At 24.6% G+C, this 41,954-nt stretch carries 26 protein-coding genes and 3 tRNA genes; 16 read left to right on the top strand and 13 right to left on the bottom strand.

From position 1 onward, the window contains the following. Together grpE and dnaK are read left to right on the top strand one after the other, a co-directional pair. On the top strand, window positions 1-2,747 hold a 2,747-nt coding region (gene grpE, locus T380_RS0101985), incomplete at its 5' end, for a nucleotide exchange factor GrpE (protein WP_027334252.1). 110 nt (window positions 2,748-2,857) lie between these two features. Then, complete coding sequence (dnaK, locus tag T380_RS0101980) at window positions 2,858-4,672, top strand: molecular chaperone DnaK (RefSeq protein ID WP_027334251.1); 1,815 nt, start codon at window positions 2,858-2,860, stop codon at window positions 4,670-4,672. Between the two features lie 35 nt (window positions 4,673-4,707). Here the strand turns inward: dnaK and T380_RS0101975 are convergent, their stop codons facing one another. Next, the gene (locus T380_RS0101975) at window positions 4,708-5,337 is read right to left on the bottom strand and encodes a LemA family protein (protein ID WP_027334250.1); all 630 of its coding nucleotides are present in this window, start codon (window positions 5,335-5,337) and stop codon (window positions 4,708-4,710) included. Between the two features lie 39 nt (window positions 5,338-5,376). Next, window positions 5,377-6,633, bottom strand: coding sequence for a trigger factor (locus tag T380_RS0101970; protein ID WP_027334249.1), 1,257 nt, complete (start codon window positions 6,631-6,633; stop codon window positions 5,377-5,379). A 94-nt stretch (window positions 6,634-6,727) separates the two neighbouring features. On the opposite strand from T380_RS0101970, the gene T380_RS0101965 reads away from it, so the two are divergent. Both T380_RS0101965 and rsmG read left to right on the top strand, forming a co-directional pair. Continuing rightward, complete coding sequence (locus T380_RS0101965) at window positions 6,728-7,717, top strand: ribose-phosphate pyrophosphokinase (RefSeq protein ID WP_027334248.1); 990 nt, start codon at window positions 6,728-6,730, stop codon at window positions 7,715-7,717. After that, on the top strand, window positions 7,686-8,348 hold the full coding sequence (gene rsmG / locus T380_RS03900; RefSeq protein ID WP_036436858.1) for a 16S rRNA (guanine(527)-N(7))-methyltransferase RsmG: 663 nt from the start codon (window positions 7,686-7,688) through the stop codon (window positions 8,346-8,348). Before T380_RS0101965 ends, rsmG begins: the two co-directional genes overlap by 32 nt. A gap of 184 nt (window positions 8,349-8,532) precedes the next feature. Here rsmG and T380_RS0101955 read toward each other — a convergent pair whose 3' ends face one another. Both T380_RS0101955 and T380_RS0101940 read right to left on the bottom strand, forming a co-directional pair. Beyond that, complete coding sequence (locus T380_RS0101955; RefSeq protein WP_027334247.1) at window positions 8,533-10,803, bottom strand: S16 family serine protease; 2,271 nt, start codon at window positions 10,801-10,803, stop codon at window positions 8,533-8,535. 777 nt (window positions 10,804-11,580) lie between these two features. Beyond that, a tRNA-Gly gene (locus tag T380_RS0101940) sits at window positions 11,581-11,654 on the bottom strand. 63 nt (window positions 11,655-11,717) lie between these two features. Between T380_RS0101940 and nrnA the strand changes: the two genes are divergently transcribed. From nrnA to T380_RS0101925, 3 genes are all read left to right on the top strand, one after another. Next, window positions 11,718-12,680 (top strand): bifunctional oligoribonuclease/PAP phosphatase NrnA, encoded by a 963-nt coding sequence (nrnA, locus tag T380_RS0101935; protein ID WP_027334246.1) that lies wholly within the window; start codon window positions 11,718-11,720, stop codon window positions 12,678-12,680. 70 nt (window positions 12,681-12,750) lie between these two features. Then, window positions 12,751-12,834: transfer RNA gene (locus T380_RS0101930), tRNA-Tyr, on the top strand. A 5-nt stretch (window positions 12,835-12,839) separates the two neighbouring features. Then, a tRNA-Gln gene (locus T380_RS0101925) sits at window positions 12,840-12,914 on the top strand. Window positions 12,915-12,981: 67 nt separating this feature from the next. Here T380_RS0101925 and T380_RS0101920 read toward each other — a convergent pair. From T380_RS0101920 to T380_RS0101900, 5 genes are all read right to left on the bottom strand, one after another. After that, entirely contained in the window at window positions 12,982-13,203 is a 222-nt protein-coding gene (locus T380_RS0101920) for a hypothetical protein (protein ID WP_027334245.1), read from the bottom strand. Further along, the gene (locus T380_RS0101915; protein ID WP_027334244.1) at window positions 13,196-18,367 is read right to left on the bottom strand and encodes a lipoprotein 17-related variable surface protein; all 5,172 of its coding nucleotides are present in this window, start codon (window positions 18,365-18,367) and stop codon (window positions 13,196-13,198) included. The genes T380_RS0101920 and T380_RS0101915 overlap by 8 nt, the downstream gene beginning before the upstream one ends. A gap of 36 nt (window positions 18,368-18,403) precedes the next feature. Continuing rightward, window positions 18,404-19,336 (bottom strand): hypothetical protein, encoded by a 933-nt coding sequence (locus T380_RS0101910; RefSeq protein WP_169734559.1) that lies wholly within the window; start codon window positions 19,334-19,336, stop codon window positions 18,404-18,406. 167 nt (window positions 19,337-19,503) lie between these two features. Then, window positions 19,504-20,397 carry a hypothetical protein gene (locus T380_RS0101905; protein ID WP_027334242.1) on the bottom strand — a complete coding sequence of 298 codons (894 nt, stop codon included), beginning with the start codon at window positions 20,395-20,397 and terminating at the stop codon, window positions 19,504-19,506. Window positions 20,398-20,428: 31 nt separating this feature from the next. Next, entirely contained in the window at window positions 20,429-21,466 is a 1,038-nt protein-coding gene (locus tag T380_RS0101900) for a hypothetical protein (protein ID WP_027334241.1), read from the bottom strand. A 299-nt stretch (window positions 21,467-21,765) separates the two neighbouring features. On the opposite strand from T380_RS0101900, the gene T380_RS0101895 reads away from it, so the two are divergent. Genes T380_RS0101895 through T380_RS0101875 form a run of 5 tightly spaced genes read left to right on the top strand, consistent with a single transcriptional unit; the run spans window position 21,766 to window position 28,329 of the window. Then, a complete protein-coding gene (locus T380_RS0101895) occupies window positions 21,766-22,074 on the top strand; it encodes a hypothetical protein (RefSeq protein ID WP_027334240.1) in 309 nt (102 codons plus the stop codon). Further along, window positions 22,067-23,689, top strand: a complete 1,623-nt coding sequence (locus T380_RS0101890) for a DAK2 domain-containing protein (RefSeq protein ID WP_027334239.1) — start codon at window positions 22,067-22,069, stop codon at window positions 23,687-23,689. The genes T380_RS0101895 and T380_RS0101890 overlap by 8 nt, the downstream gene beginning before the upstream one ends. Next, the gene (plsX, locus tag T380_RS0101885; RefSeq protein ID WP_027334238.1) at window positions 23,689-24,669 is read left to right on the top strand and encodes a phosphate acyltransferase PlsX; all 981 of its coding nucleotides are present in this window, start codon (window positions 23,689-23,691) and stop codon (window positions 24,667-24,669) included. Before T380_RS0101890 ends, plsX begins: the two co-directional genes overlap by 1 nt. Continuing rightward, entirely contained in the window at window positions 24,669-25,412 is a 744-nt protein-coding gene (locus T380_RS0101880; protein ID WP_027334237.1) for a ribonuclease III family protein, read from the top strand. Before plsX ends, T380_RS0101880 begins: the two co-directional genes overlap by 1 nt. Continuing rightward, window positions 25,399-28,329 (top strand): AAA family ATPase, encoded by a 2,931-nt coding sequence (locus tag T380_RS0101875; protein ID WP_027334236.1) that lies wholly within the window; start codon window positions 25,399-25,401, stop codon window positions 28,327-28,329. The genes T380_RS0101880 and T380_RS0101875 overlap by 14 nt, the downstream gene beginning before the upstream one ends. A gap of 34 nt (window positions 28,330-28,363) precedes the next feature. Here the strand turns inward: T380_RS0101875 and tpiA are convergent, their stop codons facing one another. Beyond that, window positions 28,364-29,080, bottom strand: coding sequence for a triose-phosphate isomerase (gene tpiA, locus T380_RS0101870; RefSeq protein WP_036436855.1), 717 nt, complete (start codon window positions 29,078-29,080; stop codon window positions 28,364-28,366). Between the two features lie 196 nt (window positions 29,081-29,276). Here tpiA and ftsY point away from each other — a divergent pair, with 196 nt between their 5' ends. The 3 genes from ftsY to rbfA are packed head-to-tail and all read left to right on the top strand — an operon-like array spanning window position 29,277 to window position 30,908. Continuing rightward, complete coding sequence (ftsY, locus tag T380_RS0101865) at window positions 29,277-30,347, top strand: signal recognition particle-docking protein FtsY (RefSeq protein WP_027334234.1); 1,071 nt, start codon at window positions 29,277-29,279, stop codon at window positions 30,345-30,347. 1 nt (window position 30,348) lies between these two features. Beyond that, window positions 30,349-30,570, top strand: coding sequence for a sigma factor-like helix-turn-helix DNA-binding protein (locus T380_RS0101860; RefSeq protein ID WP_027334233.1), 222 nt, complete (start codon window positions 30,349-30,351; stop codon window positions 30,568-30,570). A 2-nt stretch (window positions 30,571-30,572) separates the two neighbouring features. Continuing rightward, window positions 30,573-30,908 carry a 30S ribosome-binding factor RbfA gene (rbfA, locus tag T380_RS0101855; protein WP_027334232.1) on the top strand — a complete coding sequence of 112 codons (336 nt, stop codon included), beginning with the start codon at window positions 30,573-30,575 and terminating at the stop codon, window positions 30,906-30,908. Here rbfA and T380_RS0101850 read toward each other — a convergent pair. The 3 genes from T380_RS0101850 to T380_RS0101840 form a co-directional block, all read right to left on the bottom strand. Next, window positions 30,905-31,636: a phosphotransferase gene (locus tag T380_RS0101850; protein ID WP_027334231.1), complete on the bottom strand. Its 732-nt coding sequence runs from the start codon at window positions 31,634-31,636 to the stop codon at window positions 30,905-30,907. The genes rbfA and T380_RS0101850 overlap by 4 nt on opposite strands. 180 nt (window positions 31,637-31,816) lie before the next feature. Beyond that, complete coding sequence (locus T380_RS03895) at window positions 31,817-32,695, bottom strand: ABC transporter ATP-binding protein (protein WP_051599959.1); 879 nt, start codon at window positions 32,693-32,695, stop codon at window positions 31,817-31,819. Beyond that, window positions 32,695-41,076, bottom strand: coding sequence for an ABC transporter permease (locus T380_RS0101840; RefSeq protein ID WP_027334230.1), 8,382 nt, complete (start codon window positions 41,074-41,076; stop codon window positions 32,695-32,697). The genes T380_RS03895 and T380_RS0101840 overlap by 1 nt, the downstream gene beginning before the upstream one ends. Window positions 41,077-41,418: 342 nt before the next feature. On the opposite strand from T380_RS0101840, the gene T380_RS04240 reads away from it, so the two are divergent. Next, the coding region (locus T380_RS04240) for a hypothetical protein (protein WP_084259826.1) at window positions 41,419-41,954 on the top strand (536 nt) is incomplete at its 3' end.

The raw sequence follows: 41,954 nt of genomic DNA, 5'->3' as shown, positions 1-41,954 counted from the left end.
AGTTTGAAAAAACAAAAGATTCTCTCGAAAATTCGAGCGAGTTAATTTCTAAATTTAAAACAGAAAATAGTGAATTAATTAAAAAAGAAAAAGAAAATCAAAAAAATTTTGAAAAGCAAAGCAAAGAAACAAAACTAATATTCAAGAGAGAAATTGACACCTTAAGAAAAGAAAATTCTGATTTAATTAAACAAAATCAAACAATAAATACTCAATGAGCAACTGAAAAACAAGAAATTATTGATAAAACAAATAAAAAAATATTTGAATTAGAAACAAATAATAATGATTTAAGCACAAAGAATAAAGAACTTTCTAAAGTTCATGAAAAAGAAATAAAAACATTAACAGATAATAATAAAAAAGAGTTAGCAAGCCTTAAAAAAGATATACAAAACTTAGAAAAAAGCAACCAAAAAATATCTAAAGAACTAAATAATGAACGTGAAGTAATAGCAAATAAAACAAATAATATTATTTCTAAACTTGAAAAAGAAAAAGAGAGTTTAATAAACAAAGAAGTTGCTCAAAAAAATGAATATGAAAAAAGAATTTTAGAGTTAACCGAAAATTCTAAAAAAGAAATTTTATCATTAAAAAATAATCAAATCTCATTAGAAAAATCTATTTCAAAACTACAACAAGACGGTGATAAATATAAAAAAATTGCCCAAGAAACTCAAGAAAAATACTTAAAAGAAAAGAAAATAGCAGGTGCATTAAGTGTTGAAAAAGTAAAATTTAATGTACAGGAGTTGGAATCTAAAAGAAAAATTGAAGAAATAGAATCTAAAAATACAGAATTAATAAATAAAGTTAAAACCTTGACATCTGATTTAAATTTAATTAAGGTAAAAAATACAGCAACAGAACATGAATTAGAAAAAGTAAAAGTTGATAACACACAACTTGTTAAAGACTTAAGAAAGACTCAAACAGATTTTAATATTGTTTCATCTGAAAATAAAACACTTAAAGATGCTAGACAAACCTCGATGAATATTGAAAAAGAATTTAGCGGGAATAATAATGAAAAGCAATTAAAATCACGTATTAAAGATTTACTTATAGATGTTCAAATTTTAAGGAAAAATGACAGTAATTTAAGACGCGAATATGAAATATCCGAAAATGAAAATAATGAATTAAAATCTGTAAACATCAAATTAGAAAATGAATTAAGAAACACAAAAAATAACTTAGATAATTTAACAAAACAAAATAATGAATTAACTATTAATAGTAAAAATAAAATTGATATATTAAATAAAAAATATAAAAAAGATATTGATGATGCAAATAATCAAATTAATTTACACAAAGAACAAATTGCTAAATTAGAATATAAATTAGAAGAAAATGAATCAAAATTAGAATCACTAAATGAAGAAATTAGTGATATTAATATAGAAAAACAATCATTAGAAAAATTAAATGAAGAATTAACTATCCAATTCGAAAATTTAAAAACATCATCTAAAAATCAACTTGAAAAACAAACCAATGATCTAAATAATAAAATAAATGAAGCACTACAAGTACAAGTTAAATTAGATAATGAATTAACGCTATCAAAAAAACAATTAATAGAAGAACGAAATGTTAATTTAAATTTAAGTCAAGAAAATACTAATTTGAAAATTGATATAAGTAAATATGAAGCCGAGATAAATAATTTAAATAACGTTATCAAAAATGATTTAGAAAAGAAAATTGAAAATTTGAGCGATATAAATGATAAATTAAATATTGAAAATACAAATATAAAACTTAATTTCCAAAACTTAAACAATCAAATAGAAGATAATATAGTCCTTATAAATAAAATAAAGGCAGAAAACACGGAACTTGTAAAAGATAAGCTTCAATTAAAATCAGATATGAATGTTGTTAGAGATGAACTAAATGAAACACTTGATGAATTAAATAGTTATAAATCTCAAACAATACAACCTAATCAAGAAAATAATGATACTCCAAATGATTTTGTAAATACTGATATGGAAAAACAATTCCAAAATCTTAAAGCAAAAGCAACCGAAAATAATGAACTTATTAAAGAATTACAAGAAAAAAATGAAGAATTATTTAAATCAAACTCTATTTTTGAAACACAAAATGAATCTTATAGAAATGAAATAAATAATACTAAAAAGCAAGTCGCTGACTTACAAGTGCAGTTGAATTCATCTATTCAAAATCCAGTTAATCAAGGAGCAAACGCAAATTCTGAGGCTACAATTAATGCCTTAAATATGCAAATACAAGAACTTAATCAACAATTAATACAAAAAGATCAACAAATTGTTGAAAAAGCAAGAGAATTACAAGATAAAAACGATGAAGAATTTAGAAAAATTCGTCAAACTCAAGAAGAGCTTTTATCATCTGAAATGGCAAATGTCAAAAAATTTGGAAATCAATCGTTTTTTGAAAAAATGCTACCATTATTCATTAACTTTAACCTCGCATTGCAATCTGGTTTAAATCATGAAAATGGTGTAGTTAAAAACTTCGCTAAAGGTTTTGATATGGTTAAAAACCAAATGATTGATGGTTTTAAACATGGCGGAGTTAAAGAAATAGATGTTAAAGTTGGTGATGATTTTGATCCAGAAACATCAATGGTTGTCGAAATAGAACAAGGTAAAAATGAAAATAAAATAACAAAAGTTATTACTCCAGGTTATATGTTACATGATAGAGTTATTATTCCTGCTAAAGTTGCTATTTCAAAAAAGAAATAAAATAAGAACACACTATGTGTGTTTTTTTATAAAAATATATTTTTTAGCAATTAATTAACATGAGTGCTAAATTGTGTTATAATAAACATGTTAATAAAAAAGGAGATAAAATGGCAAAAGAATTAGTACTTGGAATTGACCTTGGAACAACTAACTCAGTTGTTTCAATAGTAGAAAATAAAAATCCAAAAGTTTTAGAAAATCCAAACGGAAAAAGAACAACACCATCTGTAGTAGCATTTAAAAATGATGAAATTATTGTTGGTGAAGTTGCAAAAAGACAACTTGAAACAAACCCAAACACAATTGCCTCAATTAAAAGATTAATGGGAACAGGTAAAACTGTTAAGGCAAATGGCAAAACATATAAACCTGAAGAAATTTCGGCAATGATTCTTTCTTACATGAAAGAATATGCAGAAAAGAAAACAGGTCAAAAAATAACAAAGGCAGTTATTACTGTTCCTGCTTATTTCGATAACGCAGAACGTGAAGCTACAAAAATAGCTGGTAAAATTGCAGGACTTGATGTTTTAAGAATTATTAACGAACCAACAGCAGCTGCTTTGGCTTTCGGATTGGATAATAACAAAAAAAATAGTAAGCAACAAAAAAGTTTAAAACTTTTAGTATTTGACTTAGGTGGTGGAACATTTGACGTTTCATGTCTTGAACTAGATGGTGGAACATTTGAAGTTTTATCAACATCTGGAGATAATAGACTTGGTGGAGATGACTGAGATAACAAGGTTGTTGAATGAATGGTTAATGAAATCAAAGATAAACATGATGGATTCGATGTTTCAAAAGACAAAATGGCTATGGCTCGTCTTAAAGAATCAGCAGAAAAAGCAAAAATTGACTTATCTAACCAATTAACAGCTTCAATTTCTCTTCCTTTCTTAGCAATCACTAAAAATGGCCCATTGAATGTGGAACTAGAACTAAAAAGAGCAGAATTTGAAAAAATGACACACGATCTTCTTGAAAGAACCAAAAAACCTATTCAAGATGCATTAAAAGAAGCTAAATTAACAAAGAAAGATATTGATCATATTTTATTAGTTGGTGGTTCGACAAGAATGCCCGCTGTTCAAGAATTAATTAAAACAGCTTTAGGAAAAGAACCTAATAGAACAGTTAACCCTGATGAAGTTGTTTCTATCGGTGCCGCAATTCAAGGTGCTGTATTAGCTGGTGAAATTGATGATGTTCTTTTATTAGATGTTACACCTCTAACATTAGGTATTGAAACACAAGGTGGCATTTTAACACCATTAATAGCAAGAAATACAACAATCCCTATTTCAAAATCACAAATTTTCTCAACATCAACAGATAATCAAAGTGCTGTAACAATCCGTGTATTTCAAGGTGAAAGACAAATGGCGCAAGATAACAAAATGTTGGGTGAATTCAACCTTGAAGGGATTGAATTAGCTCCTCGTGGTGTTCCTCAAATTGAAGTTTCATTCTCTATTGATGCTAATGGTATTACTACCGTTACTGCAAAAGACAAGAAAACAAATAAAGAAAAGAAAATAACAATCAAGAACGCTTCAAAACTTTCTGACGATGAAATTCAAAAAATGATTAAAGAAGCCGAAAAGAACAAAGAGGCTGATGCCAAACGTAAAGAGGAAGTTGAGATTATTAATAAAGCTGAATCATTGGTAAATCAACTAGAAAAAGCATTAGAAGAAAATAAAGAAAAAATCAATGAAAAAGAAAAGAAATCAACAGAAGATGAAATTAATGAAATTAAAAAATTAATTGATAAAAAAGATTTTGATAAATTAAAAAATAAAATAGAAGCAATCGAAAAAATGATTAATAGCATAAAAGAAGCTGCTTCTCATGAAGAATCGCCTATTGTAGATAAAGAAAATGATTCAGAAACTATTGATGCTGAAATAATTGAATAAAAAAATCAACCTAATGGTTGATTTTTTTTATTATATTAAAATTTAATTTCAACATCTCTTTTTTGTTCTGCTGTTGCTGCAAAAACACTTATTGTTGAAAGACCCATTGAACTTGCAATAACATTTGAAGGTCATGTAAATAATGATTGGTTAAAATTATTAACTTCGGCATTATAGAATCTTCTCACTGCCGCTATTTGATTTTCGCTGTTTGTTATTTCGTCCATTAACATAGCAAAATGTTTATCAGCTTTTAAATCTGGATAATTTTCACTAACTGCAAATAAGCGACCAAATACAGAATTTTCTAATTCAGTTGCTTTTTCACGATCATTTATTATTGGAAAATTACGCATTTTTGTAACTTGTTCGAGTGTTTGTTGTTCATGTTTTACATAACCTTTGGTTGCTTCAAACAATTTAACCAAAACATCCCTTCTTCTAACTAATTGCGTATCAATTTGACCACTTAATTCATTAATTTTTGTTTGCTTACGCATTAAATCATTCTTCATTTTTACATGAATAATAATAGGTATTATTAATAAAAATGATATATATCAGAAAAACATACCAACACCACTTGTAGTAGCTTGCTTGCTTTCTGTGTCAACCACAATTTTATTTTCTTTTTCTTCTGGGTTTTTGCTGTATAAATTAGCCATTTTTTACTCCTAACTATAACTAGATTTTTAACATATTAATTATATATAAGGAAACTTTTTGTCTTGAAAATATTTTTTAAAAAAATCATTGTTTACCAAAGAAATAATGCATAAAAATGTTTCTAAAATTAAAAATGAGTTCTCAATTTTGTCTTTATAAGAAATATCATCACGTATATCGTAATCAACTTTATTATGGGATTTTAGAACAATATCTTCAAAATTGCTAAATAATTTTTTATCTCTTTTAAAAATATATTTGTTATGAACTTCAAATTTCAAAATTTCATAAAATGCATCAAACGTACTTTTTTCTCATATTCTTTTTTTAAAGTTTTCTTCTGTTATTTTTGAAACTTCAAGATATTTTTCAAAACATCCAAATTCTAATTTTATTTGATTTTGTTCCTTAAACATATTAGCAAAATAAAATGCATTAATAAAATTTAATGGCACATCAATTTTTGATGTTTCAATTATTTCAGGACTTATTTTTTTAAGATAAGATGTCATAAATTTTTCCATAACTTCTAATTTTTTTTGTAGTAATATAAATGATTTTAGTTCTCTTAAATTTGTGACATCCTTTATTTTCATATTTTTTATATCATCATCACTTATTAAGTGTTTTTTTATTTCATATATTTTATGAATTTTTATTTTGCACTTTAATTCAATTTTTTTAAACATTTCATTTTTAGGTTTTAAATCAAATGTTTTCTCCTCACCTTCAACCATGCCTAAAATATTATTTAAAAGACCAAATTCATCATCAATTTTTGATAAAACAAGTCGCTTATTTTGCATTGATAATTCTTCCATTATTTCATTGTTTTTGAAAATACTAATATCCGCTAAAATTGCATGTTTTTCAGTAATTTTATCTTGAATTTCAATGTATTCTGCTTTTTCATATTCCATATTTTCTAAAACATTATCAACAATATTTTCATTAATTGTAGGTAGTTTAATTAAATTGTTTTTTAATCTAATTATTAAACTTTTTTCTGAGAGCTTATATTCACCATACTCTATTGAAAGTTCAATTGAATTATTTTTATATTTATAGTTAAAAGATGTATCCAAAAATTGAACAATGGCAATTCCTTCTTTTTCTTGACGAACCTTTTTTGCCATATCATTTGCATATTTTTCATATAAATATCAGCGCGTTTTATTTGATTCGGTAGTATTCCACTTATTAGAAAATTCTGATTCAAGACTTAATATTAACTCATTAAGTTCATCGCCATAAATTGTTACATTATATATATTATTAGAATCTGATACAATCATAAAACCCCTTATTTAGTATATTAATTATTAATAATATTATATAAATATTAATATTTAATTTACTATAATTAAAATATAAAGGTTTGGGGGTTAAATGAAAAACAATATTATGCTTTTCTGTTTAGATAATTCAGAAAAGTTGGGTATAAAAATATCAAAAAAATTAGGAATAACACAATCTAAAATTAATAAAGTAGTGTTTGCCGATGGTGAAACCATGCTAGGTTCAGAAGATACGGTTAGAAATAGAGATGTATTTGTTATTGCAAATACTGGAACACCAGTAAATAATAACATGATGGAATTATTAATTTTTATTGATTCATTAAAAAGAGCAAGTGCAAAATCAATAAATATTGTTTTAACATACTATGGATATGCAAGGCAAGATAGAAAAGATTCTGGTCGTCAACCAATTGGGGCAAAACTTGTTGCTAATTTATTAGAAGTAGCAGGAGCAACCAAAATAATAACAATTGACTTACATAACCCATCAATTCAAGGGTTCTTCGACATACCTGTTGATGATTTAAGGGCACAATTTGTTCTTGCAAAAAAAATTTTAGAAGAAGATCATGATGTTTGTGTTGTTTCTCCTGATCATGGTGGCACAGTTAGGGCAAGACTTTTAGCCGATCAATTATCACATAATATAGAAATATCTATTATTGATAAACGTCGCACAGGCCCAAACAAAACAGAAACAATGGGTTTGATTGGTGCAATTAATAAAAATACTGTCGTTATTATTGATGATATTATAGATACAGGTGGCACAATTTTAAAAGCTGCAAAACTTGTAAAAGAAAGTGGTGCAAAAAAGGTAATTATCGCCGCTACTCACGGTATTTTCTCAAGAGGTTTTGAAATTTTTGAGGATGCAGATTATGTAGATAAAGTTATAATAACAGATTCATTAGATAAAGAAGAATTAAAAAATAAATTCAAAAAACTTGAAATTGTTAGCTTAGATCAATTTATATCTGATGTTATAAAGGCAAATTCTACAAATAGTAGTGTAAGTAAGGTGTATGCTAACCTAAGGGAAGAAATTGGTAAACTTTGAAAAGCTTGTAGAAAATAATTACCCAAATTATTTTCTAAAGCTTAAAAAATACGTTTCATTAATAGAAAAATATAACTTAACAATGAATTTAACCGGATTTGAAAAAGATATACTTTGAAAAGACGTAATATATGAATCTATTAAATTTTTAGAAAAACTTAAAATTAATAATAATGATAATTGAGTTGATGTTGGTAGCGGGGCCGGATTCCCGTGTATACCTTTTTTAATTTGTAACTCTAATTTAAAATTAACAATTTTAGAACCAATGTTAAAAAGAGTTAATTTCTTAAAAATTATTGCTAAAGAATTGGATTTAAATATTGAAGTATTTCCTTTTAGAGCAGAAAATTTTAAGAGCAAACATATTTTTAGTGTAATTACAGCTAGAGCTGTAACTTCATTAAAAAACTTAATCTTGAGTACATATCATTTAGGAACAAATAATGCTTTATTTGGCTTTATCAAAGGCAAAAATATTCAATTAGAAATCGGCGAAGCCAAGAAAGTTGTGGAACAATTAAATTTAGATCTCAAAATTATAAATATGTGTGACACATTAAAAGATTTAAAAATAGTTTCATATAATAAAAAAAATAAGACACCAACAAACTTTCCACTAACATGAAATAATATTTTAAAATATTAAGAAAAAAAATAAATGGAAACCCATTTATTTTTTCGTTTTATGAGTTAACAAGAACAAAGTAGAAGAATTAATAGAAATGGCGCCGCAATAGGAAAAAGAAAAATTAGTATTGTTTTAAGGACTTTTCAATAAAATAAAAAAATTGCTCGTATTATATTAAATAATCATTCTATAATTTCTCACATTATTTTATCCCAATTTTAACCTTAGAATTGAAAATTTCTTCATAAACTTGACTAAATTCATTTACAAATATAAGTTGAATTTTATTTTTTCAAAGACCAATAATTTTTTCTGCATCTTTTTTGTTTTCGCTTGGTACGAACATTTTTTGAATACCGTATTCCAAAGCTCCTTGAATTTTATGCTCTAAACCACCTACTGGTAAAATATTTCCTTTTGCAGTAATTTCTCCTGTCATAGCTATCTTGTTTGATATTGGTATATTTTTAATTATTGAAATAAGACCAATAGCAAACGCCATACCCGCACTAGTTCCTGAACGCGGTAAAGAAGAAAATGGCATACTAAGTTTAAAACAATAATCATCAAAGTTAAAATCACCCAAATTTAATTGTTTTATATTTTCTCATACATAAGCATGAGCTATATTAAAAGAATCTCTTGTACTTTGATCAAAATTACCTAAGAAATCAGTATTATTTTTATTACTTTTTAACTTACAAATTTCAATTTCAGTAACACCTCCAGTCCCACTTGTTGTTGCATATAAACCATTAATAATTCCTGGTGTATAACCTTTATTATTTTTTATTTTTGAGGCCGCTAAATAATTAGGCTCTCCCAAAATCTTTTTTATAATTTTTTTATTAAAAACGTATTCTGTTATTTCTTCATTATTACATTTTTCTTGAACATGAGCGCATAATGTTATTAAATAAGATTTTAACTCTCTAAGGCCCGCACTATTGCAATAATTTTCAATTATATATTTTAATAATTTCTTGTTAAAAGAAAATAATTTTTCAGTTAGGTATTGAGATTTTATTATGTCTGGGATTATAAAGTTTTTTGCTATTTGTATTTTTTCTTCTAATGAATATGGTTTTATTTCTATTTTAGTGCATCTATCAATAAGTGGTTTACTTAATTTTGATATATTATTTGCCGTTAAAATGAATTGTACTCTAGATAAATCATATTTTTCTTCCAAAAATTCATCAACAAACGAATTATTTTGTTCAGGGTCTAAAATATCTAACAATGCATCTTGCAAATTCCCATAACTATCACTAGAACCAGCCTTATCGACTTCGACGAGCAAAATTACGGGATTAGATACTTTTAGTTTTTTAATCGTTTTAATAATATCTCCGCAATCCGCAAGAGACCATTCCTTTTTATTGCCTTTTAATGAAAATGCTTGGTTCATTCCGTTAATTGAAATTTTTCCAAATTTTCTATTTAATGCTTCCGCAAAAAATTTTGCTATATGTGTTTTTCCAACACCAGGTTCGCCATATAGTAAAATCGGTTTATTAGTTTGAATAACTTTAGATTCATTAACATAATTAAATAAAGAATGATCAAGTAATAAATCTTTAGTTATGGGAACAAAATTATTTTCTTTATGTTTGGATATATATAATGAGGAATTTATGTAATTAAAAATTTTATTTTTAACATCTTGCATTCCATATACATTATCATTAATTATTTTTTTAGCTTTATTTAAATCATTTGATTCTAAACTAACAATTTTTCACGGTAATTCCCTTATTATATTTTCAATTTGCTCATCTCGTCCTTCATCTCCTCAAGATCTTCCGGGAGAAAACATTTTTGAAGATTGTTTTTTTGATAAATTATAGTTATTATCTAATATATGTTTTGGATATTTATTTTTTTCATAATAAAAATCATTTTTTTGTTCATTATCCGATAATTCTTTTTTGTTTATTTTATTAACAGTGTTTTCATTATTAATATTTTCTTTTTCTTTTAAGGATGATTCATTCTTAGTGTCATCATCATAATTACAATCTATATTAATTGGATTATTTTTTTTATTTGATATATCAGGTTTAGATGAATTATAATCATCGCATCAAACCTCAGCATCTTCGAACAAATTTTCTATTTGCGAATTTTCAAGCTCTCTAAACACATCATTACCATTATCATCATAACAACCTCATAATTCAACAAAATGATTGAATTTGATAATTTCTTTTCAAGCATTATTTCAATATGGTTTTAGCATATTTGTGAATCTATCATTAATAGTTTCATAATAACTATCTTCTTCAGGCGAAGTAGTATGTAATTTAATTGCACCTACAGATGAATAATATTTCTCCAATATTCTTTGAATATTATGATAATTTCTTTTAAATAATTTTTTTGTTATTTCATATAAATCATCAATTTTTATGATTTTTTTCTTATTATCTGAATCAACATTTTGATTATTTTTATTATTGTCACTCGACATTTTTATCTCCTTTTTTATATTATTAAAAGATAAAATTTTGTATATTTATAAAATAAAAATAATAAAAAACAAAGATTTTATCTTTGCAATCATAAATTAAGAGGATTATAAGTATCAAATTTACTGATATTTTTTTCTCATATATTTTATGTTATTATTAATAGCCAATAACTATTTTATTGGGTCATGATAAGAACCATAAAACATAATTGTTTGAATCAATCTTAAATTCGATTGCAAAATTATTATTACGCTTTTTTTATTTTTGTGTATAAATTTTTATTTAATTCATATAATTCATATTCCCATTCAACAAAATCACTTTTTATAATTTATATAATGGAATAAAATTAGCTAAGTATAAAAATAAAATTTTTGTAAATTTTGCTATTAAAAATTTATGAAAAACAATAGCTTTTGTTGATTTTTTTAACATAAAAATAAATTTTTCCATTATATTCTTTATAAAGTAATTATTTTAATGGATGTTTCAGATTTAATTTTTTTAGATTTATTTATAAAAAAATGTTAAAACCGGGTAGTCTGTTTAAAATTTTTTTCTATTGTTTTTTTACTATTTTTTAGTTTTTAGATTATTCTATTTATTTAAAACGTTGTAATGAATTTGCCATACCAACAATATTTAAAATAAAACAAATTTTTTAGTTATTTTTATATTAAAAAATTCAAAATTAATTAAATAAGATTTATGAATAATTTTTAAATAAAAAAAATAAATGGTTAAACTATTTATTTTTTGGTAAATTTTCATTTATATGGAGCAAATGAGGAGAATCGAACTCCCGTATTTAGCATGGCAAGCTAATGTTCTACCATTGAACTACATTTGCATAAGTAATAATATTTTACTACATATTTTATATTTTGTAAATATAATATTTAAATAGGAATGTATGAAAATAGGCAATTGAAAAGAAGTAATAAAAATAATTGAAAAGCATGATAATATAATAATCTTTCATCATATTAGACCAGATGGAGATTGTCTAGGAAGTCAATCTGGATTGGCGGAATTAATAAAAAATAATTATAGTAATAAGAGTGTTTACATAATTGGCGATAACGAAAATAATTATAATTTTCTTGATTTCAAATTCAATAATTCAATTGATATAAATTATGAAAATTCACTAGGTATTGTCGTAGATGTAGGTAATAAAGAAAGAATTAAAAATGTTGAGATTCTATTAGAAGATAGAATAACACATCGATTAAGAATTGATCATCATCCTACAAATTCAGATATTAAATTTGATTACGAATATATAGATTCAAGCTTTTGTGCGGCTGCTGAATTAATTACCGACTTAGCAATTAAATCAAAATGACTTATTAATAATAATTCAGCAAAATATCTTTATTTAGGTATAAATACAGATTCTGGACGATTTTTATATCCAGGGGTTAAGCCTAGAACATTTAACTGTGTTGCTAAATTAATAAAACAAGCTAATTTAGATATATTCGAAATACATAATGAATTATATAAAAAGACATTATTAGATTTAAGAATACAATCGCACATACTTTCTAATTTTAAAAAGGATGGGAAAGTACTATATTACATAGCTACCAAAAAAATACAAGATTTATTTAATATTTCATCTTCAGATATAGGCAAATATAATAATTTGCTTTCTAATATAGAAGATAATTATATATGATTGTTTTTTATCGAGATTGATAAAAATACTTATCGAGTTAGATTAAGATCTAATGGTCCTAAAATTAATAAAATTGCAATGCAATTTAATGGTGGAGGTCATGCATATGCGTCTGGTGCTACAATATATAAAAAATCTGATATTAAGAAAATTATTGATATGTCAAATATTGAAATAAATAAATTAAAATAATGCATAAAGCATTATTTTTTATTAAAAATGACATATTTGTATTATAATTAAAAAGCTTTATAGCAAATGTGGGGGGGTAGCAAAGCGGCCAAATGCGGGTGGCTGTAACCCACTTTCTTCGGATTCGGGGGTTCGAATCCCTCCCCCCCCACCATTTTTTGCCCCATAGCCAAGCGGTAAGGCATCGGTTTTTGGTACCGACACGCGTTAGTTCGAATCTAACTGGGGCAGCCATGTGTTTAATCACGCCAATTAAAATATGCATAAAAAAATAAGAATTACTTCTTATTTTTTTATTTTATTATTTTAGTGTCGCGGCACCATATATAGTTAATGCTAGAAAAATCAAAAGTAAAACAATAGAAACTATAAAATATATTAATAAATTATTTTTAGGATTATGAACAACTTGAATTTTTACATCTGCATTAATTTCTTTAGATTTATTTGCATTTATATTTTGATCTGTTGTTACATCCAAAATATCTGCTTCAAATATTTCTTCATCTTTTTCGTTATACATTGTAATCCTTTTTATTTTTTCTTATTTTATTAAAGATTAAATATAATCATGAACCGGAACCAATTATACCTAATAAACCAATAATAAGTAATGATAGTGAAACAAAATTCAAATTAGTACTTAATGATTCATTCAATATGTCTGTCATTTCTTTTAATTTTTTATTGTATTTTGATTCAAGATCTTTTAGTATTTTGTTTCCATCTTGTTTGTTTTTTTCTAATTTTAATTTACTTATTTCATTTTCTATATTTGTTTTATCTTCATTGAATTTATCTGTAAGGTTTTCTAGAATTGAAGCATTTTTTATATTTACTTCAGTTATGCTCTTTAATTTATCTATTTCCTTGTTAATTCTATCATCTTCTTTTGTATATCATTTTTCTTTTAGGTTTTCTAATTCATCTTTATATTCTTTGTAAATATCTTTATGTTTCTCATTATATAACTCATTATCTTTTATTCTATTTACATTTTTTTCGAAAACATCAAGAGCTTCTTTCACATCTTCAATCTTACTTCAAGATAAGGAACTTATATTTTTTGCTTTATTTCTTGTATATTCTAAATCTTTTTTAATACTTCATAATTGATATGTTTTTTTATCGATTCTCTCATTAAACTTGATATCATCATTTTTAAGAACAAAGGAAACTAATACATCACCAGTAACATCATCATACTCATGAAGGGTTTGTTCAAGAATTAAATCCATTCAGATAAATCTTTTTTCTTCTTTAGATACATTATTTTGTTCATCTATTCTTATCATTACTTGTTCTTTATCATTATTGTTTTTATTTAAATCATTAATATTCTTGAAATAGCCAAATTTATTTATTCGATATTTAAAATAATCATTATTGTTTATATTTTTATTTAAATCAGATGGTAAAACACCTGGTTTATATATATCTAGTTCGTTACCCGTTCCTACATATTCTTGTTTTATAACATTATTATCTACTTCAACCTTAAAGGTACCTTTAATATTTCTATTTACATAATTTTTAAACTCATCTTTTAAATGATCTTCTCATTTTTTTTCTCGTTTTTCAATTACAATTGTTTCTTCAATACCAAATCTATTAACTTGCACATTATATCTTATAATACCATCTATATCATTTGCATAAATACATTTAGAAGATGGAATAAATGCGCGCTTCAATTCTTTTTCTTTCTCGGGACTAAATTTATAAATTCTTGTAAATTCTTCGCGACAAAATGTTGATGGGATTTGACTAGACTTGTCGTCTGGTTTAACGGCGTTTAGTTTAACAAAGTCATCACTTTTTAAATTTTGTAATTGTTTTTTTACATCATTTATTGTTATAAAGTTTTCGAATAGAACCGTTTTACTCTTGGATAAATTAGTAGTATCTGCTGTATGTCAATAAGATAATTCAATTTCAACAACCCCTTGTTCATCATCTTTTGAAATAATTCCTGATTTACAATCAATATATGGTGGTTTATCAGTTTTATTACCGTTTATATAAGAATATTTATGATGGTTATCAAAAATAAAAGCTTTAGGTAAAACATTTATTTTTTCTTTATTATCAATTGTTATTTTGCCGTAAATCTCATCCTTATCTTCAAACATTACATTTACTTCAAAACGTTTAAATTGTTTTTGTCATGAATCGAAAAAATCAAAAATAATTGCATCATTAGAAATATCTTTTTGATTAGATTTAAAATTTCAGTTGTTATCATAATTAATACCTAACTTTGTAATTTTTAAAATACCATTCATATTATCTTTATTAAATTCAATATGATCAGAACTTATATGTATTTTATTATTAATTTCTTTATGATTATCATGATTTTTTACATTTATTTTTAAATCTTCAACTTTTAATTCTTTAGGCAGTTTATCACTTCAAAATGAATTATTTTCACTTGTTTCGATTAATAAATCACTCTTGTAATTTTCTAATAAATCATGTAGGTATTTTTCATATGTTAATAAATCTTTAATTGGTTGTTTGTATAATGTAACAGACACATTAGGTTTACCATTTTCATATTCATAATTTAATTTAACATCAATTAGTAGTTGTCCTTCTTCGTCTTTTTTATCATAAATAGTTAATTCTGGTTTTTTAAGTTTATTGCGATCCAAATCTTTGTAATCAACAATTTCAAACCCTATATTCTCACTAGTTACTTCTGAAGGGAATAAATCTTTTGTTTTATTTTTATCAACTTTAAACGTTATCTTATTTAATTGTTTTTTATATGTTGAAAAATTATTAAATTCTTCATTAGGAATAGAAATTGTCGAATCAACAGAACCATTAATATCATATTTAAGTTTTAATTTCAAACCAGAAATAGTTATTATCCCATTAAGATCATCATTATATACTGTTATATAATCTTTAATTAATTCAAACTTGTCATTAGAAACAATATTTGATTTTGGATTGTTTTTTACTTTTAATTCTATTAAATCTTTATGAGTCGCTATATCATTTTTTGATGGTATTTTATCTATGTCTGCTCTATCTAATTTTATTTCTATATTGCTATTTTTAACCATTTCATCTACATATTGTTGATATGTAAGGAAACCCGGAAATTGTATTTTATCTTGTTTTGAAGAAATATGATCTCTTGCAATATTATTGTGATTATATTTTAGATTAATTGTTACATTAATTGTACCTTTTATATTATCAAAACTATCTACAACAATATCTTTTATTATTTTCCCTTCTTCCAAATCTCCAAAATTTTCTAGTATAAATATTTCGTGATTTTTAGTTATTTCTTTTGGGAAATATTCCTTAGCTTTATCAGCATAAATATTAACTTTAACATTATCTAATTGTTTTTTGTATGTCGAAAATCCTGGTACTGATTTATCGGAAATATAATTTGTTGAATAAACGAAAAAATAAGGACTTGTTTTATCATATGAAAGTTTTAATCTCAATTTTGAAATGGTTATTTCGCCATTTATATTATCAGGATTTATGATTTTTATGTCATCAACTAATAAAGTAAATTGATCATCTTTTACTACGTGAGATTTTGTGTTTTTATTTTCTTTAATTTTAAATTTTATATGAGTTTTAATATAATCTAAACTGATTTTTGAAGGTAATTTTTTGTTATCTGGAGTTAATGATATTTCTATAAATTCATCATTATTCATTTTATTTACATATTGTTGGTATGTAAGGAATCCGTTGATAGTTTTAACTGGGATTGTAACGGGGATCTTATTTCCTATTTCATATTCATAATTTAATTCAACACTAACTTCTATATTGCCTTCTACATTATTTTGATTTTTAATATTTCATTTTATATCTTTAAAATTATCTTTGTCTAGATTTTCATAATTGCTAATATCTAATCCTATATTTTCATTAGTTACTTCTGAAGGGAATAAATCCCTAATTTTATTTACATCATATACAAAATTTACTTTTTTTAATTCATTTTCATATGTTGAAAAGCCATTAAATGTAATTGTTTTATCAGGATTAATTTTAATTAATTCTGTTGAATCAACATAAGTTCCATCATGCAAAAGCCTTAATTTCAAACCAGAAACAATTATTTCTCCCATTAGATTATCTTGTTTAATAACTTTTAATTCATCCACAGATAAAGTGAATTGATTATCTTTTACTACATGAGATTTTGTGTTTTTATTTTCTTTAATTTTAACTTTTATATGTTCTTTAATTTCTTCTAAAGTTATTTTTGAAGGTAATTTATTTCTATCTATTGTTAATAATATTTCTATAGATTCATTATTATTCATCTTGTCTACATATTGTTGATATGTCAGAAAACCATTAAAAGGGGAATCTTTTTGTTCTTCAATAGAAGGGTTCAATTTAGAAGTTATTATTAATTTAATTGTTAAATTACCAATAACATTATCTGGAGTTAATTCTATTTTGGTATCAAAATAATTTTTGTTAATTGAAATTTCATTTTCTATTTTTATATTATCTTTAGAAATTTCTGAAGGAAACATTGTCTTATTAAATTGTGCTTGATCAATATTTAAACTATCTACTATGTTTTTTAATTCATTTTTAATATCATCATCGCTTTTTTCTTCGAAATAGGAAATATCAAACATTCTAAAATATGTTTTATTATCAGAATGTTTGTAATTAATCTTTATATATATTTTTTTATTTTCTTTATCAATAACTAAATTATCTTTTGTAATAGCTAGATTAATATTTGCATCGTCCTTAAAATCATAAATCTTGTTATAAGATAATAAATGAATTTTAATATAATTTTTAATATCTTGCTCACTTAAACTAAAATCTATCTTGCCCTTATATTTAAATGCAAGATTATCAAGAATGCTATTTACATCATTTTTATCATATGAATAAATTAAATAGTCATATGGTGTAGACAAAGTGTCATGGATATATTCAATTTTAAACTGACCATAATCTTTATCAAACCCACTATTAGTAATTCTTATTTTTTCTTTCTTATCTATTGATAATGGTATTTCTTTAAGATTGTTTTTAACTTGGTCTCACTCAATTTCATTACCATTGAAATTTAAATAATATTTATTTATATCTCCTTCATCGCGTTTTTTAAAAATTTTCAAGTAATGTTTTGAAATATTCCTTGACTTAAAATTATAAAATTGATTTATTTTATCTTCAAAAATAGTGAATGTGTCTGACGTTATATATTTCTTTTTATAATTAAGATACACAGAAAATATATACTTATCACTATCTTTTTTAATATTACTTATACCTAATGACAATTCATATGGAGCAAAATATTTGTTAAATGGAGTATTACCAAAATATAATTCTCATTTTGATTTGTCTGTAATTACATTTTTAAATTCATCAATAGAATTAAAAGTATTAATAGAATCTCCTTGATACACAAAACTTCAACCGGTTGTTGTAATATCATCATTTTTTGTTCAAATTGGTAATGTATCATATTTATTTAAATCTACGTTTGTTGGTTTAAAAAATAATCTATTAATATCTTGTATATTCGTTGTATTTGTTTTTTTGTATATATTATCAAAAATGAATTTAAGATTTTTATCTGTATATGGAGTTGATTCAGAATATCATGGATAATAATCCTTATTTGATTTATCTTTTAATTTAAAAACTACGCTTGAGTCCACAAAATCATTCGATAATTTCTCTAACTCTATTCCTACCTAAAAATTTCTAACATCATATAAAAAATGTGTATCTAATTCAAAATATCTATTTGATGGATAATTTGGATATTCTCCACCTTCTCAAATAAATGCTGTTTTTTTATTTTCGGATTTTTTAGAAATTAATTCGCTTGAATGATCTATAAATCATTCCCCCCCACTAAAATCATAATTTGAATCAACATCTAAATTAGCCTTAAAATAAGATTCAACCATGTTTTTTAACTTGTTGGTTATAAAATTTTTAATATTTTTAATTTCTTTTAATTGGTTTTCAAACCCTGCATTCTCTCAATAAATATCTATTCTTGGTTTTTTTGGACCGAAATAGTTTAAATTTTTATAATATTCATAACAAATCGTTCTACCATATTGGCTAACACGCAAACATGGAATCATATTTTTAATAGAACTGATTTTTGTTTTATTTGCATCTTTTCTATTTATATTTATATTTACATCATAAAATGATATTACATTATCATATTTTTCTTCTTTAGTATCTATTGTCAGAAATTGAAAATCAGTTTTTTTAACAAAATCAATTGAGTATTTATAATTAGGAAAAATATTATCTCTCAATGACTTAAAATCTTGAGAAACAACATTATCGGGATTTATTTCCAAACAATCTCCATCTAATAATTGTTTACCAATTTTTTTAGTCGCATTCAGGCCATCACATATAAAATATTTTTTTGTATTATCTACTCAACCCTTATATTTATCTTTTTTTAAAACATTTACTTCAATTAAAAAAAGTCCTAAATTATTAATTCAGACATCATTTATTTTTTTAATATCATCTTTTTCTTGATCGGTAACACTTGATGCAAATTCTAGCCCATTAGATCTTTTCTTTTCTACTTTAACAGTTTTTATATTATTATCAAAGTTTGTTGTTGTTAAATGGTAAACAAAAAAAGCCATTAATATTAATGGAAATAATAGTATTAAAATTATCCTTTTTATTTTTTTCATGGTGCACATTCCCTTGTTTTTGTTATAAGATTATAACTATACTAATATATTAATATTATATTATATATAATATTCCTTTTAAATTAAAGGATATAAAAAAAGGCCATAGCCTTTTCTTAAAATCAAGGTATCAAACCAGAACGAGCACATAAAGCAATAATTATTAAACAAATAAATAATGATAAGAAGAATGTTAATACTATAACTTTTGGGGTGATACGTTCTAATCAGTGTATTTTTGGTTGATTATTGTAAAAATATTGGGTTTGATTAGTTGGGTATATAGCTGGCATCATCATTGTATTAGGATATTGAAATGCTGGCAGCATTTGTTGTTGAAATTGTGGATTAGGTTGTTGAGCTTGTGTTTGAGCATTAGGATTATATAATGCTAATTGTGTTTCATTTGAACTTGGTTGTTGAACAAATTGATTTTCTGGTTGTGGATTGTTGGCATTATTTTGAACTTCATTATAATTTTCTTCAACTTGTGTACTTGCAAATGATTCATTTAATTCATTCACATTATCATTCATTTCTTGTAATTTTCATTGCATAGCTTCAGACTTAAGTTCTAGATCTTTTTTAGCTTCTTCTACTTGAGAAATTTTTTGATCTAATTCTTTTTGTTTTTCCTCTCATTGTTTTTGTAAGATTTCTTGATTTCTTTTAATAGCTTCCTCAAGTTTTCTTTCTTGTTCTTTTTGTTTTTCCTCAGAATCAAATGAGTCAAATACAATTGTTTCTTTTGATTCTAAAGAACGTATGGTTTTAATGTTTCTTACATATTTACCATTTGCATGGAATCATAAATAACCATCTATTTCTAAAGACATATAATAAGCAATTGCTTCTTCTTGATCTTTAAAATACTTAACATCGTTTGATTTTTTCTTTTTAAGCCTTCAAGCTTCTTTGTCACCTTTATTTGTTCAAGAACAATATCAAAATTCTCTTTCTGGTTTTTGAAATTGTTCTTGAGTAACTTTATTTTCTTGATTATCTGACAATGTATATTCCTTTCTATCGCTTTTATTTTAATTAAGCTCTATGCTTTCTTAAAATAGCCATAATTAACAATCATACAAATATTCCGGTGAATAAAACACCTATTCCAAGTACAACTCAAATTCAAATTGAATTATTATTATAATTTGGTACTGTATCTTCAATTAATTTAAATTCTTTTATTAATGCGCTAATTTTTTGCTGAGTAGCTACTTTAGCTACAGGTGAAGAAAATCCTGATTTTAAAGCATTCATTTTAGAAATAGTTTTATTAAATCCGTGTTTACTTAAACTTGATCCATCATTTGATTTATGGCTGTTTATATCTTTATTTAAGTCGCTAGCTATTTTTTTAACTTCTTTAAATGCGGCGTTATCATTGCTATTGCCATTTACGTCTGTGGCTACTAAATTATCTTCTTTAGAAACTTCATTATAATTTCAATTTGAACCTTTTGAATCAGCCAATACTTTGTTAAGTGCTTGAATACTAATGAATTTCTCTTTTCTTTCTTCAGAATTAGTTCTAGAATTATTAAATTCAACTCTTAATTGTTCTATTTTACGTGTAATGTCATCTTCTTTAAGTTGTTCATTAGTTGATGTTTTCTTAAAACCTTTTATAATGTATTCCTTAACATCAGATTCTTCATTATTTTTTTTAAAACTATATAAAACTTTTAGATTACCATTAGTAAGGTCTGGTTCAAGCCCTTGCAATACGAATAAAACGTCTTTAACATCTTCTTTTCTTGTTCCTTTGAATTCTATCCAAATATTAGATGGAAAAACATCAATAGGAGATGAAGAACCTATTGGAAAATCTTTATATTTTCCAGATTCTGTAGGTATACCCACCTTGATTTCATACCCTTTCATAGCTCTATCAACTGCTTCACTATCAGTTACCATATAAAATCTAGAAGGATTTTTATATGCAAAACTCAATGTTTTAGAGGTTGTGATTTCGCTAGAGTTATATTTATTTGCCGCAAAAACTGCCGCACTTACCCCCGCAGTCACTGTGGTTAAACAAGCTAAACTAAGGGAAAATTTTGTTATTTTTCTCATAGACATTCCTTTTTATAATTTAATTATTATTAATAAGATTATTTTACCATTTTTTTAATAAACTAAATATATTTAATGAATTTGCTTGAATTTCGATTATTTTTTAAAAAAACTATTGTTTTTTGTATTCATTTTATTTTGTAAATACAATAAAAACTCTTTAATTTATATTGAAAACAATAATTTTTTGTTTCATTTTTTTATGTTGTTTAATTTGTGTTATTTATAATATTATTGTTTATAAAAAACAAACATATATAATATATAATTGTTTAATATTTTGTATAAAGGAGGTAAATATGGATCACAAAATAAAAGAAATAGTTGAAAAAGTTCTTGAAACAACTCCTGGTGTTTATGGTTTAACAAAACTTGATTACACTAATAATGCTTTTGAAATTGTTGATCGTAATTCATGACACAAATATATTTATTTATCCGAACATAATAATATTTTTGCTGTAAAAATTTCAATAGTCATAAAAGATAATGTGTCATCCAAAAATATAGCTCAATCTTTAACTAAAACTATTGTATTTTTGGCTAATAAACAAAATATTCAAATTAAAGAAATTTTAATATTTATTAGAGGGGTTATTTATGAGTAAATACACAACAATAAGCGCAAATGAATGAAAAAAGGCAATAATATCTGCTGCGAACCATCTTACAAATAGTAAATCAAGAATTGATAGTTTAAATGTTTTTCCTGTACCAGATGGTGATACTGGAACAAATATGTCAAGCACAATAAATCAAGCAAAAATAGATTTACAAAAAAGCGAATTCGATAAAATTAGTGAAGTGGCTAATTGTGCTGCTAAAAGCATGTTAATGGGAGCAAGAGGTAACTCTGGGGTTATTCTTTCACAAATCTTTAAGGGGTTTTCTATTGCCTTTGAAGGAAAAAAAGAAATAGATACATATGAGCTTCTTGTTGGCTTTAGAGAAGCAACTAAAAAAGCATATGCTTCTGTTCTAAAGCCTGTTGAAGGAACAATTTTAAGTGTTATTCGTGAAACAACTGAAATTTTAGAAAAATTTAAAAAGTCAAATGTATCTGTAGTTGAATTTATGAGAAACGCGGTCGATTATGCAAGAGTTTCTTGTGAAAACACACCTAACAAATTACCAGTTTTAAAAGAGGTTGGAGTAAATGATTCTGGAGGGGAGGGATTACTTTTAATAATTGAGGGGATATATTTATCTCTAAAAGGTAACCCTGTTGAAATTAATGATAAAGAGGAAAAACATACCTTTATTTTTGAAACAGAAATTTATGATGAAGAATTTGGTTATTGTACAGAATTTATAGTCGATCTTAAAAACCCTCAAAATTTTAATAAAGATGAGTTTATTAAACTTATTGAAAAAAACACTAATTCACTAGTTGTTATTAATGATGAAAATCTCCTTAAAGTTCATGGGCACACTTTAAAACCTGGCGCATTATTGAATAATGGTCAAAAGTATGGTGAGTTTATTAAAATTAAAGTTGATAACATGTCAATTCAGGCAAATGAATCAAAAAATAAAAGTATTAAAAACTCTCCTAATTTAAATAAAAAAGAATGCGGAATAATTTCATGTAACTTAGGACAAGGAATAATTCAAAAAGTTAAAGAATTAAATTGTGATTACGTAATTGAATCTGGGCAAACACAAAATCCTTCTACATCACAAATTATCAGCGCTATAAAAAATACAAATGCTAAAACCATTTTCATACTTCCTAATAACTCAAATATTATTTTAACTGCTCAACAAGCCGCACAAACAATTACAGATAAAAATGTAATAATCATCCCAACAAAGACACAGATACAAGGTTTAACTGCTCTTATGTATTTTAATTCAGATACTACAGCTGATGAAAATAAAGAATGTATGTTAGACTCTATTAAGTCTGTAAAAAGTTGCCAAATAACCAAAGCAATGAGAGACACTAAAATTGAGGGTATTAAAATTAAAAAAGATGATTTTCTTGTTATAGTAAATAATAAAATTATAAATACTGCTGATACTTATATTAATGCGGCAAAAATTGCTGTAGATGATATGATAGATAAAAAAAGCGAGATTGTTTCTATATACTATGGGGACGAAGCAAGCAAAATTGATGCAGAAAAAATTTCAGATTATATTTCTTTAAAACATAATGTTGAGGTAGAAATAATTAATGGTAACCAACCTAATTACCAATTTCTTATAGGAGTTGAATAATGTATAAAATAGCATTTGATATTATGGGTAATGATAAAGGGGTTGAGCCGGCTATAAGTGCAAGTTTAGATTTTGCTAAACAAAACCCTAATTACACAATCTGATTAGTTGGTGATTTGGAAGAAATTAATAAATATTATTCAAGCAATTTAAAAAACATAAAAATAATAGATTCAAAAAATACTATTAAGTTTTCACAGAATATTCGCGAAGAAATATCAAAGTCTAGTTCTATGATAGATGCAATTAGATTACTCGCATCCGATCAAGTTGATGCAGTATTGTCTTGTGGTGATAGCGGAATGTTTCTTGTTGGAAGCACACTTATTTTAAAAAGATTAAAAGGTATTTCTAGAGCAGCTTTTATGCCAATGATTCCCACAATGATAAAAAATAAGAAATTTTTATTACTTGATACCGGAGCAAACATTGAAACAAAACCTAATTATTTGGTAGAATGAGCTAAAATAGCTAGAATTTTTTATAAATACATGTTTAATGTAGAAAATCCTATAGTAAAACAAATAAATATCGGAACAGAAGAATATAAAGGCGGTAATTTACAAAAAGAAGCTCATGAAATGCTTAAATCTGAAAATGTTAATTATCAAGGTTTTATTGAACCGAGAGATTTATTATTAGGTAATTGTGATGTTGTTGTTTGTGATGGTTTTTCAGGTAATTTGGTATTAAAATCAATGGAAGGAACCGTTCTTAACTTTATTAAAATTCTAAAGGAGTCTTTAACCAAAACCTTTACTAGGAAGTTAGCTGCTTTGTCTCTCAAAAGCGCTTTTAAAGAAGTTGCTGAAGATTTAGATTATAGAAATGTAGGCGCCGCATGAGTAATGGGTGTTAATAAAATGGCAATCAAAACCCATGGTTCAAGCGATAAAAAAGCATTTCTAGGAGCTTTAAATCAAATAAAAATTGGTTTAGATAATAATATTTTTAATAAAATAAAAGAAGAGTTTTTATAATGGATATATCAAACAAGGAATCTAAAGCTTTTTATCTAAATAAAGTTAAAGACATTTTAAATAAATATCAGATACCATTTAATGATATCAATTTTTTTATAACTGCTTTTACTCATGGTTCTTATAACAACCAAAAACATAAATTACAAACTTATGAACTGTTAGAATTTCTTGGTGATTCATTAATAGGTGCTTATGCTGCCGAAAAAATTTATAAAATTTTAGATAAAAAAAGAATAAATGATCCTGGTGTTGCAACAAAAATAAAATCTGAAGTTGTAAAAAATTCTTCTTTAGGTAAAATTACTGATGAAATAGGATTAACAGATTTAATTCTTCACTCATTAAAAAATCTTGACAATAAAGAACAAAGTAAGATTAAGGGCGATATATTTGAATCGCTTTGTGGTTGTATATATATAGATTCAAATTTGCAAAATCTTAATAATTTTTTAAATAAAATATTAAAACCAAAATTGGATAAACATTTAAGTAAAATTGATATAGTAAAAGAACACCCAAAATCTCTTTTTCAAGAGGTTATTCAAAAACATAAAATAGGCGAAATTGTTTATGAAACAAGAGAATTTGTTGAAAATGGTCATATTTTGTTTCACTGTAAACTAATGGTAAATGATATGATTTTTGGTGAAGGGGTTGGTACTAGCAAACAAAACGCAGAAACCATTGCGGCAGAAAATGGTTTAAAAAAATATCAGGAGGTTCATAATGAAACTAATTAAAATTTTTGCACACGGATTTAAATCATTTGCTGATCCAGTTACGCTAACATTTGATGGGGGCGTAACAGGAATAGTGGGGCCAAATGGTAGTGGAAAGTCAAATATAAATGATGCTGTTCGTTGAGTTTTAGGAGAATCTTCTTCAAAACAACTTCGTGGAGATAACATGAATGATGTTATTTTTGCCGGAAGCAAAACTGCTCCTGAAATGGATAGTGCAGAAGTAACCCTTACATTTGATAATAAAGATCGAACTATTCAAAACCAAGGTGATACATTTACTATATCAAGAATTATTAAAAGAAATGTGCCGGGAAACTTATATTTTATTAATGGGGAAGAGGCTAGACTAAGAGATATAAAAGAAATAGCAATGCAAACAGGTATATCAAAATCTTCTCTCGCAATTATTTCGCAAGGTACAGTTAGTGATATAGCTGAAGCGAGCCCTATTCAAAGAAGAGGAATTTTTGAGGAGGCTGCTGGTGTAAGTATTTATAAGACAAGGAAAGATGAAGCTCTTAGAAAACTTGAAAGAACCATGGTAGAACTTGAAAAAGTTCATGATCGAGTAAAAACTCAAGAAAAATTACTAAATAAATTAGAAAAACAAGCAGAAAAAGCAAAAATTTGAGTAGAAAAAAGTAAACAATTAAAGGAAGTTGAAATAGGTTTGCTTGTAAACAATATTGGTCATCATACTGAATTATTAGAAAAACTAGAAACAGAACTTAACGGGGTTGATGAAACAAAAATAAATCTTAACAAACGCTTAGATGAAACGATTGACATAATTAAACACAAATCAACATTTAAATATGACTTAGAAAAAGAACTTCAAGAACTAAAAAATGAAAATGATTCAATTAACTTAAAACTAAGAAACATAGAAATAGCAAAAATTCGCCAATCTGAGCAAAGAAAAATTATTTATGGCGGATTAACAGATGCAACACCTGAGCAAATTATTGAATCATTGAAAGATGAAATTAGAGATAAAAATGATGACTTTTTAGCTCTTACAAATCAGTTAGATAACATTAAAGAAAAGGCAGAAGGATATAAAGTTGAAGCAAATCAACTTGAAATGACAAGGCAAGAATTAAATGCCAAGCTTGCTACTAATGAACGCAATCGCCAAGTAATAAGCGCAACATTAATTTCTCTTAAGGAACAACATAAATCTCAAAACTTTTTATCTCAAGGAACTAAAACAATTTTAGATAACAAATTTCTTTTTAAAGGTTTAGAGGGAACTGTTTCAAACTTAATAAAATTTGATACAGAGTATCATAATGCTATGTCGATTATTTTAGGCTCAAGTTCACAAAATATTGTAGTCGATACACCCGATACAGCTATAAAAGCAATTAATTTTTTAAAAAATAATAAAAATGGTAGAGCAACCTTCATCCCTTTGTCATCTGTTTCTCCAAAATTTGTTAGACAAGAACATTTGTATATATTAGAAGGAATGAAAGGGTTTATAGGTATAGCTAGCGACCTTGCTAAAACAGAACCAAAATTTAGTATTTTAGTCAAATTCCTCTTAGGAAACATTCTTGTTTCAGATACTATAGAAAATGCTAACAAAATAGCTAATTTATTAGATAAAAGATATACTGTTGTATCACTTGATGGAGATATTGTTAGACCTGGCGGGGTTATGCAAGGTGGAGAAAAAGTTAAAAATAATATTTTTGGACTTGAAGAAAAAATTAAACAACTAGAAGAAGCCTTACCTAAACATGATGAATTTGAAAAACGTCTTCGTAGTGAAATAAATAAAATTCAAATTCAATATGAAAATAAAATGAAAACCATTACAGGTTTCACGGAAGAAGTTTTTAAAATAAGACAAAACATTGAAAAAATTGAAGCCGAACTTACTGAATTGAATATTAAATTTAAGAATTTATCAAATGAAGAATTAAAACTTTCTAATACCATAAATATTGAAACAAACGTTGAAGTTCTTAAGACAAAACAAATTGAAAACACAGCGCATATTAATGCAAAACAAGAACAAATTTCTGAATTTTCTAAAGAAATTACAAAATCAACACTTGAAAAAATGGAATTAGAAAAACAATTAAGAGATTTCGAAGCTAAGTTTAATGAAAAAATTAGAGAAAAGGATCGTTCTCAAATTTTATTAAAACAATCTTCAGAAAGATTAAGTGAACATTATAAAATGACATATGATGTCGCAAAAGAAGAATATGTTTTAGAACTTGAAATTGATGAAGCAACAAAAATAGTTAAAACACTTCGCAGAGAAATAGATGACTTAGGAACCGTTAACTTAGACGCTTTAAATGAATATGAAGAAGTTAAAAAGGAATATGATATCTTAAGTTCAAGTTATAATGAAATTTCAGAAGCAAAAAATAAAATAGATGAGGCTATATCACAACTTGATAAAATAATTATTTCAAGATTAACTGATGTTGTAGATGCAGTAAATAAAGAAATAAATAATGTATTTAGTGCAATGTTTGGCGGTGGTAGTGCTACCGTTAAATTTACCGAACCAAATAATGTTTTAGAATCCGGAATAGATATTGAAGCTCAACCTCCAGGAAAAATGATTAAAAACCTTAAATTATTTTCAGGAGGAGAAAAATCATTAATTGCTATTTCTTTATTATTTGCCATTATAAAATCTAGACCATTACCTCTTTGTATTTTGGATGAAGTTGAAGCGGCCCTTGATGAATCTAATGTTATTCGTTATGCCGAATTCTTACAAAAATTAAAAGATACCACCCAATTCCTCGTAGTTACACACCGTCATGGCACAATGGCTAATGTTGATCGTTTAGTTGGTGCTTCTATGCAAAAAAGAGGTATTACTTCTTTCTTTACTGTAAGTATTGAAGATGCGAAGAAAATGTTGCAAGAAGAAGAAAAATAAAAAACATATCGTTTGATATGTTTTTTATAACTATTTATTTATTAAGAGTTAATAATTTAACAAATCCTTCAGGTGTTAAACTTGCTCCACCAACTAAGAAACCATCAATATTTTTTTGATTTGCTAATTCTTGTATGTTGTCAGACTTAACACTTCCACCATATTGAATAACTAATTTATCAGATGTGTTTTCGCGAATAAATTTACATACTTCTTCCGCTATTTCTGGTGTAGCAACTTTACCTGTACCAATTGCTCAAATTGGTTCATATGCTAGTATTATTTTTGAATAATCTAAGTCAGCCAATGATTTTTGTAATTGTTGTAAAACAACATCTTTTGTTTTACCTGCTTCATATTCTTCTAGAGTTTCGCCTACACAAATAACTGGAGTAATACCTGACTCTAAAAGTTTTTTTGCTTTTATATTAATTATTTCATCTGTTTCATTAAAATATTGTCTTCTTTCCGAGTGACCAATAATTGCATATTTTGTACCTATGCTTTTTAACATGCTTGCACTTACTTCACCAGTATATGCTCCAGAATTATGTTGAGAGACATTTTGGGCGCAAAATGGAATTTTTGTTTTAGTAAAAGCATATAAGTTTGTAAATGGTGCGGCAATTGCGTATTTCAAGTTTTTTGCATATTTACTTTTTTCTAACTTATCTAATTTTTCAAATTCTTTAATAAAACTAACTGTTTCGTCGTATGTTTTATTCATTTTTCAATTTCCTATTATTATCATTTTTTCTCCTTAAACAATATTAAAATTATAAAATATATTTTTATTTTTAGATTTAATTCCTAAATTATTTCATAAACATATTTATACAAATTTAAGTAAATTCTCTTTATTTTTTACTGATATTTTAAAAAATATGGTTTAAATATTTGATTCTAATATTAAAGAAATTAATATATTAATTTAATATAATACATATATGGGTTTTTTTAAAAAATTAAAAGATAAAATTTTTCAATTAAATGTATCGGATAAAAAAGAAGATATTGTATCAAAAAAAGAAATTGACATTGAAGCTAAAAATATTGCAAAATTAGAAGATGAGTATTACAAAAAACATAATTCTAATAAATATGTTGCTGGTTTATCAAAAATAAATAATTCTTTTTCTCGCAAACTTCTAGAACTACAAACAAGTCATAATAAAATTGATGAAGATTATTTTGAAGATTTAGAAGAAATATTAATTATGTCAGATATTTCGGCAAAACTCGTAATGATAATAATTAATGAGATAAAAAAAGAAGTTAGAATTAATAATGTTACTGATATAAAATTAATTAACGAAATTGTTGTTGATAAAATGTTTATGGTTTACGCAAATAAAACAACAGTTGATACAACTTTGAATTTTAATGACAATTGTTTAAATGTATTTATTGTTATTGGTGTTAATGGAAGCGGAAAAACTACATCCATCGCCAAGCTTGCAAACAATTATAAAAAACAAGGTAAAAAGGTTCTAGTAGCTGCAGCAGATACTTTTAGAGCGGGAGCAGTTGATCAACTTGAAAAATGAACCACTAAAATTGGATGTGAAATAGTTAAATCAGAAAAAAGTAATGCCGATCCTGCAAGCGTTGTTTATAAAGGGCTTGAAAAGGCGAAAAATGAAAATTTTGATTTATTAATCATTGATACAGCCGGTAGATTACAAAATAAAATAAATCTCATGAACGAGCTTGAAAAAATTTACAAAATTTTAAAAAGAACTGATCCCTCAATGCCTCATGAATGTCTTCTTGTTTTAGATGCAACAACAGGACAAAATGCTATTTCACAAGTTAGAGAATTTAATAGTATTACAAAACTAACAGGTTTAATACTCACTAAAATGGATGGAACAAGTAAGGGGGGCATCATTATTTCTATTAAGGATGAATTTGACTTAGATGTAAAATTAATTGGGTTAGGAGAGGGATTAGATGATCTTGAAGAATTTGATCTCGATAACTTTATCTATGGTATGACTAATTCTTTAATGGAGTAAAATGGATTTAAATGAAAGAACAAAACTTTTAGAACTTTGGGATAAATATAAAAATTTTTTAACAGAAAAACAACAATTAATTTTTGAGTTATATTTAATAAATGATTTAACTTATGGTGAAATAGGTAAAGAACTTGGTACAACTAGAGCAAATGCTTATGACGCAATAAAAAAAGCAAAACAAAAATTACTCGAAATAAATGAAAAACTTAATAAGGAATAAACATGAAAAGTATTACAATTTCTAAAAAAGAAGAGCAATTAAAAAACATTCTTAGCATAATAATACAAGATTTAGACGATAAAGAAATTATTCTTCCCACTATTGTTGATTTGCGTTTATCAAATGACTCATCACACGCAAAAGTGTTTATGAGTTTTTTAAAAAATAAAAATAAAGGTTTAGAAAAATTAATTAGAGCAACGAACTATATAAAAAAGCAACTTGCACAATATTTAGAATGAAGAAAAATCCCAAACATTATATTTGTTCAAGATAAACTAAGTGACGATGCATTACGAATAGATAAAATACTCGAAAATATTAAAAAAGAATCCTAAGATTCTTTTTTTCTTCTATTTAATATTTCATTATGATACTTATCCAGTTTTTCAATATAAGGTTTATCATCAAAATATTTTATATCTTGAGAATTGACTCATAATATAATTAAATAATTAACTAAAATTTTTTGTTGTAAAACATATTCATAAACATAATCATCGTATCTATTTAAAAATAATGTCTCTTGTTCATCTGTTAAATTACTTGATTCAATAAAATACGCTAGGTCAAAATGTTTATCCCCCATTGTTGCATATTCTCAATCAACAATATATATTTTGTTGTTTTTGATTAACATATTCTGTAGTCACAAATCATTATGACAAGGAATATTTTTTGACATATTTGATAATATCTTGTTTATACGATGATAATATGAATTTACCTTTTCTATATTTATATTTTTGTTTTTCATTATTTGTAAATATTTATTTATTCTATTTTTTAAATTAAATTTTGGAAAAGATAATTTTGAATTATGAAGTTCTTTTAAACAATCGGCTATTTTCAAAATATTTTCATTTGTCAATTTAGGGATTACTCCCTCAATTAATTCTCACTTTAATTTTTTGTCGTCTTGATATATTAGTTTAGGAATAAAATTAAGTATTTTTAAAATGGAATAATCAATATTATGATTAAACGGATTTTTATTTTTTTCTTGAACAAAAAATTTATCTTCTATATATGAATAATTTGTAAGTCCTTGAGTAATTTTATACATTAAATTATTATATATTTATTTAAAATTAAAAAAGCACAAACTGTGCTTTTTTTATATGAAATAGAAAAAAGGGGGTGGTGTAGTCACCTTTTGGTAGGTGGTAGAAACGTAGTTACCTTTATAAACTATATATACACCATTAAAAAAATTATACATTTTTAATAAATAATTTATTTAAGATTAAATTTTGCCTCTTGTTTTGTTTATTTTAATGTCAACAATGTTTCCATCTTTTAAATATATAACCTTATCAACTAAATTTTCAACTTTTTTATCATGTGAAACCATAATAATTGTTGTATTGTATTTTTTGTTAATTTTATCTAAACTCTCAAGAACTATTTTTGCTGTATTGGGATCTAAAGCTCCTGTTGGTTCATCAGCAAAAATAATAGGTGCATTTTTTATTAAAGCTCTTAAGATTGATATTCTTTGTTGTTGACCACCTGACATCATACTCGGAAACTTAAATTTAACATCTTCAACATCATATTCTTTGAACAATTCATTTATATCTAAGATTTTTTTCTTATCTTTTTGTAAGTATGCTCCAGACATTACGTTATCATAACTAGTTAAATTTTCAAGCAAATTATAAGATTGGAATATAAAGCTTACATTGTTTCGCCTAAATTTTGTTAAATTACCATCTGATAAATATGGTAAATTAACATTATTTGCAATAACATTGCCATTACTTGCCCTATCTAATCCCGACATTAAATTCAGCAATGTTGATTTACCACTCCCAGACTTACCTAAAATGGCAACATACTCGCCTCTTTTAATAGTAAATGAAATATTTTTTAATACATTGGTCAAGGTATTGCCGCTTAAATAATATTTGGTAACGTTTTGAATATCAAAAATATTGTCTTCAGCATTTTTTAAATTCTTATTTTCATCTTTTGGACGTGGTTTTTTGTTTGCTTTATTTATTATTCTTATTATTTTATATGGTATTGTAATAATGTTTTCGTTATGCTCGTTTATTATATTAAAAATATTTTTACGATTTACTTTTTTATCAAATATTGAATTTTTTTCATTTTTTTTCATTATTTCCCTTTCAATAAATCAATTGCTTTCATTTTATTAATAGAGTATCATGCCAATGATGTTGTTATTAAGAAAACAGTAAATATTATGACAGTTGTGACAAAAACTGGTCAAATTGTTAAAGTCAATGGTAAAAATATAGAACTTGAATTAAGAATTAATGTTGTAAATAAGTTAATTAAGAAGATAGTTATTGGAATACTCATTATTAATGCAATAATAATGAATGGCACAAATACAGAAAATATTAGTCATATCCGCTCTTTTTGTGAATAACCTAAAACATTTAGAATCGCTATGTTTCGTTGATTTTCATTGATTAATATTGTAGAAATGATAACTAAAATAATAATAGAAATAGTAAATGAAATAACAATAATAGATATTAATAAACTCTCAATTGTACCAGCAATATTTAATGCAAAACCAGACTCTATATCTTTTGAATCAATAGATGTGGCTAGCGCTACATATAATTGTTTGTCGAATATTCCAGAATATTTATTTATTGATTGTTCTAATTGATTTGCTTTTGCATCCTTAATTTCAATAGGGTTATCAAAAGATCCTAGAAACTTCATTGTTTCTTCTTTTGTAAATCCTAATTCTTCAAAAACACAACTATCTTGCGAATTATTTGATGTTCATGTAACATTGGTTCCAAATAAATTATCAAATATTTGTTCTTTATCTTGTTGTGAAAGCGTTTCAATTTCAAAATTATTTAATGCAGGTCAATAACCACTAGGAGAATATAAGGTTGAAGAACCCGTTACTTGCTCCGGCATTTTTGCGTCTGTCATTATCCCATTAAATGGTTCTTCTAAGTTATTAAATAATTTATCTAGCCCAAGAATTTCATCGGCTTTTTGTTTTGTTGTTATAAATTCATAATTAATAAATGTCTTATTGATTCCGACAACCTCAAACTTACATTTTGATTCATCATTTTTTTTATTATTTATTATCTCTTTTAGTTTATTTGTATATCTATTTGTTTTATTTAAGGTAGAAAGTTCAATAACGCTTCCAACATGCAAATTAAATTTATGACTTGCAACCTCATTTACTATAAGAGGAATATATTTTCCTTGATATTTATGCAAATTATTTGAAAGATTGTTTGTTAGTTTAATAAATTTAGAATTTTCTTTATATCCGTAAATTTTAATAATTGAATCATTGATTTTTGATTCAACATAAGTGTATTTTTCATCATGTTTAGGATCTAAGAATACTCCTCCAAATGAAATATAATAATCTTTATAATTATTATTAATTTTAAAAATAGAATTATTAAATTGATTTAAATAAATACTTTTATAACCGTTTATTAAAAAATCTCTATATTCACTTCTATGTGAAGTACTAGTAATGTCTTCTTCATTATATGATTCTGAATTTACTTTTTTACAATATTTAAATTCATTATTTATTTTTGTATTTGTGTAAAGGAAAAAATCAGTTTTTTTGTTAGTTTTTTTATCTAGAGCATAAACACCAAATAAGTTAACATATTTAAAAATTAAATTGTTATTAATTAATGAATTGTAATATTTATCAATTTTATCCTCATTATAAGAATTAGCTTCAGCTTCATATTGTAATATTTTTTTTATTAATTTATCTTTTATTTCTAAATCGTATTCTTTTTTGTGTTCTATGTTGTTAATAATATCTATATCTGTAATTAATTTAATTCTATCAGGGTATGTTTTTTTAAGTTTTTCATAAATATTTTGTAGGACAATATCATGTAACTTATAATGCAATTCATAATTTGGATTTTTCGCATTTTGCAATGCAAAACCTACAGAATCACGAACAGCATTAACTTTTGATTTTTGTGTATCGGGCATTGAATTATAAGTTATTTGCCATGGATCAACACTAACCCCTGCATCTATACCAATATTTACACTAAATTGAGTAATAATATGAGGTTCATAATTTTTTGAATTAATTGCAACATTACCATTATTGTTATTATAATTAATTGCTTTTGAATATCCTGGACGGAAATAATTATAAAGCGGAGTTTCTATTTCATTCGATGTTCCGCTAGGAACATAAATGGAATTTCCTAAGTCTTGAGACCCATAAGTCCTATATACACCACCTTCTAATGTTGGTGTTCCTAAATCAATCTTGTAATTATAATATCTATTACTATATGTATCTTTTGTTATTGATTCAAACTTCCCTATAGAAACTATACTAAATGCACAAACAATTGTAGTTAGTAAAATTGAAAACATGAAAGAAATTAATTTACCAATTGAATTTAAGATTAAACTTAAAGAAAACTTGTTTTTTATATTTAATTTATTTGATTTCGAAATTAATGTTTGAGTTTTTTTGAAAGATATTTCATTTGAACCCCTCATTAAATCTATAGGTTTAATACATAACATTAAATATGTTATAACGAAAATTAGTAAAGAAGAACCTATGAATGGGATAAATATTGTAAATATCATTGAGAATCAATTAAATGGTATTTTTTCTTTTGGTAATGTTCAATAATTTCCAAAAATGTCCATTAAGTATAATTGCATTTGAGACCCAATAACGTAACCAAGAACCCCCCCTATTATTGATGTGAAGGCGGAAAAAACTAACAATGATGTTGCAATTTCTTTTCTACTATAACCTTGAGACATCAAAATACCTAGTACCTTCGATTTAGATGTAATATAACGTCTAATTATAAATATTATTGATAAAGCTACAAGTGTTATAAGAGCAGAAATAATTAAAACACTCGTTTTATCAATCATATTAATTATTGATGAAGGCATCATTACCCTCATTGATCTTTCGGGGTTAATAGGATCTATTTCATCATATAAATAAACCCTTTTTATAAGATCACCAGGACCAGTTATGTCACTTATAACTTTTTCAACGTCTTGTTTAAGTTGTTCATTTGGTATATCTTTATTATTTTTTATTAATAAATATTTTTTAACAACATTACCTTGGTATGCGTTTCTAATACGATCGAATCCTTTATTATTTACATATACAATAGCTTGGTTTTTTGAATTAACTTGTAAATTATTTTCATCAATAACAGGATACAAATAATCAACAGTTGTTTCTTCCCCCAAAATTATAAATTTACTTCCATTAACATTTAATATATATTTATCATCTAATTGAGCAATAAGTTTTTCAATTTCAACAGGGTCTGTTGGTATTTTAAAATTTTCTTTCGGTTTGTAAATTTCTTTATTATTTAGTGATAAATATAAGTAATTTGCTTTAGCAACATAACTACCAACATCACTAAAATTAATTAAATCATCTACTGCACTTTTATAAGTTATAGAATGAATTGATTCATATATTAAATCAACTAGATTAATACCGAAAACTGATAAGTCTTGTTTTTCATCTAATTTTTTCAAGTAATCAAAATAAGCATTATCAATAACAAGATTATTTAATTGATCTTTACTAATTAAAGAATAAATATTGTTTTTTTCTGGTAAGACATCAAGCAATATAGAATCTATAAAACTTTTTAATCATATTTTGTTGTTTGTAAGTTGATCAAAATCAGCTATTTTATTAAGCAAAATGTGCGCCAAATTCCCCGATTCTAACGATTGACCATCTTTATTAGTGTTTGAAATAAACGATAAAAGGATTCCAGTATTTATTGGTGTTAAATATGGATTAATAATTAATGGTGGAATATTAAGATTTAAAAGAATTTGCGAAGTTTTTGAATATTTATAAATAAATTTGCTTAATAAATCTATATTTTCAAAATTATCTTTTTTTGTAACTAAATCAATAAATTGTTTTTGTGTTAAATAATATGAACCGTTTTTTAACGATTCAAAACCATCGTCTTTTGTGAACTTTTTGCTAGAGGCAAGCATTGCAAAATAATAAAAGGTATCGTATTTAATTTCTTCAAACAACACATTATTTGAAGAAGTTTTTTTAAAAAGATATTTTGCAAGAATTGGATCTTGTTCAATATATTTTTTTAAATAACTATTATTTTTAAAATCACATCATTTATCAGCTATATTTCTATAGTTAACAAGTCCGTTCACAGTTTTTAATATATTTATGTTCCTAATATTAGGTTCATTTGGTTCTAATTTTTCACTTATTAATTCATCCAAAATTTCTTTTGACGAAGGCAAGAAAATAAAATTAAGTATTTTTTCAGCTACATATTTAGCATCTTCTGAATTATCTATATTAGTAAATAATTTTGTTAGATAGAAATATAACGGAGACATAAGACTTGATTGACCGTATATATCTTCTGGTTTATTAAGAAGTTCATTAAATTTGTCAGTAATTATTCCTATCGACCCATTAGTTTGCGAAATATTTAAGAAATTATTACTTATATTTAATATTGAGTTATTGCCTATTAAAATATCTTTTAGAACAGAAAAATTTTTTAGTTTTTCTTTTAATTTCTCTATATAAATAGAATCTATTAAATCAGTATCTATATCTAAGTAATAATTAATAAACTCAATTTCTTGTCTATTTAAATAGTTTTTATTAATCACTTTTTCATTTATATCATTTACTGTTTTGCTTAACAAGTCAAATATTTGAAATTCATTTAATTTATTTGAATCTTTTTTAACATTTGTTAATGATATTAAATCAAAAATGCTTATTTTTTTATCATCTGGTGCAGGTATGTTAATTCCCATTAATGGTTCGGTTTTATTTGATAAATTAAACATATCTATTAATATATTTTTAAGAATTACATTATTTTGTTTTCCTTCAAAAATTGATTCAAAAAATGCTTTTATAATATTTGATAATTTAAACATTCCTAGACGCAATTTATGAATAATTGATGGATCTTCAACACCATCAACTATATTAGGGGAATAATAAACATCAACACGATCACCTTCAAAATTATTTAATCCTAATTTTTTAAAGAATAAATCTAGATCTAAGATATTAATTAATTTTATTAATCCCATTTTTAGTTCTTTAAAATTATTTTCTGGATGATTTTTTGAGTCATTATTCTGATTTAATTTATCAATAATTTTTCATAATGGGCTATCAGATGGAAGTAATGAACTTAAAATACTGTTCTCATGACCAAGCAATGAATTAAAGTCAATACTTTCAATTAATTTCACTAAAGATTTTGTAAATTGGTGAGTATCTATAGAAGCCAATAATGGTTTTATTATGTCAATTGATGATAAAACTCTCTCATAATTTTCATTATCAAAAGATCCATAATATAAATTATTCCCATGTGAATCTTTTAAATGAAAAAAATCATGCATTATTGATAATCATTTTTTGAAATCAATCGAATTTATCAAATCTGAAAATGCTTGAATCATTTCACGAGGATCTTTAGAAATGTTTAATAAAGTTTCTGCTGGTATTTTTTTTAAAATACTAAACCCGAAAACTTTATCAAAAAGATAATTCATCTTATTAAATTCTTTTTCAAAATATTTTTCAAAATTTGGCTGATTTAAAATTTGTAAATTTACTTGTTGAAAAAAATTACTAAAAAGTTTATTTATTATTCCGGGATTCTCATTTGATAACTCATAAAAAATATCAATCATCAAAATAGGAATAATTTTTAAGTTTATTTTGCCAGTGGCAAAAACTTTCCCGAAATTACTCTCTTCAAGAATTTTCTTTCCGACAGAAACAAATTTTGATATGAATTCAACATCAATAAAATTGTTTTTTACTAAATCTAAATTTAAAAGAACACGTTCAACATTTGAAACCATAAAATTAACTGTTCCGGTTTTATATGCTTCTGAAATTAATTCATTGTGAGCAGCCAAATAAATCATTGGAAGATAAACAAAATTTTTAAATTGTGGATCTTGTTTAGCTCAGCCATGTTCTTTAATTGGTGAATTATAATGAATAGTGAATCAATTATTTTTTATAAAAAAGTTTTTCATTTCAAATTCATTCATTCTATTATCAGATTTTTTTATTTCTTGGTCTTTAAATAAATTGGGATCAACACTTTTTCATAATGTTTCGTCTTTATTTCTTCTTAATAAAATAAATTTGTTTACAATTTTTGTAATAGCATATTGGTATTTGTTTTCTCCTTCAATAAATACATCACTATTTATATCTTTACTATTTTCATCCAATAAGTATGGAGATAAAACTACAACTTTTTGTGAATTGTATGTTTTTATTTCATTTGTAATTTTATTGACAACGCCAACTTGTTCAAACCTTATATCAGTATCAAAATATTCAGGATCAGGATTAACATTTTTGAAGATTTGAGCAACTACTTGAGCAGCCACGTATGTTGGGAGTTGTTTTGTTTTATAAAATAAACTTTTTGATGAACTTATGCTATTTAACATAGTAGGTTCATAAAACTCGTTATAAAGTTTACCTATTTTTAATTTCACATTGTTTATTTCATTATTTTCATCCCCTGTGTTTACAAAATGAAACACATTTTTTTTATTTGTTTCTTCATTAAACCCGTCTATTGTTAGTGTTTCTCTATACCCAATATTTTCCTTACCAATAAGATTTGTTATTTGTCTAATAGATTCTTGAATATTGAAAAATTCAGCACCTTTTGATATTTTTTCAAACTGATTATTTTTAATATTTGGATTAAAAATCTTTTTTAAGATTTGATCATTTTTTATGTTTTTATCTCAATTTGAATGATATTCTTTTTCAATATTGCGAATTGTATATTCCTCAAGTTCATTATTATTATCTTTTTTCAAGTTTGTTTCATTTTCGTTAAAACAATATAGTATTTTTTCAATATCCTCGATTCCTACAACATTAACATTATCCTTTTCATAACCCTTAGCAATAAAACTAGGCTCAGATATATTACTAAAATTAAATAGGTTTTGTTTTAAGTCGAACGAATTAGTATCTGCTTTTCATGAAAAAACTAACAATTGCTTAGATCAATAACTTAATTTTTCATATTCGTCAATATTTCCATATTTATTTATATATTCAGAGTTTTCTGGTGTATTAAAATCAGATATTTTTTCCATAAAACTTTTAAATGAACCGGTTCATAAATCTTTATATTTAATATCTGGCTTTATATATTTTTCTGAATAAGTTGAGGTAAAATGTTTTTTAAAATATTTAGTAATTTGAATCTCTTTAAAAACAAAATTAGAATCTATAGCATATTTTTCATTTGGCAAAAATAAATCATTCCGAATATCGAATACTTTTAATACAATTTTATTTGGTGTTGACAAATCTATTCGATCTAAAAATTGCTTTTTTAACTCTTCAAAAATAATTGGTTTTAAGTTTTCGAAAGAACATTCTTTTGTATTTAACTTTCAATTTTTGAATATTTTTTTACTATGATTATTTTCTATAATTGGTTCAAATAAAAAAACATTACTATCATTATCCTCAACAAATAAATTTTGATATGTTTCATGACGTTTTAACTTAAACAATTTTGCGGTATTTTCGCTAGATAATTTAATTCCAACACCTAAATTTATTCATTCTTTTGCTTCGGAAAAATCAAAAGTTATTTTTTTAGTATCTATATTAAAAAAAGCTGGTGTAATATTTTTAAAGTAAATTTTTGTATTATCTTCTGAGTTTTGAAAATTTACTAATTTTGAAAACTCATTAGAATTAGTATAATAGTCCTCTAAAATAAATTTATCATCTAAAAATAAATTTTTATTTACTAAATTTGAATCATAATTATTATTATTTTTTTTATATATAACAAAAGTAGGTTTTTTATTTAAATCTTTAAAAACTTTTTCATTTACTTCAAAATAAGAGTCTTTATTTTTTAATATAAAATTATATAAATTTTTATCGGGTGAGTTTTTATTAACCAAATAATGAGAATATATAGCATTAAAATCACTCTTTTTTAAATATAAATTATCATCTCAATTAGCATTAAATGACTTTAAAGAAATATAATCTTTATTTTTTTCTTCTTCTAATGAAAATAAATCAACTTTATAAGAAGGTTTTTTTTCTCAATCATTCTTTGAAACATATGTTATTGGGTCATCCCAATTTCTTTCTCCATACTTATTTTTTCATTCTTTTGATGTTTTAAATTCACCATTTTTATCTTTTTTATATTGATTATCTTTAAGAAAATCATTTACAAAGTACCCCCCCGCATAGGAGCTACCGCTACTAGGTAAATTTAAGTCCGCAGTTATATTGTGCAACTTAGAAACTTTTTTGTAATCATCAAATTGATTATTAAATGAACTTCTAAGATTAAAAAGTAATGTAAAGATACCAGATGTTAAAAAAACTAAAAAAGTTAAACCAATTATTATTACTTTATTTTTTGAAAGAGATTTAAAAACTTCTTTAAATAATTTGATCATTTTGCCTCTTTTATAAATGCAATATATTAATTTTATAAAAAATAAATAAAAATTATTTTATTGATTAAAATGTTTTTATTTTAAAAATAAATATGCCATGATTCTTTCATATATTTTTTAATTTCTCATATATTGTTTTATCATTTATTAATAAATTATTTTTCCATATCTATAAATTTTTTTAATTCTTTATTATTGTTCTATTTTTAGAATTATAACTAAATACATAATTACTTTTTTTACTTTGAAAGTATTATTTTTTTTCATTATTTCATATTTTTTTATTTTTTTAATAAAAATCCCGATTTTTTCGACATATTATAGTGGAGGAAAGAAAACATAATGGATAAAAAAGAAAAACAACTAATCCTTAGAAAAGAAAGAAGGGTTACTAAAAAAGAGATTAATCACGTTTTTAATAAATATGAAAATGTTGAATGTGATAAAATGATTAATGAAAATAGTGATGATTATTCATATATTGTAATCAAATGGAGTGGAAGTAATATGAAAAAAAATACAAAAACACCTGAAATAACTAATTTTGATGGTTTGATACAAGCAATAATACCTGTTTTTAAAAATATGATTGATGAATCGAATAAAATTCAAGAAATTAAATTTGAATTAATGTTAAAAAAACAAGAAGATAAATTTAGAATAATGTTAGATGAATCAAATAAAAAACTAAAAACCGAGATATTTGATGAAATTAATCCCAGATTTGATGCAATAGAAAATGATATAAAAATCTTAAAATCTGATGTTGCGGAATTAAAATCTGATGTAACACAATTAAAATCTGATGTTGCGGAATTAAAATCAGATGTAACACAATTAAAATCTGATGTTGCGGAATTAAAATCAGATGTAACACA

The organism is Mycoplasma elephantis ATCC 51980 (genome assembly GCF_000687815.1).
Lineage (GTDB): Bacteria > Bacillota_I > Bacilli_A > Mycoplasmatales > Metamycoplasmataceae > Mycoplasma_H > Mycoplasma_H elephantis.
Note: the sequence above shows the minus strand (reverse complement) of the source record. Positions and strands in the feature narration are given on the sequence as shown.